We start from the raw sequence: 57,671 nt of genomic DNA, 5'->3' as shown, positions 1-57,671 counted from the left end.
GATGTCCGTCGATGGCTACATCGCGGCGCCGAACGACGGGCCGGGCAACCCGGGCGGCGACGACTTCATGCGACTGCACGAGTGGTACCAGGGCCCCGACGGTGAGTTCGGTCGTCCGGCGGGTGAGCCCGGTGCCATCTGGGACGAGCTGCACGCGACGGGTGCGCTGCTGGTCGGTCGTCGTACGGCGGAACAGGTCGACTACTACGGCGGCGACCACCACGGCGTACCGATCTTCGTGGTGAGTCACGACCCGGGCCCGGTGAGCTACGACAACGTGTACTTCGTCAACGACATCGAGACCGGGATGGCTCAGGCGAAGGAAGCCGCCGGCGGCAAGGACGTGCTGGTGCACGGTGCGGTGACCGCACAAAGCGCCTTGGCGGCGGGGCTTCTCGACGAACTGCAGATCAGCCAGGTGCCGGTGCTGTTCGGGAGCGGGCTGCGGCTGTTCGACGTCCTGCCACGGCGCGTCGAGCTGGAGATCGTTCGAGTGATCGACACCGCGCAGGCCACCCACATCCGCTACCAGGTGCTGCGCTGAGTCCCCAGCCACGGCCTAGCCGAGTAACGGTTGAAGTGCCTCGGTGAGGTCGTCCATTCGCCGGCCGATGTTCCGGTCGCCGTCGGCGAGGATCAGCGCGATCGAGACCCGCTTGTCCGGGATCACCACCAGCAGGCTGGTGTCGTCGGGTGAGATACCGGCGTGCCCGTAGGCGTCACCGAGGCCGAACTCCCGGGTGAACCGCATCGTCCCGAGGCCGTACTCGCCGTCGCCCGCGGTCATCTGGTCGACCAGGTCGGACGGGATCACGCGGCCGCCGTACAGCTGGTATCCCCACCGGGCGACTGTCGGTGCGTCCGCCGCCGCGCCGTCGTACGCGGCTCCGGAACTCGCGAACGCCCGGCACGGGATGTAACCGTCCGGCGCACCGCAGGCATCATTGGCGTCGCCAACGACCGGCGGCTCGGGCTTCTCGCCGTCCTGGAAGGCCGCGTGCCGCAGCCCTGCCGGGGTGGCCAGGTCGCGGCGGAGAGCGACCGCGAGCGGCTCGCCGGTGACGTTCTCGATCAGCATGCCGAGCAGCGCGTAGCTGGCATTACTGAAGCTGTAGTCGCCGTCCGGTGAACCGATCGTCGACGTGTAGTAGTTCAACGGCTGCGCGAGCGTCCAGTGCTTACCCGGCGCCGCGGCAACCGCCCGGTTCAGCCTTTCGTAGTCGGACTGCTGGAAGTCCTGGATCCCGGACGTCATCGCCAGGTGCTGACGAACGGTCGCGTCGTTCGCGGTCAGCCGGTGCCGGACGTACCTCGAGATCGGCAGGTCCAGGTTGATCTTCCCTTCCTGCGCGAGCCGCAGGACCTCGGCGGCGACGAACGTCTTCGTGATGCTCGAGATGCCCAGGCTGGTGTCCGGGCGCAACGGCGTACCGCGGCTGTCCTCGCCGACGGCGCCCGACCACGTCCAGTGATCGGTGACCACCGCGGCAGTAGCGCCGCTCGCCCCGGACGGACTCTCCGGGAACTTGATGATCTGCGCGAGCGCGGCCTGCAAGGCCTTCGCTCGCGCGGGGTCGAGGTTCTGCGTACCGGGCTCGGGGAAACTGCTGACCGAAGGCGTGCCGGGCGAGGGCACCGGCTCGTTCCCCCCACCAGAGCACCCCACCAACGCAATCACCAGGAGGGCGGTTGCGCTCCACCTCATCTTTCGATGATGCCACCGAATCCGCCGTTGGCTAAGGCGTCCAGCTGACCGTGGTCGCAAGCGTGGCGAAGTCGTGGAGGAGGTGGGAGCGACGGGTGGCGGTCCACGCGAGGCAGACGGAGTTCGGGGCGAGGTTGCCGACGGGGACCGCGACGACGTCTGAGCGCTGGTAGAACGTGGCCACCGAGAGCGGGATGATCGAGACACCGCGGCCGGTCGCGACGTGCTCGAGTTTCTCCTCGACACTCCCCATCGCGGGCACCGGTTTCGCCGTTCCGGTGCGGAGTTCGACCGCGATGTCACGCCACTCCGGTACGGCGTCCGGGTCCTGCAACAGGTGCTCGGCCGCGAGGTCGGTGATGTCGATCGCGGGCTTACCCGCCAACCGGTGATCGGCGGGCAGCATCGCGACCCGTGGCTCCTCGAACAACGGCCGAACCGTGAGGCCCGCTTGATCGATCGGCAACCGAACCACACTGACATCGACCCGGCCGTCCCGCAGTACGTCGACCTGGTCGTTCCACGTCGTCCGGATCAGCTCGACCTCGAGCTCGGGATGCAGCGCGCCGAACGCCCGGACCGCCTCGGTCACGGTGAGCCCTGGCATGAAACCGATCGTGAACGTCTTCGCGCCGCGTGCCGCCCTGGCCACTCGCCGGCGCGTGGCGTCCGCGCCGGCCAGCAACGGCCGGGCGTCGTCGAGCAACTGACGGCCGGCCGCGGTCAACTCGGTACTGCGTTTCGTCCGGACGAACAGCTGCGCGCGCAGTTCGTCCTCGAGGGCGCGGATCTGCCGGGACAGCACCGGCTGCGCGATGTGCAGGCGGTCCGCGGCGCGGCCGAAATGCAGCTCCTCGGCGACGGCGACGAAGTACCGGAGCTTCCGGAGGTCGAGGTCCATAATACCTTCAGGGTATTACAGCGGCCGGAACAGGTCTTGGACGGCCGGGGCCGGGCGGCCGCATCGTGGGACCCGAGATCCCTCCCACGAAAGGCAGTTCCGTGACTCTGCAGGATCAGCGCGTCGTCGTCCTCGGCGGTACGTCGGGTATCGGCCTGGCCACCGCACAACTCGCCGCGGCCGCCGGCGCGACCGTGGTTGTTGCCTCCAGCAACCCCGAATCGGTGCAGCGGGCTCTGGAGACGCTCCCCGGCCCGGCCGCCGGTGAGGCCGTCGACCTCACCGACGTGGCCGCCGTCGCCGCGTTCTTCGACAGGCTCGACGCCTTCGACCATCTCGTGTTCACCGCCGGGGAGGCGTTGACGTTGCTCGAGGTCGGTTCGATGGATCTGGACCGGGCGCGCGCGGCCTTCGAACTGCGGTACTTCGGCGCGCTCGGTGCGGTGAGTGCCGCCGTACCGAAGATCCGTCCGGGCGGTTCGATCGTCCTCACCACCGGCGCCGCCGGGGACCGTCCCGGGCCCGGCTGGTCGGTCGCCGCGAGCATCTGTGGCGCGATGGACTCACTCGTCCGCGCACTCGCCGTCGAACTCGCACCGCTCCGGGTGAACGCGGTCAAGCCCGGCGTCGTCCGTACGCCGCTGTGGCGGGAGGCCGTCGACTACGACGAGACCGCTCGCCACCTCCCGGTCCAACGCGTCGGCGAACCCGAGGACATCGCCGCCGCCTACGTGTACCTGATGAACCAGCCGTACGCGACCGGCTCGATCGTCGGCGTCGACGGCGGGCACGTCCTGGTTTAGGTCGTGTCTGGCAGTCCCGCGCAGTAGGCGGGGAATTGCCAGACACGACCTAAGCCTGGGAGACGTAGAGGCGGTTGCCGTCCGGGTCGTGGAGGCTGAACATCGGAGGGACGCCGGGCCACTCCAGCAGGTCGTCGGTGTCGACGCCGCTGTCGACGAAGTGCTGGTGGGCGGTCTTGGCGTCGGGGCTGCCCATCCGGATGCCGGTGTCGACGCCGGCCGGGATGCCCTCCTTGGCAGGGACCAGGGCGATGCTCCCGGAGGATCCTCCCGAGCCTGCCGGGGCGACGACGATCCAGCGGCCGCCGAACTGCGGCAGCGGCGCGTCCATCAGCAGGTCGAAGCCGAGCTTTTCGGTGTAGAACTCCAGCGCACGGTCCTGGTCGGTCACCGGGACGCCGATGGTCCGGATCTCGCTGATGTGGTTCATCGTGGTGCTCCTTGTCGTGAAGAGGTGCTTTCACTCAGGAGGTAGAAGCCGGCCAGACGTTTTCGACATCATCCGGAAAAGAATTCTGCAGTCCGTAGGCGACCAGGAACTGATCAGGCTCATCAAGTACGGCGACCACCTCGTAGTCGACCGTCAGCCGGCCCAGCGCCGGGTGATTCAGGGACTTCTCGCCGGACACGTGCCGCCGCACTTCCCGGCGGGACCAGCGGGCCGCGAAGTCCGGGCTCTCGCGCAGCAGGTCGTCCACCAGGGTGCGAAAGCCCGGGTCGTCGACGAGGTGCCCGGCGGCGGCGCGCAGGTGCGCCACGGTGTCGTCTGCCACCTCCGGCCAGTTCGGGAAGATCTCCCGGGCGCTCGGGTCGCAGAACACGTAGCGCGCGTTGTTCGGCCGGTCGGCGTGATGACCGGACTCGGGCAACCGGCCGGGGAACAGTCGCGGCGCGTACTCGTTCCAGGCGAGCACGTCACCGATACGCCCGAGGACCAGCGCCGCTGTGGGCGGTTGCAACAGGTCCATCATCCGGAGCGCGGATCGGGACACCTGCTCCGCGGCCACCGGAGTCGGCGCAGCGGCCAGCGCCCGGAGGTGTCGCTCCTCGTCCGGGGTGAGCTGCAGGATCCGGATCAGCGCCGCCAGCACACTGTCCGACGGATGCGCCGCGTTTCCCTGCTCGAGCCGGGCGTAGTACCCGACACTCAGCCCGGCGAGCTCAGCGATCTCCTCGCGCCGCAGACCCGGCGTACGGCGGGGTGGTCCGTCGATCAGGCCCGCGGCGTCCGGGGTCAGGCGCGAGCGACGCTCCCGCAGGAACGCACCGAGCTCGTGCTGCCGCTTCATCTGTTCCTTCCTGACTGCACCTGACAGATGTACCCGGGTTCGCCCGGAACCGCCCACGGTAGTGCCATGCCCGTACGTCGCTCCGCGCTCATCCCCTCTGCACTCTCGTTCTTCCTGGTCACTCTCAACGCGTCCATGACCACCACCGCGCTCCCCTCGATCGGCCGGGATCTGACCGGGGCCGGCCTCTCCTGGGTGCTCACCGGATACTCGCTCGTCTTCGCGATCTGCCTCCTACCCGCCGGTGCCTGGGCCGACCGGATCGGGCCCGCCCGCGCCTTCACGGCCGGCGTCAGTGTGTTCGCGGGGACATCAATCGTTTGCGCACTCGCCCCCGATCTGCGGGTCCTGTTGATCGCCCGAGCGTGCCAGGGTGCCGCGGCCGCCGTCGTACTCCCGGCCGGGCTGTCGATGCTCAACGGCGACACGACCACGCGTGCCCGGGATGTCGGGCGCTGGGCCGCCGCCGGCGCGGTCGCGCTGGTGGTCGGCTCACCTCTCGGCGGCGCTGTCACCTCCGGGCTCGGCTGGCAAGCCTCTTTCTGGCTGAACCTGCCGGTCAGCGTGATCGTCCTCGCCACCGCGGTGGGCCATCGCGAAGCAACCGCCCGAGCCACTACCACCTCCGGCGTGACGACGCTCCTCCGCTCCGCGCCGGTCCTGCTCAGCTCGGCGACCGGCTTCGCCCTGAACTTCGCGTCGTACGGCGCGATCTTCGTCGTCACGTTCCTCCTGCAGCAGCAGCTCGGCCGTTCGGCCTGGACGACCGGCGTGGTGTTCGTCCCGATGACGCTGCTGATCATCCCCGCGAACCTCGCCGCGGGTCAGCTCGGCGCGCGGCTCGGAGTCGGCCGAACGATGCTCCTCGGTCAGGGCCTGATGGCGGTCGGTCTCGTCGGTCTCTGCTTCACCGATACGGCGATCTGGCAACTAACCGGCTGGTTGCTCCCGATCGGCGCCGGCGCCGGACTGGTGGCCCCGACCGCCACCACGTTGATGCTCACCGGCGTACCCACGGACCGCAGCGGCCTCGGCTCCGGACTCCTGAACGCCGCCCGCCAGTTGGGCAGCGGCGCCGCACCGGCGATCTTCGGCGTTCTCCTGGCCGGCGCGGACTTCATGACCGGCTTCCGCATCAGTCTGCTCCTCGCCCTGATCGCCATCACCCTTCCCGCCGTCTTCCGTCCGCGAGTATTGGTCGCATGCGCATGATCTACGAGGACGCGGGCGGTCCCGGTCCGCCGGTCGTCGCGCTGCACGGCACATTCGGCCGCGGCCCGACCTTCGTGCCCCTCGCCCAAGCGCCCGCCCCGGACTCCCGCGTGATCGCGCCGGGCGACGCGATGCTGGATGCACGGAGAAGCCCCGGACCGCCTGTGCGTAGGCGTCCGGGGCTTCTTCGAGCGGGCTGTTACTTCGCGACGACCCGCAGGCTGAACTCGGCCTCGCCGTCACCGGTCGACCGGGTCACGATGCCGGCCGAGCGGAGCGCGGCCAGGTCCTTGTTGTCGGCGAGCCGCTCGCTGACCGCACTGGCGGCCTCGAAGTCGACGTAACCGATCATCACCGCACCCTTGGTGTCGGGCAGCGCCTGCTTGAAGTTCTCGGTACCACCGAGGTTGCCGCCCTTCAGCACCTGCTCGGCGTACTCCTTGCTGGTCGAGACGACGAACGTGTCGTCGTCCTTCGCGGTTTCGATCGGGATGTTCTCCGACGACCGCTCCCGCAGCAGCGTGGTCAGCTTCTGCACCACCGGCTCGGCCTTCGCCGGGTCGGTCTCCATCCGGGCCGCGATCTTCGGACCGTCCGCGGTGTCCTTGTCGATCCCGACCGCGAGGTTCTTGCCGGCCAGGCTCTTCAGGTCGTCCGGCAGGGTCAGCCCGGTCTCCTCGGTGATCCGGTCGAGCATCGGCTTCAGGTTCTCGCCGCCGGCCTTCTGCACCTGCTGCCACATCGTGTCGATCAGGCTGTCGCCACCGGAGATCGCGATCGCACCGGCCGTACTGTCCGGCAGCTTCGAGATCAGGTCACCGGCGTCGGCCGAGTTCACCTTGATGCTCTTGTCGCCGTGACCGATGCCCTTCAGCTCGACGTACGACGAGTCGAACCGCAGCGCGATCGCACTGCTCGCGTCACCCAGACCGGCCAGCTGGCCGGAGTCGACGCGGCCGGTCATCGACGCGATCGCCTTCATGTCCGCCCACGCGGACACGAAACCCTGCTCGCCGAGCTTGTCCATGTCCGCGCTGAACTTGGCGTTCTTGCTCAGCGGGCTGTCCTTCGCCGCGGCGACGGCCGAGTCGACGGTCGCCTGGTCCTCGGCGACCAGCAGGTAACCGTTGCTGAACGCGCGGCCGGGCTTGTCCCGCTCGTTCGCGAGCAGCTTGTCCATGCCCTTGTTCGCGGCGTCCTGGTTCTTCACCTCGACCGCGATCACCGGCGTCGGACTCTTCTTGCCGTCGGCCGACGGCAGCAGGGCCGCCCCGGCCCGGTCGCCGAGCCACGGCTTGATGTCCTTGTCGAAGTCGACGTCGGCCAGGTCGTCACCGGCGGACTTCTTGATCTGCTCGAACAGCTTCTGCTTCAGGTCGTCCTTCTCGCCGGTGAGACCGAGCTGGTCCTTCACCGACGGGAACTTCATCAGGAAGCGGATCGCGTTGACCTTCTGGCCGGCCGACGGGTTCAGGTCCACCCGGGCGTACCCGACCGCGGTACCGGGCAGCACGTCGGCGGGCTGCTTACCGCCACTGAGCTTGCCGTAGGCAAAGATTCCGCCGCCGGCCACGACCAGCACCATCGCCAGCGCGGCGACGATCGGGATCAGCTTGCCGCGCTTCTTCTTCGGCTCCGGCTGCCACTGCTGCGGCGCGCCGAACCCCGGCCCCTGCGGCGGCTGTCCACCACCGACGTGCAGCTGCTCGTACGAAGACTGTCCGGCCTGTCCAGCCTGCCCGTACTGCGGCCCACCCTGCGGCTGTCCGCCGTACTGGGGACCACCGTGCTGGGGACCATCGTGCTGAGGCCCGCCCTGTTGAGGACCACCGTACTGCGGGCCGCCGTACTGGGCACCGCCGTGCTGGGCACCACCGTGCTGGGGCGCACCCTGCTGCTGGCCGCCGTACTGCTGGCCCTGCTGTGGGTGCCTCGGCTGCTGCTGTGGGTAACGCTGCTGGCCCTGCTGGGGCCACTGGTTCTGGCCCGGGTTCTGGTTCTGGTTCTGGTTCTGGTTCTGGGGCGGACCGTACTGCGGCTGCGGACCGCCGGCACCTGGGTACTGCGGCGGTCGGTTCTGGTCGGACATATGCTCCCTCGCTGGCTCCGGTGGCCTCACCAACCGGACCTGCAAGGCTAATGGACCGGCGGTGCAGACTCCGACGCACCAGGTTGCGAAGTGGTTGCAACCGGCGGGTCGGCCCGCCAGGTCGTGGCCGCGATGACAGCGCACGCCAGCGCGGCGCCGACCAGCCAGGCAATCAACGGGGTCCAGGTGTGCAGCTCGAGCGGCGCGGGGACGAGATCACCCGGGTGCGCCGCCTGCAGCCGCGGCTTCAGCGGGTCGTGCCCGAGCAGCATGCCGACACCCCAGCAGACACCGGACCCGAGGCAGGCGCCGAGGGCAACGATCGCCACCGACCACGGACCGTAGTTCCGCAGCCACCAGAACAGCGCCGCCCCGAGCACCATCGCGGCGACGAACCCGATCGCGGTGAACGTCCCGTCCGGCCCGAAGATCCGGGTCATCTGCTCCTCGCCGAGCGCGCCACCCTGCTCGTCCACGGTGTACTTCGCCAGCGGCGAGAACTGCTGCCACGCCCAGCCGGCCACCACCCCGGCGGCCAGGAACACCACCACGGTCACCAGCACCGCCTTCGCCCACGGCATCGCCGGCTCGGCGGCCGGCGGCGCCCCGAACGGGTTGCTCGACGGCGGCGCTCCGTACGGCGAGGCCCCGTACGACGGCGACTGCGGGGAAGGCTGGGAGGACTGCGGTTGACTCACGTCGACAGTGTGACGCATCGGATCCAGCGCCGGTCAGCTGGCCAGGCAGGACGGGCCGAGGAGCGCCTTCAGGTCGGCCATCAGCGCCGAGGTCGGCGTCACCCGGAACCGGTCGCCGATCCGCATCACCGTGGTCTTCTGCCGCGCCTGGAGCCGGAGCTGGACCTCGGTCATCCCCGGGTGGGACTGCAGCACGTCGCGCAGCTGGTCGACGACCGGCTGCGTGCAGCGGGTCACCGGCATCGTGATCACCACCGGGCCGCTCGGCCCCTCGGTCAGGTCCGGCACCACGACCTCGTCGCCGCTCAGCTCGAGCCGGTCCTCACGACGGCGGACCCGGCCCTTCATCAGGATGATCGCGTCGTTGCTGAGCAGGTGCGCGTGCAGCTGGTACGCCGAGGAGAACATCATCACCTCGATCGAACCTTCGAGGTCCTCGATGGTGACGATCGCGTAGATGTCGCCGCGCTTGTTCACCTTCCGCTGCACGGCGGTGACCAGGCCGCCGATCGTCACCCGGCTGCCGTCCGGACGGTCCTCGTCCGCGAGCAGCTGACCGATCGTGCAGTCCGAACCGTTGGTGAGCACGTGCTCGACACCGAACAGCGGGTGGTCGGACACGTAGAGCCCCAGCATGTCGCGCTCGTGCGCGAGCTTGGTCGCCTTGTCCCACTCCTCGATCTCGGGAACGGTGACGGTGAGCCGGCTGTTGCCCTCACCCTCGTCGGCGTCGTCGTCGCCCATCGAGAACAGGTCGAACTGGCCGTGCGCCTCGTTCCGCTTGAGGTCGATCGCCTCGTCGACGGCCTGCTCGTGCACCGCGACGATCGCGCGCCGGGCGTGGTTCATCGAGTCGAACGAGCCGGCCTTGGCCAGCGACTCGATCACGCGCTTGTTGCAGACCGGCAGCGACACCTTGTCGATGAAGTCGACGAAGTCGCCGAACCGGCCCTTCTCCTCACGAGCCGCGACGATCTCGGCGACCACGTTCACGCCGACGTTGCGGATCGCGGACAGGCCGAAGCGGATGTCGGTGCCGACCGGGGTGAAGTTCGAGTCCGACTCGTTGACGTCCGGCGGGAGCACCTTGATGCCCATCCGGCGGCACTCGTTCAGATAGATGGCCATCTTGTCCTTGTCGTCCTTCACCGACGTCAGGACGGCGGCCATGTACTCCGCCGGGTAGTTGGCCTTCATGTAGGCGGTCCAGTACGAGACCAGCCCGTACGCCGCGGAGTGCGCCTTGTTGAACGCGTAGTCGGAGAACGGCAGCAGGATGTCCCAGAGCGCCTTGATGGACTCCTCGGAGTACCCGTTCGCCTTCATGCCCTCGGAGAAGCCGACGTACTCCGCGTCGAGCACCTCGCGCTTCTTCTTGCCCATCGCGCGGCGGAGCAGATCCGCCTTGCCGAGCGAGTAGCCGGCCAGGCGCTGGGCGATCTCCATCACCTGCTCCTGGTAGACGATCAGGCCGTAGGTGATGCCGAGGACCGGCTCGAGCGCCTCGGCGAGCTCGGGGTGCGGGTAGCTGATCTCCTGCTGGCCGTTCTTGCGGAGCGCGTAGTTGGTGTGGCTGTTCGCTCCCATCGGGCCCGGCCGGTACAGCGCCGTACTCGCGGAGATGTCCTCGAAGTTGTCCGGCTTCATCAGCCGCAGCAGCGCCCGCATCGGCCCGCCGTCGAACTGGAACACGCCGAGCGTGTCGCCGCGCGCGAGCAGGTCGTAGGTCGGCTTGTCGTCGAGGTCCTTGCTCAGTTTGTCCAGGTCGATCGTGATGCCGTGCGCGGCCTCGATGTTCTTGACCGCGTCGTCCATGATCGTCAGGTTGCGCAGACCCAGGAAGTCCATCTTGACCAGGCCGAGCGTCTCGCAGCTCGGGTAGTCGAACTGGGTGATGACCTGGCCGTCCTGGTCGCGGCGCATGATCGGGATCAGGTCGATCAGCGGCTCGCTGGACATGATCACACCGGCGGCGTGCACACCCCACTGGCGCTTCAGGTTCTCCAGGCCGCGTGCGGTGTCGACGATCTTGCGGACGTCCTGGTCGGACTCGTACAGCCCGCGGAACTCGCCGGCCTCGGAGTACCGCTTGTGCGAGGGGTCGAAGATGCCGGACAGCGGGACGTCCTTGCCCATCACCGCGGGCGGCATCGCCTTGGTGATCCGGTCGCCCATCGCGAACGGGTAGTCCAGCACCCGGCCGGCGTCCTTGATCGCCTGCTTCGCCTTGATCGTGCCGTAGGTCACGATCATCGCGACCCGGTCGTCGCCGTACTTCTCGGTGACGTAACGGATCACCTCGGGGCGGCGGCGGTCGTCGAAGTCGATGTCGAAGTCTGGCATCGACATCCGCTCCGGATTCAGGAAGCGCTCGAAGAACAGACCGTGCAGGAGTGGGTCGAGGTCGGTGATCTTCATCGCGTACGCGCACATCGAACCGGCACCGGAGCCACGGCCCGGACCGACCCGGATGCCGTTCGCCTTGGCCCAGTTGATGAAGTCGGCGACCACCAGGAAGTACCCGGCGTACCCCTTCGAGACGATGACCTCGATCTCGTAGTCGGTGCGCTTGCGGACGTCGTCGGGGATCCCGGCCGGGTAGCGGTGGTGCAGACCGGTCTCGACCTCGGCGACGAACCAGGACTCCTCGTTGTGCCCCTCCGGGCAGGGGAAGCGCGGCATGAACCGGCCCTCGCCCTCGGTGAACCCGACGTCGCACTGCTCCGCGATCAGCAGCGTGTTGTCACACGCCTCCGGGAACTCCTTCCAGACCTCGCGCATCTCGGCCGCGGTCTTCACGTAGAACTCGTTCGCGTCGAACTTGAAACGGTTCGGGTCCGAGAGCGTGGAGCCGGACTGCACGCACAGCAGCGCGGCGTGCGAGGTGGCGTCCTCGGGCTTGGTGTAGTGCAGGTCGTTGGTGGCGACCAGCGGCAGGTCGAGCTCCTTGGCCAGCTTCAGCAGATCCTTCTGGATGTCCCGCTCGATACCGAGGCCGTGGTCCATCAGCTCGCAGTAGAAGTTCTCCTTGCCGAAGATGTCGCGGAACTCCGCGGCGGCCTCGACGGCCTGCTTGTACTGCCCCAGGCGGAGCCGGGTCTGCACCTCACCGGAGGGGCAGCCGGTGGTCGCGATCAGGCCCTTGCCGTAGGTGTTCAGCAGCTCGCGGTCCATCCGGGGCTTGAAGTAGTAGCCCTCGAGGCTGGCCAGCGAGCTCATCCGGAACAGGTTGTGCATGCCCGAGGTGTTCTTCGCCAGCAGCGTCATGTGTGTGTAGGCACCGGAGCCGGAGACGTCGTCGCGGCCGGAGTTCGCGTCACCCCACTTGACCCGCTTGCGCTCCGAGCGGTGGGTGTGCGGCGTCAGGTACGCCTCGACGCCGATGATCGGCTTGACGTCGTACTTCTTCGCGGTCTTCCAGAACTCGTAGGCACCGAACACGTACCCGTGGTCGGTGGTCGCGATCGCCGGCTGGCCCATCTCCTGGGCGGTCTTGAACAACTCGTCGATCCGCGCGGCGCCGTCCAGCATCGAGTACTCGGTGTGCACATGCAGGTGGACGAAGCTGTCACTGGACGCCATGTCGACGCAGACCTCCGAGGGCGTGAACGAGGTGGACCGACACAGCGTATGCGGCGCCGTGGACAGTTCTGAATCGGCTCACCGCGCGCGGGCCGCGGCGCCCGCTATCCGGTCGTGGACCAGACCAGGAGCACACCAGTTCACCCGCGATCACCCGAGGCCACCCACGCGCAATGGCGGGGCCTGGCGCCCGGGGTCCGGGGGCGCCGGCCCCGCCGGCAATTGCCTGCGCTGGAGATCCAGGCGGCACGGTCGCGAACGGAGGGATTCCGCGACCCGTTGTGGTACACAACGTAAAGACGAGCATGCCGGGATCCGCACCGGTGCACATCGGGACGGCTACGGATCCGGGTACGGATCTCGCTACGGATCTTCGGCCCGGCGGTCTGCGGGCGACTTACAGGGTCCTACGCAGGCGGGTGGTCGGCGACCCAGCGGGCGACCTGACTGCGGGACGTGAAGCCGAGCTTGCCGAGGATGTGTTCGACATGCGTCTCGGCGGTCCGCCGGGACACCGTCAGGCGGGCGCCGATCTCGCGATTGCTCAGGCCCTCCCCGATCAGAACGGCGACCTCGTACTCACGGGGCGTCAGCCCTCGCCCGTCAGCACCGGTCCCGCTCCGGTCGCGTCGGTCGTCCTCCCCCATCGCCAGCGCGATGGTCTGGTCGAAGGTGTACGCCGCGCCCTGCGCGAACGCGGCGCCGAACGCGGCGTCACCGATCGCGTCCTGGATCCGCCGCCGGGTCAGGTCGTCGAGTCCGCTGTACGGCGTCGTCTCCTTGACGACGACTCCGCTCCGCCACACCGCCCGGGCCGCACCCATCAACAGCGCGGCGCGCTCGTCCGGCACCGCCGACCCGGCGCACCAGGACAGCGCCTGAACGCAGAAGCCGATCCCGGTACGGTCGTTCAGCGGCCGCAACACCTTGATCGCGTCCCGGAAGTACCGGTTCGCGACCTCGAACTCGTCGTGGTCGCGCCACTGCACGATCCCGGCGACCAACCGCGCGTACGCCGTCGACTGGACGGCTCCCCGCGACTCGGCCAGCTCCGACGCCTGCCGGCTGAAGTCCTCGACCCGCGGGTCGCCCAGAAAGAAGGTCGCCAGCGCCAGCTGCAACAGGCAGTTGAACTCACCGTGCCGGTCTCCGACCGCCCGAAACCAGGTCAACCCTCGCTCCAGTTCCCCGACCGCGACGTCGAGCCGGCCCTCGTACACCATCGCGCTGCCCGAGACCTGCGCGACCCCGGCCCGGAGCCGATCGTCGTCGTACCGCTCGGCGAGCTCCGTGCACTCCACCATCCAGCGCGCGAGCAGGTCGGCCTCACCCAGGAACATCGCGAGCTGGCAGCCGGCCAACAGGCCGAACGCCCGGTTCGGTGTCGGCTCCGGCGCGGCGGCGATCGCGCGGGTGAGGTAGCGCAGGCCTTCGTGCAGCAGACCGGCGTACCAGAAGGTCCAGATCGGGGCCGCGAGCTCCAGCGCGACCGGCTCTTCTCCCGGTTCCGCCAGGCAGAAATCGATCGCCGTCCGGAGGTTGTGGTGCTCACGCCGCGTGCGCAGGAACAAATCGCTCTGTTGCGGCCCGAAGGAGTCGGTCGCCCACCGGGCCGCCAGTGACCGGTAGTAGTCACGGTGCCGGAACTGGTACGCGCGGGTCTGCTCACCCAGCCGCGTCGCGCCGAACTGGGAGATCGTCACGAGCATGTCGAAACCGGCGACCGCCGGGGTGGCGCCTGCCGCGGTGCGGGTGACGATGGACTTGTCCACCAGGCCGGCGACCAGGCCCAGTACGTCGTCGCGCTCGATGCCGTCCCCGGAGCAGACCGCTTCCGCACCGTCCAGGTCGAAGCCTCCGGAGAACACCGACAGACGCTGCCAGAGCAGCCGTTCGGCGGGCGAACACAGGTCGTAGCTCCAGCCGATCGCCGCCTCCAACGCCTTGGGATGGGACGGATCCAGCTGCCGGTTGCCCAGCAAGAGCCGGAACCGGTCCGACAGCCGCTCCAGAATCTGCGGCAGCGTCAGCGTCCGCGTCCACACCGCCGCGAGTTCGAGCGCCAGCGGTACGCCGTCCAGCAGCCGGCACACCTCGACGGCTTGCGCCCGGTTGGAGTCGTCGAGCACGAACTCCGGCACGACCGCCCGGACCCGATCGGTGAAAAGCATCAGCGCTTCGTTCTGATCGGTCTGCGGCCGCTGCATCTCGACCGGCGGCGTCGGCAACGGCCGTACCGGCAGGACCTGCTCGCCCTCGACACCGAGGACGTGCCGGCTGGTCGCCAGGACCCGCAGCCGCGGCGCCGCCGCGAGCAGCTTGCTCACCAGGACTGCGCAGGCCTCCACCACGTGCTCGCAGTTGTCGAGCACCAGCAGCAGGTCCTTGTCCTCCAGGAACTCGGCGAGTTCACCCTCCGGACTGGTCGAGACCTGGATCAGCTCGAACACCTCGGCCAGCGTCGGGCCGAGCAAAGCCGGGTCCCGCAACGAGCCCAACCCGACGAACCAGACGCCGTCGTCGAACGTCCGCCGTACCTCGGCCGCCATCCGCACCGCCAGCCGGGTCTTGCCGACGCCGGCGACGCCGGTCAGCGTGAGCATGCGGCTGTTCGAGAGCAAGCGCCTCGTGTCCGCGAGTTCCTGCCTGCGCCCGACAAAGCTCGTCACCTCCGCCGGCAGCCGCGCACCTGCCGCCCCGGCGCGCCGAGATCCCTGCATGTCCTCAGCCTAGGCCGGAAACCCCGCTACTGGGTGTCGACGAGGAGGTCGAGGGCGTGGTCGAGGTCGGCCGGGTACTCCGAGGTGAACTCGACGTACTCGCCGGTGCCCGGATGGGTGAAGCCGAGGCGCATGGCGTGCAGCCATTGACGGGTCAGGCCGAGACGCTCGGCGAGGACCGGGTCGGCGCCGTACGTGAGGTCACCGCAGCACGGGTGACCGATCGCGGACATGTGCACCCGGATCTGGTGGGTGCGGCCGGTCTCGAGGGTGATCTCCAGCAGCGTCGCGTACCGGAACGCCTCGAGGGTCTCGTAGTGCGTCACACTCGGCTTGCCGCCGGCCACCACGCCGAACTTGTAGTCGTGGTGCGGGTGCCGGTCGATCGGCGCGTCCACGGTGCCGGTGAACGGGTCGGGATGCCCCTGCACCAGCGCGTGGTAGATCTTGCGCACCGTGCGCTCCTTGAAGGCGCGCTTCAGCACGGTGTAGGCGTACTCCGTCTTCGCGACCACCATCAAACCCGACGTACCGACGTCCAGGCGGTGCACGATCCCCTTGCGCTCGGCCGCGCCGCTGGTGGAGATGGTGAACCCGGCCCCGGCCAGATGCCCGATCACGGTCGGCCCGGTCCACCCGGGCGACGGGTGCGCGGCGACGCCGACCGGTTTGTCGACGACCACGATCTCGTCGTCGTCGTACACGATCCGCAGGTTGTCCACGGTCTCCGGTACGACGGTCACCTCGGACGGCGGCGGTGGCAGCTCGACATCGAGCAGCACGCCGGCCGCGACCCGCGACGACTTCGGCGCCGGGACCCCGTCCACCTGGACCAGCCCGGACTCGATCAGCTCGGCCGCCTTGGTCCGGGAGACCCCGAACAGCCGCGACAACGCCGCGTCCAACCGCTCCCCCGCCAGACCGTCCGGCACCATCACGGTCCGTGAGCTCACTGGCGCTGCTCCCGGGTCCCGTCCAGCTTGACGCCGCGCAGCGTCTGGATCACCAGCAGGATCGCGGCCGAGGTCACGGCCATGTCCGCGACGTTGAAGATCGCCCAGTGCGGGGTCTGCAGGAAGTCGACCACGTGCCCGTGGAACGGCGACGGCTCGCGGAAGATCCGGTCCAGGATGTTGCCGACCGCGCCGCCGAACAGCAGCCCGAACGCCACCGACCACCCGGCCGACCCGAGCCGCCGGGACAGGTAGATGACACCGATCGCCACGATGATCTGGACCGCGCTGATGTACGGCGTGTAACCGGCGCCGAGGCTGAACGCGGCGCCCGAATTCCGGATCAGGTTGAACTTCAGCAGCGAACCGACGACGTTCACCGGCTCACCCGGGGTCAGGTGGGCCAGCGCCAGCGCCTTGGTCAGCTGGTCCAGGAACAGCACCACCAGTCCGACGCCGCCGAACAGTGCGGTCCACTTCCAGGACCGGCTGGCCGGGGGCGCCGGGGACGACGGAGAACCGGCCGACATGTCGTCGACCGGTTCCGGGGTGGCTGTGTCGCCCGCCTCGGGAGACGGGGCGGGGTCGTTCAGCGGCGTTCCTGGCGTTCTTTGCATGAGACACACAGTGTCGCACGCGGGAACGCCTGCAGCCGACCCTTGCCGATCGGGTTGCCGCAGCTCTCGCAGACGCCGTACGTGCCGTCGTCGATCCGGGACAGCGCGAACTCGATCTGGTTCAGCATGTCCCGCGCGTTGTTCGCCAGCGACAGCTCGTGGTAGCGCTCCAGGGTGGTGGAGCCGACGTCCGCCTGGTCGTTGCCGGCACCGTCGCTCCCGTCCCGGAACAGGCCCGCGATCTCCTGCTCGGCGTCGCGGATCTCCTCCTTGAGGTGCTCGACCTCACCTTCCAGTTCCGTGCGCAGCTCGGCGAGCTCGGCAGCGGTCCACGGATCCTCGCCCGGCTTCACCTTGAAGGTCTCGGCCGTGTGGGCCGCGGACTTGGCCGGCGCCGTCGCCGGAGTCCTGTTCTCGTTCGTCTTCATGCCCACCCTCTTCGTCGGAGCTTGCTTGGCAGGGGTCTTCTTGGCCGGAGCCTTCTTGGCCGCGGTGGTCCCAGTGGTGCCAGTGGTCTCGGTACCGGCTGTGGACTTCTTCACCGCGGAGGTCTTCTTGGCCGGCGTGGTCTTCGCCGGGCTTTTCCGGGTCGCGGTCTTCTGGACCGGCTCGGACTTCTTGGCGGCACTCTTCGTGGCGGCACTCTTCTTCTTGGCCGCGGCGGAGCGTTGGGGGGCGGACTTCCTGGGTGCCGATGTAGCCATGATCAGCTACCCCCTGCCTTCGTCGGAGACTGAAGCGGACTGGTCGCAAGACAGTAGGCCAGGTACCCCCGGCGTACCAGTCCGACGCGCAGACCGTGGACATACGGTAGTCGGTTCTTCAAGTCCGCTCGATGTTCTGCGCGTCACAACCGCATTGCGGACATCACTGTCCGTAACAATCCCCAGGTCAGTCGGACGGCCGCCCGTACCGCAGCAGAATTCTCATCGCCGATACCTCGCTTGACCACTGGTTTAATTCTCCCCCCACACCTGAGCGGACCGTTCGTTCTAACGATTCGTAGTCACCCGGTACGACGCCGTACACTGGCCATCGCGAACCGCGAGGCACTGATGGGGCCATCACCCCGGAGCCGCCGGAAGAACAGTCCGTAAGGACCTATTAGAACCGGCAGCGACGCGTGAAGGAAGTGGGTGACCGCATCGATGGTCGCCAAGGAGGGTGGTACCGCGCGGTAACCAGCTCGGTCTGGGTACTTCGTCCCTCGTCAGCACCAGCACTGGCGACGAAGGACACCGAAGATGGCGGCAACCAACAGCTCTGGGCACACCCCGCGAACCCCCTGGCGGCAGGTCCCGGCCCAGGTCGACTTCCCCGCGCTCGAGCGCGAGGTGCTCACCTACTGGGACGAGCACGACACCTTCGCCAAGAGCCTCGAACAGTCCGCCGGCGGCCGGCCGTGGACGTTCTTCGAAGGCCCGCCGACCGCGAACGGCATGCCCGGCACCCACCACATCGAGGCCCGCGTCTTCAAGGACGTGTTCCCGCGCTACCGGACCATGAAGGGGTTCTGGGTCGAGCGCAAGGCCGGCTGGGACTGCCACGGGCTTCCGGTCGAGGTCGCGGTCGAGAAGGAGCTCGGCTTCAACGGCAAGAACGACATCGAGGCCTACGGGATCGCCGAGTTCAACGCCAAGTGCCGCGAGTCCGTGCTCCGGCACGTCGACGCCTTCAACGAGCTGACCGTCCGGATGGGCTACTGGGTCGACCTGGAGCAGCCGTACCGGACGATGGACCCGGAGTACGTCCAGTCGGTCTGGTGGTCGCTGAAGCAGATCCACGACAAGGGCCTGCTGGTCGAGGACTACCGGATCACGCCGTACTGCCCGCGCTGTGGCACCGGCCTGTCCGACCACGAGCTCGCCCAGGGCTACGAGACCGTCGTGGACCCCTCGGTCTACGTCCGCTTCCCGCTGACATCCGGCCCGCTGGCCGGCAAGGCGTCGCTCCTGGTCTGGACGACGACGCCGTGGACGCTGGTCTCCAACACGGCGGTCGCCGTGCACCCCGACGTCGAATACGTCGTCGCTACCGACGGCACCGAGTCACTGGTCGTCGCGGAGCCGCTGCTGGACAAGCTCGGCGAGGGCTGGACGGTCACCGAGCGGTACGCCGGTCGCGACATGGAGCGCTGGACCTATCAGCGCCCGTTCGAGCTGGTCGAGTTCCCCGAGCCGGCGCATTACGTCGTACTGGCGGAGTACGTGACCACCGAGGACGGGACCGGTCTGGTACACCAGTCTCCCGCGTTCGGTGCCGACGACCTCGCGGTCTGCCGGGCGTACGGCCTGCCCGTGGTGAACCCGGTCGACAACGACGGCCACTTCGCCGCGGACGTCCCGCTGGTCGGCGGGCAGTTCTTCAAGAAGGCCGACGAGCCGCTGGTCGCGGACCTGCAGGAGCGCGGTCTGCTGTTCAAGCACGTGCCGTACGAGCACCCGTACCCGCACTGCTGGCGCTGCCACACCCCGGTGATGTACTACGCCCTGCCGTCCTGGTACATCCGCACCACGCAGGTCAAGGACGCGCTGCTCCGCGAGAACGAGAAGACCAACTGGTACCCGGAGTCGGTGAAGTGGGGCCGGTACGGCGACTGGCTGCGCAACAACATCGACTGGGCCGTCTCCCGCTCCCGCTACTGGGGTACGCCGCTGCCGATCTGGCGCTGCGCCGAGGACCACCAGGTGTGTGTCGGGTCGCTGACCGAGCTCGGTGAGCTGGCCGGACGGGACCTGAGCGCCACCGACCCGCACCGGCCGTATGTCGACGACATCACCTTCGACTGTCCGACCTGCGGCGCGGAGTCCCGCCGGGTGCCCGAGGTGATCGACGCCTGGTACGACTCGGGCTCGATGCCGTTCGCGCAGTGGGGCTACCCGTGGGCGGAGGGCTCGAAGGAGAAGTTCGAGAAGACCTACCCGGCGGACTTCATCTCCGAGGCGATCGACCAGACCCGGGGCTGGTTCTACACGCTGATGGCGGTCGGCACGCTGGTGTTCGACGAGTCGTCGTACCGGAACGTGGTCTGCCTCGGGCACATCCTCGCCGAGGACGGCCGGAAGATGTCCAAGCACCTGGGCAACATCCTCGAGCCGATCCCGCTGATGGACGACCACAGCGCGGACGCGGTGCGCTGGTTCATGGCCGCGTCCGGTTCACCGTGGAAGGCGCGCGGCATCGGGCCGAACGTGCTGAACGAGATCGTCCGGAAGGTGCTCATCACCTACTGGAACACCGTCGCGTTCCACTCCCTGTACGCACGGCTGGCCGACTGGTCCCCCGCGGACGCCCCGGCCGTCACCGAGCGCTCGGTCCTCGACCGCTGGCTGGTCAGCGAGACGCACCGGCTGGTCCGGGACACCGACGCGGCGTACGCCGACTACGACACGCAGCGGCTCGGTGCGCTGATCAACTCGTTCGTCGACGTGCTCTCGAACTGGTACGTCCGCCGCTCGCGCCGCCGGTTCTGGGCCGGTGACGCCGGCGCGCTGGCCACGCTGCACGAGACGCTCGAGGTGCTCACCCGGGTGATGGCGCCGCTGATGCCGTTCGTCACGGAACGTGTCTGGCAGGACGTGTTCCGTCCCGTCACCCCCGGTCTGCCCGAATCGGTCCACCTGAGCAGCTTCCCGACGTACGACGAGACGCTGATCGACGACGTCCTGGCGCACCACGTGTCGATGGCGCGGCGGGTCGTCGAGCTCGGCCGGTCGGCCCGGGCCGAGGCGAAGGTGAAGACGCGGCAGCCGCTGACGCGCGCCCTGGTCGGGTCGGCCGCGATCGCGGACCTGTCGCCGGAGCTGCTGCGCGAGATCGCCGAGGAGCTGAACGTCGGCGCGGTCGAGCCGCTGTCCGCGGCCGGCGCCGACCTGGTCGAGTTCTCCGCCAAGGGCAACTTCCGGGAGCTGGGCAAGCGGTTCGCCAAGCAGACGCCGGTGGTCGCGGCCGCGATCGCCGCGGCCGACGCCGGCGCGCTCGCGGTCGAGCTGAAGGAGACCGGGACGGCGAGTGTCGTCGTCGACGGCGAGGACGTGCGCGTCAGCGCGGCCGAGGTGCTGTTGTCCGAGCGGCCGAAGGAAGGCTGGTCGGTGGTCAACGAGCAGGGTGAGACCGTTGCCCTGGACCTCGAGGTGACCCCGGAGCTGAAGCAGGCCGGTCTGGCCCGCGAGGTGGTCCGGACGCTGCAGGAGGCGCGGAAGACCGCAGGCCTCGAGGTGTCGGACCGCATCCGGGTCTGGCTGACCTCGACCGACGCCGAGCTGACCGATGCCCTGGGCAAGCACGCCGACGAGATCGCCCGCGAGGTACTCGCCGTCGAGCTGACCCAGTCGGCGCCGTCGGAGTCGGCCGATGTTGCCACCGGCACCGAAGAAGACCTCCAGCTCACCTACTGGCTGACAAAGGCCTGACCCACCACCCGCAGTTTCCTGGCCCCAGCAGATGTGGGTCGTGGCTCTGCTCGGATACCCAGTGAGGACTTTGAACAAGCAATAACGTGTCCAAGGTCCTCGCCGGGTATCCGACCACGGGGACAAGCCCACGTCTCGGCGTACGGCGCAACCACCTGAACCCAGCGCACGACCTGGCGCGCGCGGACCCTGGCCGACCCGCAGACCCAGCCGATGTGGGTCGTGGCTCTGCTCGGATACCCAGCGAGGACTTTGAACAAGCAATAACGTGTCCAAGGTCCTCGCCGGGTGTCCGAGCACGGAGACAAGCCCAGCTCTGCAGGCACATGCGGCTAGTGATGGGCTTCCGCGGGGCGGGGTGCGGAGGGTTCTGGGATGAGCGTGCTGAGCGTCACCGCGCGACCGACCGGATGCTGGGATACCGCCCTGGCCGCGAGCCGCATGTCGGCGGGGTCGGGAGCTTGATGGTGAAGACGTCCGCGGAGGTACGGCGATGGTCCAGGCGCCATGGGTGAGCTGCATCTGATCGGAGCTGGGGCAGCCGTCGCGGAGTGCGAGGCGGCGTGGGTCGGCGCCGTGGGAAGCAAGTGGCGAGTGTGGGAGGGATGCTCGGTGGCACTCGGCTGCGGGTGAGGCGCGGTACGTCGGCTGCGCTACGGGGAACGCCAGCTGCGCGGCTGGGGAATGACCGCTGGGCGACTGGCGCGGGAGGCTCGGTCACGGGGGGGCGCCGGTTGTCGGCTGCTCGTCGGGCGAGGCTGCGGCGTCTGGCGCGGAAGCGTGGCGCGGGTGCTTCGGTGGGGCGGCGTTGTGGAGTGTGTTCCCCGAGGGCCGGCCGGGGAATCACCCGTGGTACTGAGAGCGTGCGACCTCTGGCTGGGTTCTGACTGCGAGTCACCGTCGAGGGACCCTGTGTCAGAAGTGTCCAGACATGGCGAAGAGGCGGTGCCGCCGGAAAGCACCGCCTCTTCTACGAGGTTTTTTAGACGCCGTGGCCGTGAGCCTGGGCGCGAGCCTCCGGGCGGAAGCCGTTGCGCGGGCTGAGCGTGTCGTCGCCGTTGCCGAGCGCCTTCAGCTGCTCGGTGAAGTACGTCTTCAGGCGGCTGCGGTACTCGCGCTCGTAGGCGTGCAGGTCGTCGATCGTGCGCTCGAGCTGGCCCTTCTGCTTCTCCAGGGTGCCGAGCATCTGCGCGCGCCGCTCGGCGATCTCGCCGTCGAGCTTCTCGGCGCGGGCACGGGCCTCACCGGTCATCCGGTCGGCCTTGCCACGCGCCTCGTTCTCCAGCCGCTCCGCCTTGGCGCGGGCCTCGCCGATGATCTTGTCGGCGGTGTCCTTCGCCTCCTGGACCAGGTCGTCGGAGTGCTTGGTGGCCATCTCCAGCAGGCGCACGGCCGAGCTGGACGCGTCACCGACCGTGCCGGCCGCCGCGGCCGCGCCCGGAACCGCCACCGGCGGCTTGGGCTCCTCTGGCTTCTCGACCACGACCGGGGGCTTCGGCTGCTGCACGACAGGCGGCAGCGCGGCGGTCTGGTCGACGACCGGCCGCTGCTGGTCCGCACCCGCGCGCTGAGCCGCCGCGAGCTTGGCCCGCAGCTCCTCGTTCTCGGCGAGAAGTCGCTCGAGCTCGGCCTCGACCTCGTCGAGGAAGGAGTCGACCTCAGTGACGTCGTAGCCCTCCCGTAGTCGGACGGGCGTGAATTGCTTCGAGCGGACGTCATCCGGCGTCAGCGGCATCTTTCACCTCGTTTGTCTGTGTCTTGGCGGAGTCCCCGTGGCCTGCGCCTTGGCGACTCAGTAGATCACGTTATCGCTTCGTTGTCTTATGACGGAATCGGGGCGGGCGGCAACGCCCCTGCACCCGTACGGCGCCCCGTTCCTGCGGCCCCGAGAATTCCCGTGACACTACCTACCCAGTCCTCGCGATCCTCACCCTCACAACGACCGGATGGCCGTCGAGTTGATGGACATCGCCACCGAGACGATGACGAAGAGCATCAGCATGGACAGGTCGATCCGCACCCCACCGGCCCCGATCGGGGGCAGGATCCGCCGCAACGGCTTCAGGAACGGGTCGGTGATCGAGTAGATCAACTCGAAGAGCAGCAGCAGTGGGCCTTTGGGGTGCCACTGCGGCGCGAACATGACGATCAGACTGAGAACGAACCTCGCCACCAGCACCAGGAAGAAGGCGAGCAGGACCCAGCTGAGGACACCGAGGACGATCGCGAGAGCATTCATGTCGTCAATGAGTGTAGAAGACGGCGCAACGGGCCAGCCATCCAGAGCGTCAACTCTGGTTGTAGAACCCGTCCGCGGCGATCTTCTCCTTCTCCTCCGCGGCGACCGTGACGTTCGGCGGGCAGACCAGGAACACCTTGGTGGTGATCCGCTCGATGGAGCCGCGGCAGCAGAAGATCAGCCCGGCGGCGAAGTCCACCAGCCGCTTGGCGTCGGCGTGGTCCATCTCGGTCAGGTTCATGATGACGGGCGTGCCGTCGCGGAAGTGCTCACCGATGACGCGCGCCTCGTTGTAGCTGCGCGGGTGCACGGTGGTGATGCGGGCCAACTCGGTAACCTCCGGGGACGGCGCGACCCCGCGCCGGTCTGGGAACTTGCTGACCGTGGCACCGCTCGGCTCGGGACGCTCCTCGCGGTGCTCCCGGGTCTCGCGGCTCTCCCGGCCGGCGGGTACCGGCTCAGTCTCCTGGGAGTCCCCGTCGACGGAGTCGTCGTACTCTTCGTCGTACTCGTCGTCGTACGTGTCGTCATAGCGGGCGTTGTAGCGCTCACCGTCCTCGACCAAGCCGAGGTACACACCCATCTTGCGCAGTGCGCCGCTCATGGCCCCTCAGCACCTCGATCCGGTTCGGCGACAACTTCGACGACAACAGTGAGCAGGAAGGAAACCTGCTCGATGTCGACACTAACCCAGTGGAGTGCGCGTACCGAGTAATGCGCGCCCGAGCCGAACGTGTGTCGCACCCTGCTTGATCGCGGCCTCCAGATCGCCGGTCATCCCGGCCGAGATCCAGTCCGCACCAGGGTGTTCGGAGCGTAGCCGGGACGCTACTTCCCGCAGTCCGGCGAAGGCCTTTTCCGGGTCCGAACCCAGTGGTGCGACAGCCATCACACCGCCGAGTTCCAGCCCGTCGGCGGCCGCGATCGCGGCGGCCAGTTCCGGTACGTCGGACGGCGCGACGCCACCGCGACTCGCGCCCGTCGCCGCATCCGCGGAGCCGTACGCCGCGAGACTCACCTGGATCAGGCAGCGCACCGACTTCTCCTCGGCGAGCGCGGCCTTCGACAACGCGTCGACGAGTGACGTGCGGTCGACGGAGTGCACGGCCGAGGCATATCTCACGACGGAGCGGGACTTCTTCGACTGCAACTGCCCGACGAAGTGCCAGGTGAGGCCGGGGCAGTCCGGCGCCTTCTGCTTGAGCTCCTGTTCGCGGTTCTCACCGACGTCGCGGACCCCGAGGCCCGCCAGCGCCCGTACGTCGCTGATGGGGAAGGTTTTGGTGATCGCCACGAGGGTGACCTCCTCCGGGGCCCTCCCGGCCGCCTGACAGGCCTTCTCGATCCGCTCCCGCGCTTGCTCGAGATTGGCCCGCAGCTCGTCCGCCCGCGTGGTCATCGCGCGGCCAGCTTGATCAGGCCCGCCATCCGGCCACTTTCCGGACCTTCGCGACGGTACGAGTACAGGTTCTCGGACTCGATCGTGCAGGCGGTCGCGTCGACCACCTCGACGTCGAGTTCGGCCAGTTGCGCCGTCACCCCGGCGGCGACGTCGATCGCGGGTGTTCCCCAACTCGTCTCGGAGTACGACGCCGGCACCCGTTCCGCGACTTCGGCCCGCATCGCTTCGGGGACCTCGTAACACTTCCCACACGCGTACGGCCCGAGTACGGCGGTGATACCCGAGGCACCGAGTGCGCGCATCGCGTCGACGGTCGCCGGGACGATGCCGACGTACATGCCCTTGCGGCCCGAGTGTGCGGCACCGATCACACCGTCGGCGTACAGCAGCACGGGGAGACAGTCGGCGGCGCGGACGGCCAGGACCACGTCCGAGCGCGTCGTGACCAGTCCGTCGGCCTTCGGCATCGACCGGATCGGCAGCTCGTCCCCCGGCGCGACGACGTGCACATCCCGGCCGTGCACCTGGCTCACCCGAACGACGGCGTCCGGTTGCACTCCGAAGGTTTCCGCGATCAGGTGGAAGTTCGCGGCGATCCGGTCCGGGTCCTCACCCGACCCGCCCAGGTTCAGCCCGCCGTACGGCGGTTGGCTCGCGCCACCGAAGCGGTCGGTGAAGGCCATGCGAACACCCGGGCGAACCTCGTCGTAGCCGAACACGACTGAAGGTTACCCAGCGGCGACCGCCGCGCCCAGCACCGTCCGCGCCTCGTCCGTCACACCGTTGCGCTCCGGATCCGGCGGTAGCGCGAGCACCTGCTCGGCCGCCCGCCGACAGGCCTCGGCGAAGGCACGATCGGCCGGTACGTCGAGATCGGGAACGACCCCGGCGCCTTCCCAGTTGGTGCCCGAGATCGGGTTCACCGCCCGCGCCAGGCGGGGCCGTCGCCGAAACGGTGAACACCCGCCGACCGCCTCGTGATGAGGCGGTCGGCGGGTGCTCGAAGTCGACTGCCGCGAGGGGTGCGCGCGGCGATCGGAGTACGAACTACTTGAGGAAGTCCGGGATGTCGAGGTCTTCCTCGGGCTCCTGCTTCTTCGGCCGGTTCGCCTGCCCGGTGCTGCCGGGGGTGCTGGCGGACGTGTTGCCGGAGGTGGCGTTGCTCGGGCCGTGGGTCGGCCAGGAGTGCTGGGTCGACGGCGAGGCCGGGGTGTGCGGCGCCGGCTGCGCCGACTGCTGACCGGACTGCACCGTCCGGACGCCGTCACCGGCCGGCGGCCGCGCGGAGTTCGTCGTACCGACACCGGGCCGCGGCTCGGTCGGCGCCGGCACCGGGACCGTGTCGTCGGTCGGCGCCGGCGGCATGGTCGGCGTAGTCGGCATGGTCGGCATGGTCGGCATGGTCGGGGTGCTCTGGCTGCTGGGCGGCGGGTTCCCGGCCGAGGACTGCGCATTCGGGACCTGACCCGGACCCGGTTGGCCCGGCTGCTGCGTCGGGCCAGGCTGCTGGACCGGCGGCTGGGCAGGGGGCGGGGTCTGCGTCGGCTGGGCAGGCTGCGTGGGCTGGGCCTGCTGGCCGCCCGGCGCGGTCGAGCCACCGGACATCGGCGCCGAGTAGCCACCCTGCGACGACGGGCGGGACGACTGTGGTCGCGCCTGGTTCATCGCCTGCTCGCGGCGCTTCGGCATCCCACCGTCGAACCCGGCCGCGATCACCGTGACCCGTACCTCGTCGCCGAGGGCGTCGTCGATGACCGCACCGAAGATGATGTTCGCGTCCGAATGCGCGGACTCCGACACCAGCTGGGCGGCCTCGTTGATCTCGAACAGACCCAGGTCGGAGCCACCGGCGATCGAGAGCAGGACGCCGTGCGCGCCCTCGATACTTGCCTCCAGCAACGGAGACGAGATGGCCGCCTCGGCGGCCGCGACCGCGCGGTCCTCGCCACGGGACGAGCCGATGCCCATCAGGGCGGAGCCGGCGTTCGACATGACCGCCTTGACGTCCGCGAAGTCCACGTTGATCAGACCGGGCGTGGTGATCAGGTCGGTGATACCGGAGACACCCTGCAGCAGCACCTGGTCGGCCTGCTTGAACGCGTCCAGCACCGACACGGCGCGGTCGGAGATGGTCAGCAGCCGGTCGTTCGGGATGACGATCAGCGTGTCCACCTCCTCGCGGAGGGTGCTGATGCCGTCCTCGGCCTGGGTCGCGCGGCGCTTGCCCTCGAACGAGAACGGCCGGGTGACGACACCGATGGTCAGCGCGCCGAGCGAGCGGGCGATCCGGGCCACGACGGGCGCGCCGCCGGTGCCGGTGCCGCCGCCCTCGCCGGCCGTGACGAAGACCATGTCGGCGCCCTTCAGCGCCTCCTCGATCTCCTCGGCGTGGTCCTCGGCGGCCTTCTGCCCGATCGCCGGGTTCGCCCCGGCGCCGAGGCCGCGGGTCTCCTCGCGGCCGATGTCGAGCTTCACGTCCGCGTCGCTCATCAGCAACGCCTGGGCGTCGGTGTTGATGGCGATGAACTCAACGCCCTTCAGACCGTGCTCGATCATCCGGTTGACGGCATTCACGCCGCCCCCGCCGATACCAACGACCTTGATGAGTGCCAGGTAGTTCTGCGGTGCCGCCACGTCCGCGCCTCTCGCCTCGTTCGTTTCCCGTTGTCCAGCGAAAAGACTGAACCTCAAGTGAATGCTTAGACTTATGTCAACTTTAGATTACGACGCACGGTACGGGACGCTTCCGGGCAAAGTCCACGCGCCTCGCCGCGCGTGCTCCCGGATGTGATCCGTCACCGTTTTTCCCCTTTGGTGACAGGGAGATCGGGCGCCGAGACGTCGTACACCTTCGCCTGCCGCTTCATCAGCACGCTGAGTACGCCGGCCTTGCGCTCGCTGTCATCGGAACTGCCCCACACCACCTTCACCCCGGAGCTGAGGTTCAGGGTGATCGAGTCCGGCGACGCTGCCGAGATCGAACCCACCTGCGCCCGCAACGTGTCCGGGAGGGCCGCCGACACCGTCACCACCGAGTGGATCGTGACGTCGCGGCGCACCCCGGTGATCTTCGCCTCCGGCAGCCCGGCCGGCCGGTCCGGCACCGTCCGGTACGACGTCCCGGTGGCGTCCACCAGCTCGTACCGCGAGCCGTCCGTGACCACCACCACCGGAACCCGCTCGGTGACGACGATCACGATCTTCCGCGGCCAGGCCCGGGTCACCTGCGCGTCGGCCACCGCCGGAATGGTGCGCACCCGCTCCGCGATCGACCGCAGGTCGACCTTCGCCAGCGGGGTGCCCAGCGGCGCCGCGGCGGTCTGTTCGATCGTTGCCACCGGCACCGTGTCGGCACCGCTGATCCGGACCCCCGAGACCGCGAACGCGGAGGAGAAGTAGAACAGCCAGACGACCAGCCCAGCCAGCACGGCCAGGCCGCCGCCGATGGCCCAGGGCAGCCAGCTCCGCCACCGCACCAGCCGTTGCCGGCGCGCGAACCGCTGCTGTGCCCGAGCCAGATCGACGCTCTGGCTCATTCAACAAACCCCACCCTTTTACTCCACCACAGGTGCGAGCGCGTCCGCGGGAGACTCGCGGGTGGCGGCGCGTTCGGCCAGCAAACCAACGACTTCCGGGCCGATCAGCGTCACGTCGCCCGCGCCCAGCGTGACTACCAGGTCACCGGGCTCGGCGAGGTCCGCGACCAGCTGCGGTACGGCGGACCACGACGGCTCGAAACGCACCTGCTCGGGCTTCAGCGGCACGTGGTTCGCGATCAGCGCCCCGGTGACGCCGGGCTCCGGGTCCTCGCGGGCGGCGAAGATGTCCATCACCACAACCTCGTCGGCCAGCGACAGCGCCTCGGAGAACTCGGTCGCGAAGATCCGCGTCCGGCTGAACAGGTGCGGCTGGAAGCAGGCGATCACCCGCCCCTCCCCCGCCACCTGCCGCGCCGCGGTCAGGTCGACGGCCAGCTCGGTCGGATGGTGCGCGTAGGAGTCGAACACCCGGACGCCGTCCTCGAGCCCCTTGAACTCGAACCGCCGCCCGGTCCCGGTGAACGCCGCCAGCCCCTCGGCCAGGTCGGCCGCGGAGAACCCGAGCCCGAGCCCGACAGCGAGCGCCGCCGACGCGTTCAGCGCGTTGTGCTTGCCTGCCTGCTGCAGGTTCACCGCCGGCAGCTTGCGGCCGCGGTACACCGGTACGAACGACTGCGTCGCCCCGGTCGCGGTGATCTCGGTGACCCGCAGGTCCGCGTCCTCGGCCTCGCCGTACGTCCGGACGTCGATCCCGAGGTCCCGGGCGTACGACGCCAGTCGCCGGGCGCCCGCGTCGTCCTGGCAGATCACCATGAAGCCGCCCGGCAGCACGCGCCCGCAGAACTCCTCGAACGCCTTCCGGTAGCTGGCCTCGTCGCCGTAGTTGTCCAGGTGGTCCGGCTCGACCGACGTGACGATCGACACCTCGGGCGCGTAGGTCAGGAACGACTTGTCCGACTCGTCGGCCTCGGCGACGAACAGGTCACCGTTGCCGTCGTGGGCGTTCGAGCCCGACTCGTTGAGGTTCCCACCGATCGCGTACGACGGATCCGCGCCGCAGTGCTGCAGCGCGACCGTGAGCATCGACGTGGTGGTGGTCTTGCCGTGCGTGCCGGCGACCGCCAGCGTCCGGCGCCCGACCATCACCGACGCGAGCGCGGCGGCCCGCGGCAGGATCGTGATCCCGGCGGCGCGGGCGGCGACCACCTCGGGGTTGGTCTCGCGGATCGCGGTCGACACCACCACGGTGTCGACGTCCTGCACGTGCTCGGCGGCGTGCCCCACCCAGCAGGTGGCGCCCAGCGCGCGGAGCGCGGCGAGCACCTTGCCGTCCTTGGCGTCCGAGCCGGACACCTCGATCCCGCGGGAGGCCATGATCCGGGCGATACCGGACATGCCGGCGCCGCCGATTCCTACGAAGTGCACCCGGCCCAGCTTCTCGGCCGGGAGCAGGGTGTCAGGAGCGGTGACGATCACGAAGCAGACCTCACCACATCGAGGATGATCCGCGCCAATCGTTCGTCGGCGTCGGTCCGGATGACACCGGTCGCTGCTGTGGACATGGCAGTGAGACGCTCGCGGTCGAGCAGAAGTTGGGGCACGTTCTCCCGCACCCAGTCGACGGTCAGCGTCGCGTTGTCGATCAGGACGCCGCCACCCGCGTCGATCACGGGTTTCGCGTTCAGCCGCTGCTCACCGTTACCGATCGGCAGCGGGACGTAGATCGCGGGCAGGCCGACGCCGGACACCTCGGTGACCGTGTTCGCGCCCGAGCGGCAGACCACCAGGTCCGCGGCGGCGTACGCCAGGTCCATCCGGTCGACGTAGTTCAGCACGACGTACGGGTAGCGGCCGGTCAGCGGGGCCTCGAGGGTGTTCTTCGGGCCGATCGCGTGCAGCACCTGGATGCCCGCGGCCTGCAGGTCCGCGGCGGCGCCGGAGATCGCCTCGTTGATCCGCTGCGCGCCCTGTGAGCCGCCGGTCACGAACAGCGTCGGCGCGTCCGGGTCGAGGCCGAAGAACTGCCGGGCCTCGGCGCGCAGCGCGGCCCGGTCCAGCGTCGAGATCGCCCGCCGGATCGGCAGGCCGACGTACTCGGCGTGCGGTAGCTCGCTGCCCGGGAACGACGTCTTCACGTGCTGCGTGCAGTAGCGGGCGGCGAACTTGTTGGCGATCCCCGGGACCGCGTTGCCCTCGTGCACGACGATCGGGGTCTTCCGCCGCCAGGCGGCGACGTACGCCGGGGTGGACACGTAGCCGCCGAAACCGACCAGGACGTCGGCCTTCGCCTCGTCCAGCGCCTTCCGGGCGGCGCCGACCGAGGCCAGCATCTTCCCGGGGACGGCCAGCAGCGCGGGCGTGGGTTTGCGCGGCAGCGGCACCGGCGGGATCAGCTCGAGCCGGTACCCGGCCTCGGGGACCACCCGGGTCTCCAGGCCGCGCTCGGTCCCGAGGGCCAGGATCTCGATGGTCGGGTCGATCCGGCGCAGGGCGTCGGCGGTGGCGATCAGTGGTGAGGTGTGGCCGGCGCTACCGCCACCGGCCAGAACGATGCTGGGCACAGCTTTCAACGCTCCCGCGGGTTCACTTGTATGACATACGCCGCGAGGGCAACCACCCGAACCGGGGCCGCCTGGTCTCTTTCAGGGCGGCCTGCGCGCCGGGCTCGGCCTTCGCGAAGGACAACAGCATGCCGATCGCGATCAGCGTCGGCAGCAGTGCGGAACCACCGTACGACAAAAGCGGGAGCGGGATACCCACGATGGGTAGCAGTCCGATCACGGCGCCGAGGTTGACCAGGGTCTGCGCCATGATCCAGATGGTGATCCCGGCCGCCGCATAGCGGACGAACGGCTCGGTGTTCCGGGTCGCGATCCGCACCCCGGCGTAGGCCATGGTGAGGAACAGCGCGAGCACGGTCAGCGAGCCGACCAGGCCGAGCTCCTCACCGATCACCGAGAAGATGAAGTCGGTGTGCGCCTCCGGCAGGTTGCTCCACTTCTGCCGGCTGTTGCCGATCCCGACGCCCCACCAGCCGCCGGTCGAGAGCGCGTAGAACGAGTGGTACGCCTGCCAGCCGACCGTGGTCGGGTCCGCGAACGGATCCAGGAACGACGTGACCCGCTCCATCCGGTACCGCTCCGCGTTCACGAAGTACGTCGCCACCGCGCCGACCACCACGATCGTCGCGACGAACAACCGGGTCGGCGCGCCGACGATCCAGATCATCCCGATCATCACGGCCATCAGGACCAGCGCCGTCCCGAGGTCGTGCTGGCCGACCACCAGGGCGATCAGCAGGCCGCACACCGGGACCATCGGCACCAGCAGGTGCTTCCACTGGGTGAGCAGCTTCTCCTTGCGCGCGTACAGGTCCGCGCACCACATCACCATCGCCAGCTTGGCGAACTCACTCGGCTGGATCTGCAGCGGTCCGCCGAGGTTCAGCCAGTTGGTGTTGCCGTTCACACCGACGCCGAGGCCGGGGATGTACGTGAGCACCAGGAGGAACATCGAGCCGAGCAGAGCGACGTACGCGAGCATCCGGAAGTGCCGCGGCGTCATCCGCGAGGCGACGTACGCCATCGGGAGGCCGACACCGACCCAGATCAACTGCCGGACGAAGATCGTGTAGCTGTTCCCGTTCACCCGCAACGAGAGCACGCTGGACGCGGACAGCACCATCATCAGCCCGAGCACCAGCAACAGGCCGGTCGCCCCGAGCACGATGTGGTACGACGTCAGCGGCCGGTCGAGCACGTCCTTGATGGCCGCGATCCACGGGCGCTCGGCACTCGTCTGCTTCTTCTGATCCGGCTGATCGACGACCGATGTCACACGATCACCCCCGGGTCAGAGAGCCAACGAGCGAACCGCTTCGGCGAAAGCGTCCCCACGGGCCCCGTAATTGGCGAACATGTCCCAGGAGGCGCAGCCGGGTGCGAGCAGCACGGTGTCGCCGGATTGTGCAAGCTTCGCCGCCTCCCCCACCACGATCTCCATGGCTCCAGTGTCCGTTGCGTCAACCACGATCCTCGGCACATCCGGTGCGTGTCGCTCGAGAGCTTCGGCGATCACGTCCTTGTCCTGCCCGAGCAGTACGACGGCCCGCAGCCGTTCCCGGGCGGCGATCACCAGGTCGTCGAAGGTCGCGCCCTTGGCCTGTCCGCCGGCGATCCAGACCACGTGCTCGTAGGCGAGCAGCGAGGCCTGCGCGGCGTGCGGGTTGGTCGCCTTCGAGTCGTCGACATAGTTGACCCCGGCAACCTCTGCGACCTGCGCGATCCGGTGCTTGTCCGGCCGGAACCCCCGCAGCCCGTCGCGGATCGCGGTCGCCGGTACGCCGAGCGCGCGCGCCAGTGCCGAAGCGGCCAGCGCGTTCGCCACGTTGTGCGGCGCGGGCGGCGTGATGTCGGACAGACTCGCCAGCTCCAGCGCCGAGGTCTGCCGCTGCTCGATGAACGCCCGATCGACCAGCAGGTCGTCGACCAGGCCGACCATCGACAGGCCCGGCGTCCCGAGCGTGAAGCCGATCGCGCGGCAGCCCTCGATCACGTCCGCGTCCATCACCAGCTGCTCGGTCGCCGGGTCGGCCACGTTGTACACGCACGCGACCTGGCAGTTCTCGAAGATCCGGCCCTTGTCCTTGGCGTACGCCTCGAGCGACCCGTGCCAGTCGACGTGGTCCGGCGCGATGTTCAGCACCGCGGCGGCGTGCGCGGACATCGAGTGTGTGTAGTGCAGTTGGTAGCTGGACAGCTCGACCGCGATCACGTCGTACGGCTCGGGGTCCATGACGGCCTCGAGCAGCGGGAGCCCGACGTTGCCCGCGGCAACGGCCCGGTGGCCGGCCGCCCGCAGGATCGCGGTCAGCATCTGCACCGTGGTGGTCTTGCCGTTGGTGCCGGTGATGCACAGCCAAGGTGCGGCGTTGGCCGGGTCACGCAGTCGCCAGGCCAGCTCGATCTCGCTCCAGATCGGCACGCCGCGTTCGGCTGCCTGCGCGAGCAGCGGCGCGTGCGGCGGTACGCCGGGCGACGTGACGACGACGTCGACGTCCTTCGGGAGTTCCGCCGTACTGCCGGGGCCGAGGGTGATCGTCGCGCCGAGGGTCTCGAGGATCTGCGCCTTCTCGCGCAGCCCTTCGTTGTCCCGGTCGTCGAGGACGACGAGCTGCTCGGCGCCCGCCTGGATCAGTGAGTCGGCGCACGCGTATCCCGCCGTACCGAAGCCGAGCACGACGAAGCGGGTCGACGCCCACCCGTCGGAGGTTCTGGTGTCGAGGCTCATCCGGTCACCCATTCCGCGTAGAAGACCCCGAGGCCGATCACCACACACAGGCCCTGGATGATCCAGAACCGGATCACCACGTTCACCTGTTCCCAGCCGAGCATCTCGAAGTGGTGATGCAGCGGCGCCATTCGGAACAGGCGTTTGCCGTGGGTGATCTTGAAGTACCCGACCTGCAGGATGACCGACGCGGTGACGATCACGAACAGACCGCCGAGCAGCAGCACCAGCAGCTCGGTCCGGGTCATCACCGCCATCCCGGCCAGCGCACCACCCAGCGACAGCGAACCGGTGTCACCCATGAAGATCTTCGCCGGCGACGCGTTCCACCACAGGAAGCCGAACAGCGCGCCGGTCAACGCGGCCGCCACCACCGCCAGATCGTGCGGATCTCGTACTTCGTAGCACTTGGCGCCGACGCCCTGGGCGGTCGCGCAGCTCTGGTTGAACTGCCAGATGCAGATCAGCGTGTAGGCGCCGAACACCATCATCGACGCACCGGTGGCCAGACCGTCCAGACCGTCGACGAGGTTGACGCCGTTCGACATGCCGGCGATCAGCAGCAGGATCCAGATGATCACCAGGATGGCCGGCAGCTCCAGCCAGCCGATGTCGCGGATGAACGAGATGAACGGCGACGCCGGCCGCTGCCCGCGCTCGTCCGGGAACTGCAGCGCGAGCACCGCGAAGACCACCGCGACCATCGTCTGGCCGGCCAGTTTCGCCTTGCTCCGCAGGCCGAGGCTGCGTTGCCGGAAGATCTTGATGAAGTCGTCCAGGAAGCCGACCGCGCCCATCCCCGCGAACAGGAACAGCACCAGCAGCGCCGAGGCGGTCGGTGGCGTCATCGTGAACAGCTTCGCGGCGAAGTACCCGACGATCGTCGCGATGATGAACACGGTGCCGCCCATGGTCGGCGTACCGCGCTTGATGTGGTGCGAGGTCGGGCCGTCGTCGCGGATCTCCTGGCCGTAGCCGCGGCGGGCGAGCACCGTGATCGCCCAGCGGGTGCCGAGCAGCGTCAGCACCATCGCGACGGCGCCGCCGAACAGGATCGAGATCACTGCTGTGCCTCCACCAGGGCGTCTGCGAGGCTGCGGAGTTTCGCCGCCTTCGAGGACTTCACCAGGACCACGTCGCCCGCGCGCAGCTCGGCGCGGAGCAGCTCCAGGGCCTCTCCGATGGTCTCGACGTACGTCGACTCGTTGCCCCACGAGCCTTCCAGCGAGGCGCCGAGATGCATGGGCTTCGCGCCCGCGCCGACGACGACCAGCCGGTTCACGTCCAGGCGGACGGCCAGCCGGCCGATCGCGTCGTGCTCGTCGGCGGAGGTATCGCCGAGCTCGAGCATCTCGCCGAGCACCGCCCAGGTCCGCGCGCCGCGAGACCGGCCGATCGCGACCAGCGACTTCAAGGCCGCGCGGGTCGAGTCCGGGTTCGCGTTGAAGGCGTCGTTGATGACCGTCACGCCGTCGGCGCGCTCGGTCAGCTCCATCCGCGCCGCGGACATCAGGGTGGCGGCGTTCAGACCGTCGGCGATCTGCTCCGGCGTCAGCCCGACAGCCGCCGCGACGGCCGCGGCGGCCAGCGCGTTGGAGACGAAGTGCTCGCCGATCAGCCGCAGCTGCACGGTGCCGCTGTATCCGCCGAGGTGCAGGGTGAACGCCGGCCGGCCCTCGCCGTCGACCTTCACGTCGGTCGCCCGGACGTCGGCCTCCGGCGCCTCGCCGAAGGTGAGCACCTGCTGCTCGGTCCGGCTGCGCATCGCGGCGACCCGGTGGTCGTCGGCGTTCAGCACCGCGGTGCCGCCCGCGGCCACGGCCTCGATCATCTCGCCCTTGGCGACGGCGATGTTGTCCTGCGACCCGAATTCGCCGATGTGCGAGGTGCCGACGTTCAGCACCAGCCCCACAGTCGGCGGCGTGATCCCGGTCAGGTACGTGATGTCGCCGCGGTGCCGCGCCCCCATCTCGGCGACCAGGTACTTCGTGCTCCCGGTGGCCTGCAATGCCGTCAGCGGGTGCCCGATCTCGTTGTTGAACGAGCCCTCCGGTACGACGGTCTCGCCGTACGGGCTGATCAGCCGGCCGATCAGGTCCTTGGTGCTGGTCTTGCCGGTCGAGCCGGTCAGGCCGATGACGACCAGATCGGGCAGCCGGCCGACCACGAGCCGGGCCAGCTCGCCCAGCGCCCGCTGCGGGTCGTCGACGACGATGCAGGGGCTGCCGTCGACCGGACGGGTCGTGAGGGACGCGGTGACGCCTGCCGAGGTCGCCGTACCGACGAAGTCGTGGCCGTCGACGCGCTCACCGGGCAGGGCGACGAACAGTCCCCCCGGCCCGGCGTCTCGCGAGTCGATGACTACCGCGCCGTCGACGACACCCGTGGGCTCGACGCCCACCAGCTCGCCACGAACGGCGTCGGCGATCTCGCCGCAACTGACAGGGATCACCGGTCTGCCTCCAACAGCTCACGCACAGTTTCGCGGTCGTCGAACGGGTGGATCACACCGCCGACGTCCTGGCCTGTCTCATGACCCTTCCCGAGGACGACGACCGTGTCGCCCGGGCCGGCCAGCTCGATCGCGGTCGCGATTGCCCGCCGGCGGTCACCGATCTCGTGCAGATCGACGTCCGGCACCGCCTTGCGGGCGCCGTCGATCGCCGCCGCGCGGATCGCGGCCGGGTCCTCGCTGCGCGGGTTGTCGTCGGTGACGATCACGACGTCCGCGGCCCGGGCCGCCTCGGCACCCATCGCCGGCCGCTTCCAGGGGTCGCGGTCGCCACCGCAGCCCACAACGGCGAACAACCGGCCCTTGGTGGCGCCGCGCGCCGCCCGCAGCGCGAGCGCGACGGCGTCCGGCGTGTGCGCGTAGTCGACGATCACCGCCAGCCCGTCCTCGCGGGTGAACAGCTCCATCCGCCCCGGCACCGTCGCGGTCCGCAGCCCGGCGGCGATCGCCTCGGCCGGTACGTCGAGCTGCCGCAGCATCGCCGTGGCGAGCAGCGCGTTGGCGACGTTGAAGTCACCCGGCAGCCCGATCTCCACCGTCAGCGTCTCGCCCGGCCCCTCGATGGTGAGCACGGTCGTGCCGTGCTCAGACCGGTGCCGGCTCGCGACCGTCCAGTCGGCGTCCCCCGTCGTCGACACGGTGACCAGCGGTACGACGGTCTGCGCGGCTAGCCGGCGCCCGTACTCGTCGTCGATCGTCACCACCGCGACATCACAACGCTCCGGGGTGAACAGCGAGGCCTTCGCCTGGAAGTAGTCCTCGAACGTCTTGTGGAAGTCGAGATGGTCCTGGGTCAGATTCAGGAACCCCGCGACCGCGAACCGGGCCCCGTCGACGCGACCGAGCGCCAGCGCGTGGCTGGACACCTCCATCGCGCACCAGGTGACTTCCTGCTCGCGCATCACCGCGAACAACGCCTGTAGGTCGGTGGCTTCCGGCGTGGTCCGGACGCTCTTCACGACCTCATCGCCAACGCGCGTTTGAATCGTCCCAATGAGCGCCGACCGGCCGAGCTGCCGCAGTACCGAGTCGAGCAGGAAGCTGGTGGTGGTCTTGCCGTTGGTACCGGTCACGCCGAGCAACCGCAGCGCACTCGTCGGATCGCCGTAGATCCGGGACGCGACCGCGCCGAGCACACTCCGCGGGTTGTCGACGACCAACACCGGCAGTCCGGTAGCGGCGGCCCGCTCGGCACCGGCCGGGTCGGTCAGTACGGCGACCGCACCTGCCTGTTGGGCTTTTGCGACGAACTGCGCGCCGTGCGTGACCGCACCGGGCAGCGCGGCGTACAGGTCGCCGGGAAGGACGGAACGCGAGTCGAGGGAGACGCCGGTCACGGTCACCGGCGACGTTGCCGGAGAGTCTGTGTGGGCGACGCTCGCGAGGTCGGCGAGGCTCACCGGCACGACGTGCCGAGGCCTGATCGCTGCGACCGCGCCGCCGGCGGCGGTAGGGGTGGACACGGGCCCTGAGGCTACCGCTCCGGGCCCTGTGACTCCTACCTGACCCTGCGTCACGAGGCTGAGGTTCACCGGCCCGAGTCTGTCCAGGTGATCGGGATCTCCGGCTGCTTCGCCCCGGACGGCGGGACGACGTACTTCTGCAGCGCGTAGCTCATCACGTCTCGGAACACCGGTCCTCCTTGCAGGCCACCGCCACGAACGCCGTCGCTCGGGTCGTGCAGTACGACGTACGTAACGAACCGTGGGTTGTCGGCAGGAGCGAATCCGGCGAAAGAAGTCGCCCACTTGCCGTACTTACCGGTCTTCGGGTCGACCTGCTGCGCCGTACCGGTCTTGCCGGCCACCAGGTAGCCGTCGATCGCGGCCTGCGGCGCGGTGCCCTTCTTGGCGGTCACCGCTTCCATCATCGTGGTGACCTCCTTGGCGGCCTGCTCGCTCACCACCCGGCGGCCCGGCGCGGCCTGGTTCGGCGTCACGGTGCCGTTCGCGTCGACGTAGTTGCGGACCAGCTTCGGCGGCATGTACACGCCGCCGTTGGCGACGGCGTTCACCGCCGCGGTCTCCTGCACCGCGTTCACCGACAGGCCCTGGCCGAACGCGACGTTCGAACGGGTCAGCTCCGGCCACTCGTCACCCGGCGTCAGCAGACCCTTGGTCTCGCCCGGGAAGTTCAGGCCGGTCGGCTCACCGAACCCGAAGTCGTGCAGGTACTTCACGAACTGCGCGATCGGCATCTGCTGCGCGGCCATGATCGTGCCGACGTTCGACGACTTCGCGATCACCCCGGAGATGGTCAGGTTCATCGTGTCGTGCGGCCAGTGGTCCTTGATGATCCGGCGCTGCACGTCGATGCTGCCCGGCACCTTCAGCTTGGTACCCAGGTTGATCTTGCCGGCGTCGGCGAGCGCGGCCATCGTGACCACCTTCTGCACGCTGCCCGGTTCGTAGCTGCGCTCCAGCGCGGGGTTGTTCAGGTCCGCGGAGGTGTACTTCTTGTTCGGGTCGAACGTCGGGTAGTTGGCCATCGCCATCAGCTCGCCGGACTTCACGTCCATCACGACCACCGTGCCCGAGCTGGCCTTGTACTGCTTCACCGCCTGCTCGATCCGCTTCTCCGCGAAGAACTGCAGGTCGGTGTCCAGGGTGAGCTGCACGCTGAGGCCGGGCTTGGGCTCGACGACCGTGTGGTTCGCGTTCGGGATCTTGTTGCCCTTGGCGTCGACCTCGTACATCGCGCTGCCGTCCTTGCCGGACAGCTTGCTGTTCAGCCCGTACTCGAGTCCGGACAGCGCCTTGCCGTCGCCGCCGGTGACACCGACCACGGACGCGGCGATGCTGCCGTTCGGGTGGCTGCGGATCGGGTCTTCCTCGGTGTACAGCCCGGTCAGCAGCGGCGCCTGCTGCTCCTTCGGCTTGCCCTTGTTCTGCTCGGCGATCGGGACGTTCGCGGCCTTCATCTCGTTCTGGATCGCGGTCCAGGTCGTCGGGCTGACCCGGCGGGCGACGTACGCGAACCGGCCGGTGCCGCTCATCGCGGCGACCAGTTTCGCGGTCGTCGAACCGGGCAGCTTCGGAGCGAGGATCGCGGCCAGCTGCTGCGCGACGGGCTTGGTCTGCTTCGGGTCCGCGGTGATCGCTACCGCGTCCTCGGTGACCGCCAGCTCGACACCGTTGCGGTCCTCGATGGTGCCGCGAGACGCATGCAGCGTGTAGGTCCGGGCGTTCTCCTTGGTCGCGGCCTGGGCGTAGCTGTCCGGGTCCACGCCCTGGAGCAGCACCAGCCGGCCGGCGAACAAGGACAGGACGAACGCCATCACGCCGAAGGTCATCCGCAGCCGCAGCGCCGGACGCCCCAACCGCAGCATCCGCGGCGGCTTACGGACCTTCCGCTTCTTCGGCCGCGGAGCAGGCCGATTCTGCGGCGGTCGCTTGGCAGACCCCTTCTTGACGCCAGCCTTCTTGACCGGCCCCTTCCGCCCGCCCGCAGGCCCCCGCCCCGCGCCGCCGCTCGCCACGGTCCGAGCCGCGCCACCGCTCCGACCGCTTCCAGTACCGCGGGCACTCCCACTGCCCGTGCCCCGAGCCGCGCCAGTACTGCGAGCCCCACCGCTGCCCGTCCCGCGAGTGCTCCCGGTGCCTGTGGGGCGGCCGGTGCCGCCGGACTGGGCTCTCGGTGCCCGCCGCTCCCCTGCGCGTGCCTCGTCCACGCGCCGCTGACCGGCGCGCTTCTCGCCCGCGCGAGCCGGGCCGTCGCCCGCACGCTTGTCTCCAGTGCGCCTGCGCCCCTCGTCGGACCGCTTGCGTGGCGCCGGTGTGCTTCCGCTCGCCCGGTCCTTGGACGCCGGACGGCGAGCACCGCCGTTCTCCTCCTGAGCCTTGCGGAGCAGCCGGTCGCGGGTCGACTCGGCGCGCTGCGAGGCGTTCCGGGCACTGTCCGTAGCAGACGAACGACGGGGCTGAGCCTTGCGCGGCGGTGGGTTCCCCCGGCCGGATCCGGTGCCACGGTCGCGTGGCGGCTCGTTTCCCCGTCGGTCCGTCATCCGATCATCCCCGTGTGGTCGTGGCGGGCGGCTTCGTCGTCGTCTGCGGCTTGGTAGTGCCGGCCGTCGGCTTCGTGGTTCCGGCCGTCGGCTTCGTGGTTCCGGCCGTCGGCTTCGTCGTTGCCGGTGGTTGCACCGTGCCGGCGGTCGGCTTCACCACCGGCGGCTTCACCACCGGCGGCTTGACCACCGCGGGCGGCTTCGTGGTCGTCGTCCCGGTCGGCGTGCCCGGCCCGAACATCGCCGTACCGGCTCCGGCCTTGCCCTCGGCCGGTACGCCGAGCACGCGCCCGTCGGAGAGCCGCAGGAACACCGGGTTCGGGTTCGGCACCATGCCCATCCGCAGCGCGCGGTCGGACAGGTTCTGCGGCGACTCCAGCGTGCGGACCTGCTTCTCCAGCTGCTCCTGCTGGTCGCGCAGCTGATCGGCCTGGCTGCTCAGCTTGGTGATCGCGAACGTCCCGCTCTGCAGCTCCGTGTTCAGCAGCAGCAGGCCGACGAGTCCGGCGGCCAGCAGCGACACCACGAAGATGACGAACGGCATCCGCGGCGGCCGGAACGGCGCACCGTAGACCACCCGCAGCCGGGGCTCCGCCTTCTTGGCGGTCTTCGGGGCGGTCTTGGTGGCGACCGGCGTCACCCGCGCCTTCTGCGGGCTGAAGACAGTACTCATCAGGCCACCAGTCCTTTCTCCCGGATACGCATCGCCGCGCGGACCCGCGCGGAGGCGGCCCGCGGATTCGCCGCGACCTCTTCCTCGGTCGGTCGTTCGGCGCCGCGGGTCAACAGCTTCAGATACGGTTCGTGCCCCGCCGGGATGACCGGCAGGTCGTCGGGTACGTCGGTCTTCGTGGCCGCCGCGAACACCTGCTTGGTGATCCGGTCCTCGAGCGAGTGGTAGCTCATCACCACGATCCGGCCGTGCAGCGCGAGCGCCCCGAGGGCGGCCGGCAGCGCACGACGCAGTACCTCGAGCTCTCCGTTCACCTCGATCCGGAGCGCCTGGAAGGTCCGCTTCGCCGGGTGTCCCCCGGTCCGCCGCGCGGCCTGCGGGATCGCGTTCCTGACCAGCTCACTGAGCCGGGCGCTGTTCGTGAACGGCTCGGTCTCGCGTTCCCGGACGATCCGGTCCGCGATCCGGCGGGCGAACTTCTCCTCGCCGTACTGGAACAGGATCCGGGCCAGGTCGGCCGCGCTGTAGGTGTTGACGATGTCGGCCGCCGTCACCGGGCCGGTGGAGTCCATCCGCATGTCCAGCGGCGCGTCCTGCGCGTACGCGAAACCACGCTCGGCCTCGTCGAGCTGCATCGAGGAGACGCCGAGGTCGAAGAGGATCCCGTCGATCGCCGGTACGCCGAGGTCCGCGAGCGCCCGGGGCAGCTCGTCGTACACCGCGTGCACGAGCGTCAGCCGGTCCTCGAAGGGCGCGAGCCGCTCGCCGGCCAGCCGGAGCGCGGCCGGGTCCCGGTCGAAGCCGATCAGCCGGAGCTCGGGGAACTGCCGCAGGAAGGCCTCGGAGTGACCGCCGAGGCCGAGGGTGGCGTCGACGAGGACGGCACCGGGACGCGCGAGCGCCGGCGCCAGCAGCGCGACCACGCGCTCCAGCATCACCGGCACATGCCGCTCCGCAGCGTCCATCTCGACCCTTCCCGTCGCCGCGGGAGCGACCCTGCCCCCGCAGGTCTTGTGTGTGCTGTCCCGGCGTCGCGGTGCCTGGACAGGTTCGTCCGTGAACGGGTGCGGATCTTCAGACAGCACCGTCCGGTCAGATCGCGGGTACGCCTTCCGGGGAAGTACCTGCTGGTCTTGGCGCCGGGGAAGTGACGCCAACACTCCAGGTCGGAAGTCGGACCCGTGATCTCACCGGACGGTTCGGTGTTCTCGGCCCTCGCACACTGTTCAGCTGGTCGTTCAGAAGATGCCTGGCAGTACTTCCTCGGACAGGTCGGCGAACGCCTGCTCCTGCTCCGCGGAGTACCGGTTCCAGTTCTCCGTGTTCCAGATCTCCACCCGATTCATCGCCCCGATGACGACGCAGTCGCGATCCAGTGATGCGTAATCGCGCAGCATCGGCGGGATGGTGACCCTGCCCTGCTTGTCCGGCATCTCGTTGGAGGCGCCGGCGAACAACATCCGTAGGTAGTCCCGCGCACCCTTGTTGGTGATCGGAGCCTGCTTCAACTGCTCGGTCAGCTGGACGAACTCACGCTCCGGCCACACGGACAGCGATCGCTCCTGTCCACGGGTGATCACCAGGCCGTCGGCCAGCTCGTCCCGGAACTTCGCCGGCAGGAACAGCCGCCCCTTGTCGTCGAGCTTGGGGAAGTGCGTTCCGAGGAACACGCTCCACCTCCCCGTTGCGGACCTTCCGACTCAGGCGAGTGCTTCCACCACTTCAGTTCCACTGCGCTCCACCTTACTCCACTTTCCACCACCGTCAACCAACTTCCGCCCCATTACGCCCCCGCGCCGCCTGAATCCGCCCCGCGATTCCCGCGTGTCGCTGCCGGCTCAACCGCTTGAGTACGTCGCCTGCGAAGCGTGCCGGCAGCGCTGTGGAGCGTGGTGGAGCGCACTGGTGGTGCGAAGTGGAGGACGCTGTGGAGCGAAAGGGAGGGGGCGGTGGAGGAAAGTGGGGGAACCCACGACCCGATCGGTGAACCGTTCGCAGGGCTCGACCGTGAACCAGGCAGGCGTTCGGAGCGTCGTACGCCCCGCAGACGGCTTTTGCCACCCGTACGCTTGGAGGGACGACTTACCGACCCCGCCGTGAGGGCGTGCGCCGATGGACATCGAAACGCCAGGTAACGAAACTCCCGCCACTCTAGGTCCGACCCCTACAGCGGGTGAGAATGTGGCGGCAGTCAACGAATGGGGAGGACTCAGAGTGAGCACCACCGCGACCAGCTCGCCGCTGGCAGGGGCCGGGGACTTCGACGAGCTGTCCGAGGTGGCGGGCCGGGTCCGCCGCGCCATGGAGCAGGTGATCGAGGGCAAGCCCGACGTTGTCGAGGTCGCCGTCACGGTCCTGCTGGCCGAGGGCCACCTGTTGATCGAGGACGTCCCGGGCGTCGGCAAGACGATGCTGGCCAAGGCGCTGGCGAAGTCGATCGACTGCAGCGTGCGACGGATCCAGTTCACGCCGGACCTGCTGCCGTCGGACATCACCGGCGTCTCGGTCTTCAACCAGGAGATCCGCGACTTCGAGTTCAAGCCCGGCGCGGTGTTCGCGAACATCGTCGTCGGCGACGAGATCAACCGGGCCTCGCCGAAGACCCAGGCCGCGCTGCTGGAGTCGATGGAGGAGCGACAGGTCACGGTCGACACCACGACGTACCAGCTCGAGGCGCCGTTCATGGTGATCGCGACGCAGAACCCGATCGAGATGGAAGGCACGTACCCGCTGCCCGAGGCGCAGCGGGACCGGTTCATGGCCCGGGTCTCGATGGGCTACCCGGAGCCGGCCGCCGAGCTGCGGATGCTGGACGGGCACGCTGCCGACGACCCACTGCTGAACCTGCAGCCGGTGACCGACGGGCAGCAGATCCTCCGCCTGGTGAAGACCGTGCAGTCGGTGCACGTGTCGGAGTCGGTGAAGGAGTACGCCGTCGCGCTGGTCGGTGCGACGCGGCGTTCGCAGGAGCTGCGCCTCGGCGCCAGCCCGCGTTCGACACTGCACCTGATCCGGGCGGCCCGCGCGGCCGCGGCGCTCGACTCCCGGGAGTTCGTGCTGCCGGACGACATCCAGGAGCTCGCGGTCCCGGTGCTCGCGCACCGCGTACTGCCGGCGGCTGAGGCGCATCTCGGTGGGCGCGGTGCAGCCGACATCATCTCCGGGCTGGTGTCCAATGTGGCCCTCCCCCGCACGCGTCGGGACTGAGCCATGCGGCAGGCTTTGCGCGGACTGACCACCAGGGGGCGGGCGTTCGTCGCGGCCGGTCTGACGGCATCGCTGTGCGCACTGCTGCTCGGCCAGAAGGACCTGCTGCGGGTCGGCATCCTGCTGGCCGCGCTGCCGGTCGTCGCGGCCCTCGTCGTCGGCCGGACCAGACTGCGCCTGCAGGTACGCCGCAGTCTCGCGCCGGACCAGGTCCCGGTCGGGACCCAGGCCACCGTCGAGCTGACCCTGAGCAACCAGGGCCGGATGCCCGCCGGGCTGCTGCTGCTCGAGGACCGCATTCCTTATGTACTGGGGCACCGGCCGCGCTTCGTCGTCGACCGGGTCAGCCCGAACTGGCGCCGTACCGTCACCTATCCGGTGAAGAGCGACGTCCGGGGGCTGTTCCAGGTCGGGCCGTTGATGCTGACCGTCGCCGACCCGTTCGGGTTGGTGGAGACCAGCAGGACGTTCACCCGCAGCCAGCATCTGCTGGTCACGCCACGGGTCTTCCGGCTGCCCGAGATCCGGCTCGGCGCGGACCGGGCCGGCTCGGGCGAGAACCGGCCGCGGGCGATCGCCGCGGCCGGCGAGGAGGACGCCACGGTCCGCGAGTACCGCGACGGCGACGACCTGCGCCGGGTGCACTGGCGGTCGACGGCACGCCGCGGCGAGCTGATGGTGCGGCGTGAGGAGCAGCCCTGGCAGAGCCGCTGCGCGCTGTTCCTGGACGCGCGGACGATCTCGCACCACGGGCACGGCCCGTCGTCGAGCCTGGAGTGGGCGGTCAGCGCGACCGCCTCGATCGGCATCGACCGGGTACGCCGCGGCTACGTCACCACGATGCTCGGTGGGCCGACGACGCTGTCTGCCATCACTCATCGGTCGTCCACCGCGGTGCACCAGCCACTCACCCAGCAGCAGTTGCTGACCGAGTGCGCGACGGTCGAGGAACACAAGTACGCCGAGATCGGTCCGCTGCTGACGGTCGACCGGCACGCGCAGGAGCCGAGTCTGGTGATCGCGATCGTCGGTGCGTGCAGCTCCGACGACGTCACCGCGCTCAACCGATGGCGGACGAGTCAGGCGACCGGGGTCGCACTGCTGCTGGACGCCGCGAGCTGGGCGGTCGGCGTCGAGGCGACCGAGAAGGCCGCCCGACTGACCGCAGCCACGGACGCCACCGAGAACGAACTGCGCCGCAACGGCTGGCGAGTAGCCAGAGTCCGCCGCGGCGACCACCTCCCCACCGTCTGGTCCACCCTCGGCCTCAGAAGCGGAAGAATCGCATGACCGGTCATGCCAGGATCTCCATTGCTGCTTGGGGAGCGACCGTGTTGGGGTCGCTCGTTCTGACGCCGGTGTTCTCTGGGCCGTTCTTGTTCATCAGCGCGTTCCTGTGCGCGCTGATGACGGGCATCGGGGTCCTGTTGCAGAACCTGCGCATCCCGCGGGTCGTCGTACCGATCGTTCAGCTGCTGGTGCTGGTCGAGTTGCTGTCGCTGTTCTTCCTGCACGCGACGATGAAGTTCGGGCTGTTCCCGGTGAAGGCGACCGCGATCGAGTTCAACGCGCAGATGGTCGACGCGATGGACTCGATCAACCGCTTCAGTGCGCCACTGCCACAGGATCCACATCTGACTTTGTTCGCCGTGTCGGTGATCACCGCGACCGGCTTCCTGATCCACGTCATCGCCGTCCAGCTCCGGCAGGCCGCGTGGTCGGGGTTGCTGCTGCTGATCATGTACACGGTGCCGGCCGCGACCGTGCACGGCGGGCTGCCGGCGCTGCTCTTCATCCCGCCCGCGATCGGCTACATCGTGCTGCTGTCGGCCGAGGGCCGGAGCCGGCTGAGCCGCTGGGGCCGCCGGATCTCCGGCGTCTCGCACCTCGACGCGGCCGAGCCCGTCGAGGCGTCGGCGCTCGGGCAGGCCGGGCGCCGGATCGGGCTGAGCGTCGTCGCGATCGCCGCCCTCCTGCCCGCGCTGCTCCCGGCGTTGCCGGAAGGAGTCGTCGGCAACGGTCTGGCCGGCGGCAGCGGGAACGGGAACGGGCTCGGCGCCTCGATCTCGTCGACCGACCCGATGCTCGACATGGGCAAGAACCTGAAGCGCGGCGCCAACGACGTCGCGCTCACCTACAAGGGCGGGCCGGCCGGCGGCAGCTACCTGCGGCTCACCGCGCTCGACCTGTTCGACGGCAACACCTGGCGGATCGCGCCGCGGTCCGCGGGGCACAAGATCGGCGGCGACCTGACGCCGCCGCCTGGCTACACCGGTGACCTCTCGAAGGTTCCGCAGACCACCATGGAGATCAACGTCACCAGGGACTTCCGGTCGCAGTTCGCCCCGGTCCCCTACCCGACGCACTCGATCTCGCTGAAGCGCGAGTGGCAGTACGACGCCGGCGCGCTCGACGTGGTGTCGACGAACGGCTCGATCGTCGCGGGCAAGAAGTACAAGGTCACGTCGTACGACCTGCAGCCCACGCCGGAGCAGCTGCACGACTCGATCACCACCGGCGGGCCGGACCAGTACACCCTGATCGTGCCGCGGCAGACGCCGACGGACATCAAGCAGAAGACGTACGAGATCACCGCCGCCGCGGCCGACAACAAGTTCGAGGCGGCCGTCCTGATCCAGAACTGGTTCCGCAGCAGCGGCGGCTTCACCTACAGCACCGACAACGCCAAGGGCAGCGGGATGACCGCGCTCGAGGATTTCCTACTGAAGAACAAGCAGGGGTACTGCGAGCAGTTCGCCACCGGGATGGCCCTGATGGCCCGGATCATCGGGATCCCGGCCCGGGTCGGGATCGGGTTCCTGCCCGGGCAGGCCGGCAAGGACGGCGAGTTCACGGTCCGGATGCACGACATGCACGCCTGGCCGGAGCTGTACTTCCAGGGCATCGGCTGGGTGCGGTTCGAACCGACGCCGTCCGCCCGGGTCGCGAGCACGCCGAACTGGACCGTCGCGGCCGGACCGGACCCGACCAGCCCGACCACCGCGCCGACCGCCGTGGCGACGACGCCGGGAAGCCAGGAGACCCCGGGGGTCAGCAAGCCGCGCCACGACCCGAGCCTGGGGGACCCGACCGGCGCCCCGGTCGTTGACTCCGGCAACTGGTTCACCAAGGGTGGCGGGCAGGCGATCGCCGGAACCCTCGCGGTGCTGCTCGTGCTGTGCATCCCGTGGCTGATCCGGACGCTGACGCGGCGCAAACGGCTCCTGCGGCCGCCAGGTCGGGAGGCGGCTGAAGGGCTGTGGGCAGAGGTCCGGGATACCTCGCGCGACCTGGGTCTGGACTGGTCCGACATCTCGACGCCGCGCCAGACCGGTCAGTGGCTGATGACGAAGCTCCCCGAGGAGACGCATCCCGCGGCCCGGCGCCTGGCTCGCGGCATCGAGGCCTTGCGGTACGCGGGCGATGCCAATCCCGAGCTGGACCTGCGCGCCGACGCGGCCGCCGTACGCGCGGCTCTGTGGTCGCAGGCGCCGACGCGGCGGCGCTGGCGCGCCCGGCTGCTGCCGCCGTCGTGGCGCTGGTACCTGAGCCGCGGCACGACCGAGGCCTCGGACCTGCTCGACGAGTTCGACCTGTTGCTGGCCCGGCTGCGCTCCGTCATCCTCCCGAAACGCCGCCACGCCAACTGACACCTCCCGGCTGCCGGGGGAAGAAGCCCGCCGACGCCTCGCGGTCGCTGGCGGCGGCGCGATGGGTGCCGGCTGACGCCTCGCGGTTGTCAGGGTGCAAAAACGACCACACCCGTCCCACCAGGGCACGGGTGTGGTCGAAGTCTCAGCCTGCGCTCAGACCGCGCTGCGACGCGTCAGAGATCCTCGTCGCGGCGACGGCGCCAGCGGTCTTCCATCCGCTCCATGAAGCTGCCGGACGAGTCGTGCTTGGTCCGATGCCGCTTGGTCGTCGGCGGCGGCGGGATGTCGTCGGACTCCCCCGCATTGCTGATCCGCTTCATGCTCAGCGCCGCGATGTACAGACAGGCGACCATCATCACGAAGCCGATCACTCCGATGATGGTGTTCGGGATGATCGCACCGGTCATCAGCACCGCGATGCCCAGCACGAATCCAACGCCGGCAAGCACTGCCCGCCGCTTGTAGTACAAGCGCACATTGGTCCCACGCATGGCGGAAACGAACTTCGGGTCTTCCGCAGCAAGGGCACGTTCGAGCTGCTCGAACTGGCGCTGCTCTTCTTCCGAGAGGGGCACCGTCGATCCCTCCATGATGAGCGCGATCTCGATAGGCCGCCTTCAGTCTAGGCCGCGCTCGGCCGACACGAAACCCTGACCGCCTGTCCAGCGCGTCACGGTCCGGCAACTGCCCCCGGAGGGCCGGTCCCAAACCTGTGTCTGTCGGCGTGTCGCTCACGGTCAGTTCACAGCGTCCGCACAGCCTCCGTGAGCCGGTAGCTCAGCCGTCACCCTCCGTCAGGGCTGCCGGCGACCGCGGCGCTGCTCAGCGGGTCGCGAGGATGTGCAGCTGCGTCGCCAGCGCGCGGAATGCGGGGTGCTGGCTGGCCGCGCGTTCCAGCTCGGCCAGCGACTCCGCGGCGCCCGGCTCGGAGTCCACGAACGCGGACGGCACCAGGTCGGCGAACGTCCGGACGCCGTGCACGGTGTGCACCATGAACCCGGCATCCGCGAGCTGCGCGGTGATCCCGGTCTCGTCGAACCGCCGCGGCATCGGGTCGGTCGCGCCCCACCGGCCGTCCGGGTCCTGCAGGGCGATCCGTGCCTCGGCCAGGTGACCGGCCAGCGCCCGCGCCAGCACCACGGCGTTGCGCTGGGCAACCAGCAGACTCAGTACGCCGCCTTCGCGCAGTACCGACGCCATCGCCTGCAGCGCCTGCACCGGATCGTCGACGACCTCAAGAACCCCGTGGCAGAGTACGGCGTCCGCGCTCGACTCCCCCGCCAGCCCGGGGAGCTCGCCCGCGTCACCCTGAACACCGCGGACCAATTCGCTCACGCCTTCGTCGCGGGCCCGGCGCTCCAGTGAGGCGAGTGCGTCCGGGCTCGGGTCGACCACGGTCACCCGGTGCCCTTCGACCGCGAGCGGTACGGCGAACCCGCCGGTCCCGCCGCCGAGGTCGACAATGTCCAGCCCGGCGCCCGGATCGGTCCGCCCGCGTCCCGCCAGCGCAACGCGCAGCGCCTCTCCCACCAACGCGGTCCGCACGCTCCGCCGTCGCCGATCCACCATCAACCCTCCTGCCGATCCCCCATCACCACCCCACCGCGCCACACCCTACTTCCACTCCCACCCAGCCCCGCCCATCGCACCCGATCCGCCAGTCGTGCCGACCTCGTTAGCGGACCATAAGCGTCCGTCGCTCGGTGGGGTCTGTCGCCGGCAGGGCGAGCGCGACACTGTGGGGAAGAAGGGGAGAGCCGATCGTCAGGGAGGGGATCATGGCCATCTTCAGCAAGTCCTTCACCGAACCGGACGAGCAACGCAGGCCGGACAAGACGAGCATCGACGTCGTCAAGCTGCCAGGGGCCAGCGTCGCGCGGATGACTTTCCAGCCCGGCTGGCGCTGGTCCGAGTGCATCCGTCCCGTCGTCGGAGGTGACACCTGCCAGGTCCGGCATGTCGGGACGCTGCTCTCCGGGGAGATGGAGGTCATCCACGACGACGGCACCAAGGCGCGCCTGGCGGCAGGCTCCGCCTACGTCATCGAGCCCGGGCACGACGCCTGGGTCGTCGGTGAGGAGCCGGTGGTCGGTCTCGAATTCGAGTCGACCGCGGCCGAGACCTACGCCAAACCCTGACCCGAACGCCCGCGCTCGCCGGCCTCAGGACGGGGTGCGGCCGATGACGTACAGGCGGCGGGTGGTTTCGGCGCGGGTGGTGATCGGGCCACGCAGGTACCACTCGATGTCGGTCAGGCCGGCGGCTTCGACCGCGGCGATCACTTGAGTCGGGTCGTAGAGGACGTAGTCGAGGCTCACCTCGTGGCCGAGTAGCTCCTCGACGTGCCGGACCTCGGCTCCGGCGTGGAGGGCGAGGACCAGGCAGCCACCGGGGTCGAGCGGCCTCGTCAAGGCGGCGATCGCCTCGGGAAGTTCGGATGCGGCCAGATGGATGAGCGAGTACCAACCGAGGACTGCCGCCCAGCCGGAGCTGGCGGGCGGCCTGCCGAGGCGGCGCAGGTCTCCGACCTCGAAGTTGTGGCCGGGGAACCGGCGGCGCGCTTCGGCGACCATCTCGGGTGACAGGTCGATGCCGGTGGCATCGGCACCTCCCTCGGCCAGGTACGCCGTGATGTGCCCCGGCCCGGATCCGACTTCCACCACCGGACGGCCGTTGGCATGGGCAATCACCCGGTCGAGCAGCCAGCGTTCGAACGGCAGCCCGTCGAGCTCGTCGAGCAGCTCGTCCGCGTACGTCGTCGCGACCGCGTCGTACGCCGCACGCACCCGCGCGTCGCGTGCCTCGACGCCGTCGGCGATCACCGTGTCGCGATCCACAGCCTCGACGGCGGCGACCGCCTCCTCCTCCGGGACCGGTCCGAGCAGGTGGATCCAGCGGCGGTCGTGTTGGCCGGCGCGGCGTTCGAGCTCGCGGACCAGCGGTTCGGGACGGGCGGCCATCCGTCGGAGGCAGTCCTCGACGTCGGACCGGTCGGCGAACTGGTGCAGCCGCTCGGTCCGCGTCCGCAGCTCGCCCGGCGCTTGCGCGCCACGGAGCAGTAGCACGGTGATGAGTGCCCGCTCGTCCTCCTCGAGGCCGAGCTTCTCGTCGAGGATCTGGTGATACTTCAAGGTCCGCCGGCCGGTGTCGACCCAGACGATCCGCAGCAGCTCGCGATCGCGCAGCGACCGGGCGACCCGCTCGACGGTCCCTTGGTCGTAGTCGACGACCGGCTCCCGATTACTCGTCTGATTGCAGGCGGTGCGCAACGCGTTGGCCGTCAACGGGTACGACGCCGGCACCGTCGTCTGCTTCTCCAGCAAGCTCCCGAGGACCCGCTGATCCTCGATACCCAGGACAGGAAGATCGCTCACCCGTCCGACCTTAAGGGCTCACCGGCCGACGGTCTGCAGAGATCTGCAGCCACGCAGGATCGGTCAGCCGGGTTGGTAGGTCTCCGGGAGCGTCAGCGGCTCGAACGCGGTGCCGTTGCACGACGGGCAGAGCGCGTCGTCGACCAGGCCGGAGCCTGAGCAGCGAGTGCACAGACCGTCGTGCCAGGACTCGCCGGACAGGGAGTGATGAGGACGTGGGTAATGGGTGTCCGGCAGATAACACTCGGCGCCGGTGAGGGCGTGCACGCGACCACACAGGTCCTTGCCGAGCCCTCTCGATGGTTCGCTCACGGTCGGGATCTCCTCAGTGCTGGCGGTTCTCGGTGCTGCTTCTCGGCGCTGATGTTTCTCGGTGCGGGTGGTTCAGCTGGCTTGCATCCACGGTTGGGTCAGGACGGACTGCGGGTCGGTGGTGGCGGTGAGCACCGGGCTGGTGGACAGCCGCAGGCTCGCCTCCACCTGGGTGTAGAACGTGTCGACGGCGCGGATCAGGTCGTCCGCCTCGCGGGTGCTGACGGCGCGCTCCAGGCCGGCCTCGGCCGCGGCACGCTGCCCGGCACCGGCGGCGAAGAACGTCGCCCACTCGCCGAACTCCGGCGCGACCTCGGCGAGCAGCACCCAGGCGTTGCGCTGGACCCGTCGGCGGCTGCCCGAGCGGACCGGGCGGGCCCGGACCGCGAGCACCGCGGCCGCGACCCGGAGCGCCGCGACGTGCGCGCTCGAGTAGCGGAGCAGGTGGTCGCTCGTCTCGGTCGCCTCGGCCAGGGCGGCGCGGGCGCGGGACAGCTCTCGGCTGGCCGCACCGGCCGCGGCCGGCGATACCGGTGAAACAGTCATCGGTCGGTCACCCTCTCCAGTTGCCAGCGACCCGAGTCCGGGTCGTGGGCGAGATCGAACAGCTCCCGCCGGCCGTGCCGGCCGCAGCCTGCTTCCACCCGGAACACCGCGCGCTCCGGCCCCCATTCCGCATCCAGCACGCCCACGGCCGCCGGACTCGCACCCGCCGACGGAAGCGGGGTGGCCGAGGGAAGTGTGGTGGTGGAGGGAAGCGTGGCAGCGGCGTGAGAACGGGGGGTCGCCGCCGCTGCCACGCCGGCTGGGTGGTTGCGGACCGGGCGGGCCGTGCCGCGGGCCGCCGAGCAGGCCTCGGCCACCGTCGCCGCGTCGATCCGCGCCAAGGTCTCTTCGGACTGCCCGCGGTAGTGCGCGCGGGCGTCGTACGTCTGGCCGGTGCCGATGATGCCGCGCTCCCACCAGACCGCGGTCTCGGTCCACTGCGACTTCACCGCGCAGACCCGCCACAGGCGGCCGCGCCAGAGGAACTGATCGGGGGTCTCGAGACCGTCCACGGACACCGAGTGCACCTCGACGGCGTCGTCGAACTCCCACATGCTCCATCGCCTCCTGTGAACGAGCTTCCCCGGGTCGGCAGCCCGGCGGGTGAGCCCGGGGTGGGGGTCGAGGACCACCCCGGGGCCCGCCCGCCGGGACCACCGGATTCCGATGCGGCCGCAACTCCGCACCGGAGCCGTCCAGCTGTCCGACCCGCCTCGGTCCGGCCTCCCGACGAAACCGGGTCCGAGGTAATCGAACATCTGTTCGAACACTGGAAGCGTAGCGCCGCGCGCCGACAATCGTCAACGTCCGGTAAGCCCGGCGCGCCGCCCCGCAGGCGTCCGGGCGACCAGACTGGGAACCCCGGGACGGAAGGACGAACGATGCGGAAACGGACAGCCGGAAGCGCCGCGGCGGCGGTCGCCGTCGTGGTGACAGCGATCACGCTGCCGCTCTTCCAGCCGTGGCGGCTGCTCACCGACAAGGTCGTCGACGAGGGGCTGCCGGGCGCTGTTCCGATCTCCACGCCTTCAGCATCGAGGACGCCACCGACAATTTCCGTCGTCCCGACAGAACCGGCGCCTACTGTCAAGACCGCACCGAGGATTCTGCTGACCGGGCAGCTGATCAGTCACGAACACGGGACGTCCGGAGACATCGCCGTACTCGCTCTGCCGGACGGCCGCCGGGTCCTGCGGATCGAGAACCTGGACACCTCCGACGGGCCGGATCTGAAGGTCTGGCTGAGCGACGCCGCGGTCCGGCCCGGCAGGGCCGGGTGGCATGTCTTCGACGACGGGACGTATCGCGACCTCGGCCGCCTCAAGGGCAACCACGGCAACCAGAACTACCCGATCCCCCGCGAGGTGCGGCTGGAGAGCTTTCGCAGCGTGGCGATCTGGTGCGACCGGTTCAACGTCTCGTTCGGAGCGGCCGCGCTGAAATCGGGATGACGGGGCGCCTAAGCTCGCAGGGTGAGCAGTCATCCCAATGTGCAGAAGGTCGCCGCCGCGCTGCAGGCGGCAGGTGCCACCGGCGAGATCGTGATCCTGGACGAGGCGGTGCCGACAGCGGCGGCCGCGGCGGCGGAGCTCGGTTGCGAGGTCGGCGCGATCGCGAACAGCCTGATCTTCGACGGCGACGGTGCCCCCGTCCTGATCCTCACCTCGGGCGCGCACCGCGTCGACACCGCGAAGGTCGCGGCCGAGCTCGGGATCACGAAGCTGAAGCGTGCCACCCCCGAGTTCGTGAAGGAGCACACCGGTCAGTCGATCGGCGGTGTCGCTCCCGTCGGGCACCCGGGCCAGGTCCCGACGTACGTCGACACCGCCCTGGAGCAGTACGACGTGATCTGGGCCGCCGCCGGGATCCCGCACTCGGTGTTCCCCACGACGTACGACGAGCTCCTGAAGCTCACCAACGGCAGCACGATCACCGTCAACTGAGGACGGCGGGAATCGCGGCCCGCACGAAGCGCCGGGTGAGTCCGGCGCGCGTGTGCCGCCACCACATCCCGGTACGGACCTCGTCGGGCCCGTAGCGGCGTCGCCGGATGTCCTCGACGACGTCGGCGGGCGCACCGAGGTACGGCAGGACGTCGAACGCGGCGCGCTTGGTGATCAGGTCACCGGTCGCCAGTGTGACGTGCGCGCGGGCGATCGTGAGCAGGCTGAGGTCGACCCAGATGTCGTTGTACCAGTGGCCGCGCTTCCGGGTCACCGGCAGCCAGAAGTCGCGCAGGTCGCGCCGGACGAAGTCGAACAGTTCCTCGTCGGTCACCGCCGGCAGCAGCTCGGCGGGCACCGGGCCGAAGAGCGTACGGTTGCCGATGGCAAGCTCGCGGCGGGTCACCGGGGTCACCGGCCGATCGAAGTACTCCTCGTGCGCGAACGTCGGATGCCGGACCGTGAGGTCGCCCAGCTGGTCCACTGCCATGTAGGAGCAGTGCAGCTTGGCGGCGAGTGGGTACTCGCGGATCAGCCGCCGGTGCATGTCCTCGACGGCGGGCGGGGGTGGCGACGAGACCACGACGATCGTGTCGAGGTCGCTGCGGCCGACCTGGTAGTCCCCCAGTGCCAGCGAGCCGTGCAGCCAGACCGCCTTCACGTCGGCGACTTCCCGCACTGACGTGACAAAGCCGTCCAGCAAGGGCTGGACGGCCTCGTCGATCACAACGGACAGGTTAGACGGCTGGGCGAACGTCCACGTCGGCGGCCCGTACGTAGGCCATCCGGTGCCCGAACCAGATCTGGTAGTACTTGTCGTTCCCGAGTACCTGGACGTGATCGGTCGGCGGTTGCCCGTCGAACGTCACGGCCCGGTAGTAGTCGGTCTCGATGTTCAGGTCACCGACCGGGTAGGCCTGTCCCGCGCCGATCGAGTACTGCAACGGAGTCACCGTCTGGTACGGGATCCCCGTCGGGTACGCCGACTGCTCGGGGTACGCACGCCCGTACACCGGCACCGAGGTGAGCCCAGCCTTCGGCTTCACGACCAGACCGGGCTTGGCGAACGCGTCCGGAGCCGACGCCGGGCTCTTGAACCAGCCCTTGGCGCCCAGGTACCAGACCGCCACCCAGTCGCCCTGGCGCTCGGCCACGACGTACTGCGAACCCGCTGCGGCCCGGGAGCCCATGTCGGAGACCTCAGTGGTGCCGTTGGACCCGTCCGGGTGCAGACCGAGGTCCTTGACCAGCGGAGCGTTGTCGTCCGGCGCCTGACGCAGGTACACGAAGTTCGTGCCCTGCGGCTTGCACGGCGTGCCGGCGGTGTCGCAACTGTTGACGACCTGGACGTTGTCCTCGAAGCCCGGCTTGATCGTGACGACCGACCCGGCCTTGACCGGCAGCACCGACTTGCCCCAGATCGGCGCGCCGACCAGGTCCATGTAGTGCTCCCAGTCCCAGTACGGTCCCGGGTCCCAGTGCATGCCGCGGACCGTGGACGGGACCGTGCCCGGCACCTGGTCGTGGCCGATGATGTGCGCGCGGTCGAGCGGGATGTTGTTCTTCACGGCCAGGTAACGCACCAGCTTGGCCGAGTTGCGGTACAGCGACTCGGTGAACCAGGTGGCGCCCTGCGGTGCGAAGCCCTCGTGCTCGATGCCGATGCTGTGCATGTTCACGTACCAGTTGCCGGCGTGCCACGCGACGTCCTTGGCCGGCACGTGCTGCCAGATGTGGCCGTCGGACGAGCGCATCGTGTACTGCCAGCTCACGTACGTCGGGTCCTGCACCAGGTTCAGCACACCCTGCCAGGTGCCTTCGGTGTCGTGGATGACGATGTAGTCGATCTTGCCGGTCTTCGGCCGGTTGGCGAGGTCATGGTTGCCGTAGTCGCCGTCACCGAACTGCGAGTACGGCGCGGGCAGCCACTCGCACCCGAGCGACGGCGGGCATTCGACGTCGGACTTCGACGGCTGCACACCGTTCGGCAGCGAGAGCTTGGCGAGCTGGGCCTTGGCCGGCTGCACCGCGACGGCCGGCATCACGATCTGCTGGCCGGTGTTCGTGGTCCGGGCGGCGCCCTTGGCCATGATCGAGTAGACGTCGTCGGCGAACCCGGCGGCGCCGACCTTGTCGTTCGCCTCGGCGTACGACGCGACCGCGCCGTACCACTGCGCGGGGGAGGTGTTCGCGCCGACCGGCAGGCCGAGCGACTTCTGGTACGACGCCAGCACCGCGGCGCCGCCGTCGATGTTGGCGGTCACGTCCTTGCGCAGCGTGGCCTGGTCCAGCCCGGTCAGCTCGGACGCCTTCTTCAGCGTCTGCAGCGACTCGGCGGACGCGACCTTCTGCTTGCCGGACAGGTCGGCGACCTCGGAGGCGCCCAGTCCGGTGAGGTGCATCGGGCCGTAGCCGCCCGACGTGCTCGGCGTGCCGGCGTGGTCGTCCCAGCGGGACTCGGCATACGAGACGGCGAGCAGAACCGGCTCCGGTACGCCGTACTTCGCAGCGGCCGCGCTGAACGCCGACGCGGCGTCGGCCGGCGGTGTCCCCGGTTCTGACGCGTCTGCGGGTGGACCTCCCAACGACACGCCGACCAGGGCGGCCGGCAGTGCTACCGCAGCGAGTGCGGCAAGAATCTTCGGACGACGCAGCATGATGATCTCCTGAACCCCTGGGCGGGTGCCGGTCACACAGACTGGCAGCCTAGTCACTGTGAGTCGAGGCGACGCGGATGTCAACGGTTAACCAAAACTCGCGACATCGGGTTCGATACTGACGATCACTGGCGAAATCATGGCTCGCGCAGTACGGCGACTGAGGGTTACGGAGACCGGAGATGGAAGCGTTGCCGCTGGCGGTGACGACGGGCTGGGCGAGTGGCGTGAACGCCTACGCCTGCGTGCTGATCCTCGGTCTGCTCGGCCGCTTCGCCGGCGCCGGCGACGTACCGCACGCGCTGACCACGACGCCGGTGCTGATCGCGGCCGCGGCCCTGTTCGCGTTCGAGTTCGTCGCCGACAAGATCCCGTACGTCGACTCGGCCTGGGACGCGGTCTCGACGTTCATCCGGCCGACCATCGCCGTCGTCCTGGCCGCGCTGCTGTCAGGTCAGGCGAGCACGCTGCAACAGGCGGTGATCGCGGCCACCGGCGGTCTGGTGGCCCTGCTGTCGCACTCGGTGAAGGCGAGTCTGCGGCTCGCGATCAACACCTCCCCCGAACCCGTCACGAACATCGCCGCGTCCTCCGGTGAGGACGTCGCCGTCGCCGGTGTGATGTCGCTGGCCGCCTTCCACCCGGAGGCGGCGCTGATCATCGCCGGCCTCCTGCTGCTGCTCGGACTGATCGGCGTGTACTTCGCGTTCCGATTCATTCGGCGCGGATATCTCAGGTTCAAAGCGTGGCGCGAGAAACGTAGTACCCCTGCGACCGGAAGTAGCGTTGCCTGATGGCCAAGGTGGTTGTTGTCGGAGCCGGACTGGCCGGTCTGGCCAGTGCGGTGCGTCTGGCCAAGCTGGGCCACCAGGTCACGATCTGCGAGCGTGACGAGCATCTGGGCGGTGCGCTCGGTCGCGTCGAGGCGGATGGCTTCACCTGGGACGCCGGTGCGGCCAGTACGACGCTGCCTGCCGCTCTGCGCGACCTGTTCCGGAAGAGCGGTCGTCCGATCGAGAGCCTGGTCCAGCTCGACCCGGTGACCGAGCCACGCCGCCACATGTTCGCCGACGGCTCCGTGCTCGACCTGCCCGTCAGCGACCGCGGTGCGCAGGAAGAGGCCTGGACCGGCCTCGCTGGTGGCGCTGTAGCCGAGCAGTGGACCGCGCTGGTCGATGCGTACGGCGACACCTGGCAGATCCTGCGGAAGACCTCACTGGAGCCACCGCTCGAGGACAAGCTGCCGCTGAAGACGATCCGCACCCTCAAGCCCTGGCAGTCGCTGGAGAAGGTCGCTCAGCGCGAGCTCAGCGACGACCGAGCCCGAGCCGTACTGCGGCA

At 69.4% G+C, this 57,671-nt stretch carries 50 protein-coding genes (2 of these 50 only partly in view); 12 read left to right on the top strand and 38 right to left on the bottom strand.

Going from position 1 to position 57,671, the window contains the following annotated elements:
- Positions 1-544: the 3' portion of a dihydrofolate reductase family protein gene (locus ACFYRH_RS13155; RefSeq protein ID WP_387772919.1), read on the top strand. It extends 26 nt beyond the left edge of the window; 544 of the gene's 570 nt are visible here — the last part of the coding sequence; the start codon falls outside the window, past its left edge; the stop codon is at positions 542-544.
- Between the two features lie 15 nt (positions 545-559).
- On the opposite strand, the gene ACFYRH_RS13150 is transcribed toward ACFYRH_RS13155, so the two are convergent.
- Positions 560-1,636 (bottom strand): serine hydrolase domain-containing protein, encoded by a 1,077-nt coding sequence (locus ACFYRH_RS13150; protein ID WP_387772916.1) that lies wholly within the window; start codon positions 1,634-1,636, stop codon positions 560-562.
- A gap of 100 nt (positions 1,637-1,736) precedes the next feature.
- The gene (locus ACFYRH_RS13145; RefSeq protein WP_387772913.1) at positions 1,737-2,606 is read right to left on the bottom strand and encodes a LysR family transcriptional regulator; all 870 of its coding nucleotides are present in this window, start codon (positions 2,604-2,606) and stop codon (positions 1,737-1,739) included.
- 101 nt (positions 2,607-2,707) lie between these two features.
- Between ACFYRH_RS13145 and ACFYRH_RS13140 the strand changes: the two genes are divergently transcribed.
- The gene (locus tag ACFYRH_RS13140; RefSeq protein WP_387772910.1) at positions 2,708-3,409 is read left to right on the top strand and encodes an SDR family oxidoreductase; all 702 of its coding nucleotides are present in this window, start codon (positions 2,708-2,710) and stop codon (positions 3,407-3,409) included.
- A gap of 49 nt (positions 3,410-3,458) precedes the next feature.
- On the opposite strand, the gene ACFYRH_RS13135 is transcribed toward ACFYRH_RS13140, so the two are convergent.
- Both ACFYRH_RS13135 and ACFYRH_RS13130 read right to left on the bottom strand, forming a co-directional pair.
- A complete protein-coding gene (locus ACFYRH_RS13135) occupies positions 3,459-3,839 on the bottom strand; it encodes a VOC family protein (protein ID WP_387772907.1) in 381 nt (126 codons plus the stop codon).
- A gap of 34 nt (positions 3,840-3,873) precedes the next feature.
- A complete protein-coding gene (locus ACFYRH_RS13130) occupies positions 3,874-4,698 on the bottom strand; it encodes a helix-turn-helix transcriptional regulator (RefSeq protein WP_387772904.1) in 825 nt (274 codons plus the stop codon).
- A gap of 66 nt (positions 4,699-4,764) precedes the next feature.
- Between ACFYRH_RS13130 and ACFYRH_RS13125 the strand changes: the two genes are divergently transcribed.
- The gene (locus ACFYRH_RS13125) at positions 4,765-5,910 is read left to right on the top strand and encodes an MFS transporter (protein WP_387772901.1); all 1,146 of its coding nucleotides are present in this window, start codon (positions 4,765-4,767) and stop codon (positions 5,908-5,910) included.
- Positions 5,911-6,109: 199 nt separating this feature from the next.
- On the opposite strand, the gene ACFYRH_RS13120 is transcribed toward ACFYRH_RS13125, so the two are convergent.
- The 7 genes from ACFYRH_RS13120 to ACFYRH_RS13090 all read right to left on the bottom strand — a co-directional run bounded on the left by ACFYRH_RS13120 (position 6,110) and on the right by ACFYRH_RS13090 (position 17,273).
- Complete coding sequence (locus tag ACFYRH_RS13120) at positions 6,110-7,999, bottom strand: DUF3352 domain-containing protein (RefSeq protein ID WP_387772898.1); 1,890 nt, start codon at positions 7,997-7,999, stop codon at positions 6,110-6,112.
- A 47-nt stretch (positions 8,000-8,046) separates the two neighbouring features.
- Positions 8,047-8,697: a hypothetical protein gene (locus tag ACFYRH_RS13115; RefSeq protein ID WP_387772895.1), complete on the bottom strand. Its 651-nt coding sequence runs from the start codon at positions 8,695-8,697 to the stop codon at positions 8,047-8,049.
- 33 nt (positions 8,698-8,730) lie between these two features.
- The gene (gene dnaE / locus ACFYRH_RS13110; RefSeq protein WP_387772892.1) at positions 8,731-12,279 is read right to left on the bottom strand and encodes a DNA polymerase III subunit alpha; all 3,549 of its coding nucleotides are present in this window, start codon (positions 12,277-12,279) and stop codon (positions 8,731-8,733) included.
- A 407-nt stretch (positions 12,280-12,686) separates the two neighbouring features.
- Entirely contained in the window at positions 12,687-14,999 is a 2,313-nt protein-coding gene (locus tag ACFYRH_RS13105; RefSeq protein ID WP_387772889.1) for an ATP-binding protein, read from the bottom strand.
- 26 nt (positions 15,000-15,025) lie between these two features.
- Positions 15,026-15,934, bottom strand: a complete 909-nt coding sequence (locus ACFYRH_RS13100; RefSeq protein WP_387775260.1) for an RluA family pseudouridine synthase — start codon at positions 15,932-15,934, stop codon at positions 15,026-15,028.
- A gap of 14 nt (positions 15,935-15,948) precedes the next feature.
- On the bottom strand, positions 15,949-16,569 hold the full coding sequence (gene lspA / locus ACFYRH_RS13095) for a signal peptidase II (protein WP_387772886.1): 621 nt from the start codon (positions 16,567-16,569) through the stop codon (positions 15,949-15,951).
- Positions 16,542-17,273: a TraR/DksA family transcriptional regulator gene (locus ACFYRH_RS13090; protein ID WP_387772883.1), complete on the bottom strand. Its 732-nt coding sequence runs from the start codon at positions 17,271-17,273 to the stop codon at positions 16,542-16,544. Before ACFYRH_RS13090 ends, lspA begins: the two co-directional genes overlap by 28 nt.
- A gap of 540 nt (positions 17,274-17,813) precedes the next feature.
- On the opposite strand from ACFYRH_RS13090, the gene ileS reads away from it, so the two are divergent.
- Entirely contained in the window at positions 17,814-20,981 is a 3,168-nt protein-coding gene (ileS, locus tag ACFYRH_RS13085; RefSeq protein WP_387772880.1) for an isoleucine--tRNA ligase, read from the top strand.
- Between the two features lie 982 nt (positions 20,982-21,963).
- On the opposite strand, the gene ACFYRH_RS13080 is transcribed toward ileS, so the two are convergent.
- From ACFYRH_RS13080 to mraZ, 19 genes are all read right to left on the bottom strand, one after another.
- On the bottom strand, positions 21,964-22,716 hold the full coding sequence (locus ACFYRH_RS13080; RefSeq protein ID WP_387772877.1) for a DivIVA domain-containing protein: 753 nt from the start codon (positions 22,714-22,716) through the stop codon (positions 21,964-21,966).
- 198 nt (positions 22,717-22,914) lie between these two features.
- On the bottom strand, positions 22,915-23,220 hold the full coding sequence (locus ACFYRH_RS13075) for a YggT family protein (RefSeq protein ID WP_387772874.1): 306 nt from the start codon (positions 23,218-23,220) through the stop codon (positions 22,915-22,917).
- Positions 23,221-23,269: 49 nt separating this feature from the next.
- Complete coding sequence (locus ACFYRH_RS13070) at positions 23,270-23,824, bottom strand: cell division protein SepF (protein WP_387772871.1); 555 nt, start codon at positions 23,822-23,824, stop codon at positions 23,270-23,272.
- Between the two features lie 81 nt (positions 23,825-23,905).
- A complete protein-coding gene (locus tag ACFYRH_RS13065; RefSeq protein WP_387772868.1) occupies positions 23,906-24,619 on the bottom strand; it encodes a YggS family pyridoxal phosphate-dependent enzyme in 714 nt (237 codons plus the stop codon).
- Entirely contained in the window at positions 24,616-25,305 is a 690-nt protein-coding gene (gene pgeF, locus ACFYRH_RS13060) for a peptidoglycan editing factor PgeF (RefSeq protein WP_387772865.1), read from the bottom strand. Before pgeF ends, ACFYRH_RS13065 begins: the two co-directional genes overlap by 4 nt.
- A gap of 45 nt (positions 25,306-25,350) precedes the next feature.
- Positions 25,351-25,545 carry a hypothetical protein gene (locus ACFYRH_RS13055; RefSeq protein WP_387772862.1) on the bottom strand — a complete coding sequence of 65 codons (195 nt, stop codon included), beginning with the start codon at positions 25,543-25,545 and terminating at the stop codon, positions 25,351-25,353.
- A 124-nt stretch (positions 25,546-25,669) separates the two neighbouring features.
- Positions 25,670-27,256 (bottom strand): cell division protein FtsZ, encoded by a 1,587-nt coding sequence (gene ftsZ / locus ACFYRH_RS13050; RefSeq protein ID WP_387772859.1) that lies wholly within the window; start codon positions 27,254-27,256, stop codon positions 25,670-25,672.
- Between the two features lie 161 nt (positions 27,257-27,417).
- Positions 27,418-28,158, bottom strand: coding sequence for a cell division protein FtsQ/DivIB (locus tag ACFYRH_RS13045; RefSeq protein ID WP_387772856.1), 741 nt, complete (start codon positions 28,156-28,158; stop codon positions 27,418-27,420).
- Between the two features lie 18 nt (positions 28,159-28,176).
- Positions 28,177-29,637, bottom strand: coding sequence for a UDP-N-acetylmuramate--L-alanine ligase (murC, locus tag ACFYRH_RS13040; protein WP_387772853.1), 1,461 nt, complete (start codon positions 29,635-29,637; stop codon positions 28,177-28,179).
- Entirely contained in the window at positions 29,634-30,722 is a 1,089-nt protein-coding gene (gene murG / locus ACFYRH_RS13035; protein WP_387772850.1) for an undecaprenyldiphospho-muramoylpentapeptide beta-N-acetylglucosaminyltransferase, read from the bottom strand. Before murG ends, murC begins: the two co-directional genes overlap by 4 nt.
- 22 nt (positions 30,723-30,744) lie before the next feature.
- Positions 30,745-31,998 (bottom strand): putative lipid II flippase FtsW, encoded by a 1,254-nt coding sequence (gene ftsW, locus ACFYRH_RS13030; RefSeq protein WP_387772847.1) that lies wholly within the window; start codon positions 31,996-31,998, stop codon positions 30,745-30,747.
- A gap of 15 nt (positions 31,999-32,013) precedes the next feature.
- Complete coding sequence (gene murD, locus ACFYRH_RS13025) at positions 32,014-33,450, bottom strand: UDP-N-acetylmuramoyl-L-alanine--D-glutamate ligase (protein ID WP_387772844.1); 1,437 nt, start codon at positions 33,448-33,450, stop codon at positions 32,014-32,016.
- On the bottom strand, positions 33,447-34,481 hold the full coding sequence (gene mraY / locus ACFYRH_RS13020; protein ID WP_387775257.1) for a phospho-N-acetylmuramoyl-pentapeptide-transferase: 1,035 nt from the start codon (positions 34,479-34,481) through the stop codon (positions 33,447-33,449). The genes murD and mraY overlap by 4 nt, the downstream gene beginning before the upstream one ends.
- Before the next feature lie 29 nt (positions 34,482-34,510).
- Positions 34,511-35,902 (bottom strand): UDP-N-acetylmuramoyl-tripeptide--D-alanyl-D-alanine ligase, encoded by a 1,392-nt coding sequence (gene murF / locus ACFYRH_RS13015; RefSeq protein WP_387772841.1) that lies wholly within the window; start codon positions 35,900-35,902, stop codon positions 34,511-34,513.
- Positions 35,899-37,425: a UDP-N-acetylmuramoyl-L-alanyl-D-glutamate--2,6-diaminopimelate ligase gene (locus ACFYRH_RS13010; protein WP_387772838.1), complete on the bottom strand. Its 1,527-nt coding sequence runs from the start codon at positions 37,423-37,425 to the stop codon at positions 35,899-35,901. Before ACFYRH_RS13010 ends, murF begins: the two co-directional genes overlap by 4 nt.
- A gap of 65 nt (positions 37,426-37,490) precedes the next feature.
- Positions 37,491-39,290, bottom strand: a complete 1,800-nt coding sequence (locus ACFYRH_RS13005) for a peptidoglycan D,D-transpeptidase FtsI family protein (protein ID WP_387772835.1) — start codon at positions 39,288-39,290, stop codon at positions 37,491-37,493.
- A gap of 679 nt (positions 39,291-39,969) precedes the next feature.
- The gene (locus tag ACFYRH_RS13000; protein WP_387772832.1) at positions 39,970-40,638 is read right to left on the bottom strand and encodes a hypothetical protein; all 669 of its coding nucleotides are present in this window, start codon (positions 40,636-40,638) and stop codon (positions 39,970-39,972) included.
- Positions 40,638-41,603, bottom strand: coding sequence for a 16S rRNA (cytosine(1402)-N(4))-methyltransferase RsmH (gene rsmH, locus ACFYRH_RS12995; RefSeq protein ID WP_387772829.1), 966 nt, complete (start codon positions 41,601-41,603; stop codon positions 40,638-40,640). The genes ACFYRH_RS13000 and rsmH overlap by 1 nt, the downstream gene beginning before the upstream one ends.
- Positions 41,604-41,876: 273 nt before the next feature.
- On the bottom strand, positions 41,877-42,308 hold the full coding sequence (gene mraZ / locus ACFYRH_RS12990; RefSeq protein WP_130446673.1) for a division/cell wall cluster transcriptional repressor MraZ: 432 nt from the start codon (positions 42,306-42,308) through the stop codon (positions 41,877-41,879).
- 631 nt (positions 42,309-42,939) lie between these two features.
- Here mraZ and ACFYRH_RS12985 point away from each other — a divergent pair.
- The 3 genes from ACFYRH_RS12985 to ACFYRH_RS12975 are packed head-to-tail and all read left to right on the top strand — an operon-like array spanning position 42,940 to position 47,495.
- A complete protein-coding gene (locus ACFYRH_RS12985; RefSeq protein WP_387775254.1) occupies positions 42,940-43,845 on the top strand; it encodes an AAA family ATPase in 906 nt (301 codons plus the stop codon).
- A gap of 3 nt (positions 43,846-43,848) precedes the next feature.
- Positions 43,849-45,135, top strand: coding sequence for a DUF58 domain-containing protein (locus tag ACFYRH_RS12980; RefSeq protein WP_387772824.1), 1,287 nt, complete (start codon positions 43,849-43,851; stop codon positions 45,133-45,135).
- Between the two features lie 41 nt (positions 45,136-45,176).
- The gene (locus ACFYRH_RS12975) at positions 45,177-47,495 is read left to right on the top strand and encodes a transglutaminaseTgpA domain-containing protein (protein WP_387772821.1); all 2,319 of its coding nucleotides are present in this window, start codon (positions 45,177-45,179) and stop codon (positions 47,493-47,495) included.
- A 176-nt stretch (positions 47,496-47,671) separates the two neighbouring features.
- Here the strand turns inward: ACFYRH_RS12975 and ACFYRH_RS12970 are convergent, their stop codons facing one another.
- Entirely contained in the window at positions 47,672-48,088 is a 417-nt protein-coding gene (locus tag ACFYRH_RS12970; protein WP_387772818.1) for a DUF3040 domain-containing protein, read from the bottom strand.
- A gap of 232 nt (positions 48,089-48,320) precedes the next feature.
- On the bottom strand, positions 48,321-49,067 hold the full coding sequence (locus ACFYRH_RS12965; protein ID WP_387772815.1) for a class I SAM-dependent methyltransferase: 747 nt from the start codon (positions 49,065-49,067) through the stop codon (positions 48,321-48,323).
- Between the two features lie 209 nt (positions 49,068-49,276).
- On the opposite strand from ACFYRH_RS12965, the gene ACFYRH_RS12960 reads away from it, so the two are divergent.
- Positions 49,277-49,636 (top strand): cupin domain-containing protein, encoded by a 360-nt coding sequence (locus ACFYRH_RS12960; RefSeq protein ID WP_387772812.1) that lies wholly within the window; start codon positions 49,277-49,279, stop codon positions 49,634-49,636.
- A 24-nt stretch (positions 49,637-49,660) separates the two neighbouring features.
- On the opposite strand, the gene ACFYRH_RS12955 is transcribed toward ACFYRH_RS12960, so the two are convergent.
- The 4 genes from ACFYRH_RS12955 to ACFYRH_RS12940 all read right to left on the bottom strand — a co-directional run bounded on the left by ACFYRH_RS12955 (position 49,661) and on the right by ACFYRH_RS12940 (position 52,284).
- Positions 49,661-50,872, bottom strand: a complete 1,212-nt coding sequence (locus ACFYRH_RS12955; protein ID WP_387772809.1) for a DUF480 domain-containing protein — start codon at positions 50,870-50,872, stop codon at positions 49,661-49,663.
- Between the two features lie 63 nt (positions 50,873-50,935).
- Positions 50,936-51,184: a hypothetical protein gene (locus tag ACFYRH_RS12950; RefSeq protein WP_387772806.1), complete on the bottom strand. Its 249-nt coding sequence runs from the start codon at positions 51,182-51,184 to the stop codon at positions 50,936-50,938.
- A 72-nt stretch (positions 51,185-51,256) separates the two neighbouring features.
- Entirely contained in the window at positions 51,257-51,730 is a 474-nt protein-coding gene (locus ACFYRH_RS12945; protein ID WP_387772803.1) for an SAV_6107 family HEPN domain-containing protein, read from the bottom strand.
- On the bottom strand, positions 51,727-52,284 hold the full coding sequence (locus tag ACFYRH_RS12940) for a DUF6504 family protein (protein ID WP_387772800.1): 558 nt from the start codon (positions 52,282-52,284) through the stop codon (positions 51,727-51,729). The genes ACFYRH_RS12945 and ACFYRH_RS12940 overlap by 4 nt, the downstream gene beginning before the upstream one ends.
- A 327-nt stretch (positions 52,285-52,611) precedes the next feature.
- Between ACFYRH_RS12940 and ACFYRH_RS12935 the strand changes: the two genes are divergently transcribed.
- Together ACFYRH_RS12935 and ACFYRH_RS12930 are read left to right on the top strand one after the other, a co-directional pair.
- Positions 52,612-53,181: a DM13 domain-containing protein gene (locus ACFYRH_RS12935; RefSeq protein ID WP_387772798.1), complete on the top strand. Its 570-nt coding sequence runs from the start codon at positions 52,612-52,614 to the stop codon at positions 53,179-53,181.
- A gap of 21 nt (positions 53,182-53,202) precedes the next feature.
- Complete coding sequence (locus ACFYRH_RS12930; RefSeq protein ID WP_387772795.1) at positions 53,203-53,673, top strand: YbaK/EbsC family protein; 471 nt, start codon at positions 53,203-53,205, stop codon at positions 53,671-53,673.
- Here ACFYRH_RS12930 and ACFYRH_RS12925 read toward each other — a convergent pair.
- Both ACFYRH_RS12925 and ACFYRH_RS12920 read right to left on the bottom strand, forming a co-directional pair.
- Positions 53,666-54,400 (bottom strand): nucleotidyltransferase domain-containing protein, encoded by a 735-nt coding sequence (locus tag ACFYRH_RS12925; protein WP_387772792.1) that lies wholly within the window; start codon positions 54,398-54,400, stop codon positions 53,666-53,668. The two genes, ACFYRH_RS12930 and ACFYRH_RS12925, sit on opposite strands and share 8 nt — an antisense overlap.
- 10 nt (positions 54,401-54,410) lie before the next feature.
- Positions 54,411-56,330, bottom strand: coding sequence for an N-acetylmuramoyl-L-alanine amidase (locus ACFYRH_RS12920; RefSeq protein ID WP_387772789.1), 1,920 nt, complete (start codon positions 56,328-56,330; stop codon positions 54,411-54,413).
- Positions 56,331-56,512: 182 nt separating this feature from the next.
- Here ACFYRH_RS12920 and ACFYRH_RS12915 point away from each other — a divergent pair, with 182 nt between their 5' ends.
- Positions 56,513-57,124, top strand: a complete 612-nt coding sequence (locus tag ACFYRH_RS12915) for a DUF4126 domain-containing protein (RefSeq protein WP_387772786.1) — start codon at positions 56,513-56,515, stop codon at positions 57,122-57,124.
- A protein-coding gene (locus ACFYRH_RS12910) for a phytoene desaturase family protein (RefSeq protein WP_387772783.1) crosses the window boundary here: on the top strand, positions 57,124-57,671 show its start. The gene runs 760 nt beyond the window's last position; only the first 548 of its 1,308 coding nucleotides appear in the window; it begins with the start codon at positions 57,124-57,126; the stop codon falls past the right edge of the window. The genes ACFYRH_RS12915 and ACFYRH_RS12910 overlap by 1 nt, the downstream gene beginning before the upstream one ends.

The organism is Kribbella sp. NPDC004875, assembly GCF_042873375.1.
Lineage (GTDB): Bacteria > Actinomycetota > Actinomycetes > Propionibacteriales > Kribbellaceae > Kribbella.
The sequence above is the reverse complement of the archived record's forward strand: the minus strand, read 5'-3'. Positions and strand labels throughout refer to the sequence as shown.

Coding starts and splice junctions, on each gene's coding strand:
- ACFYRH_RS13145 (WP_387772913.1), bottom strand. CDS start 2,606: ATGGACCTCGACCTCCGGAAGCTCCGGTACTTCGTCGCCGTCGCCGAG.
- ACFYRH_RS13135 (WP_387772907.1), bottom strand. CDS start 3,839: ATGAACCACATCAGCGAGATCCGGACCATCGGCGTCCCGGTGACCGAC.
- ACFYRH_RS13130 (WP_387772904.1), bottom strand. CDS start 4,698: ATGAAGCGGCAGCACGAGCTCGGTGCGTTCCTGCGGGAGCGTCGCTCG.
- ACFYRH_RS13125 (WP_387772901.1), top strand. CDS start 4,765: ATGCCCGTACGTCGCTCCGCGCTCATCCCCTCTGCACTCTCGTTCTTC.
- ACFYRH_RS13120 (WP_387772898.1), bottom strand. CDS start 7,999: ATGTCCGACCAGAACCGACCGCCGCAGTACCCAGGTGCCGGCGGTCCG.
- dnaE (WP_387772892.1), bottom strand. CDS start 12,279: ATGGCGTCCAGTGACAGCTTCGTCCACCTGCATGTGCACACCGAGTAC.
- ACFYRH_RS13105 (WP_387772889.1), bottom strand. CDS start 14,999: ATGCAGGGATCTCGGCGCGCCGGGGCGGCAGGTGCGCGGCTGCCGGCG.
- ACFYRH_RS13100 (WP_387775260.1), bottom strand. CDS start 15,934: ATGGTGCCGGACGGTCTGGCGGGGGAGCGGTTGGACGCGGCGTTGTCG.
- lspA (WP_387772886.1), bottom strand. CDS start 16,569: ATGCAAAGAACGCCAGGAACGCCGCTGAACGACCCCGCCCCGTCTCCC.
- ACFYRH_RS13090 (WP_387772883.1), bottom strand. CDS start 17,273: ATGGCTACATCGGCACCCAGGAAGTCCGCCCCCCAACGCTCCGCCGCG.
- ileS (WP_387772880.1), top strand. CDS start 17,814: ATGGCGGCAACCAACAGCTCTGGGCACACCCCGCGAACCCCCTGGCGG.
- ACFYRH_RS13080 (WP_387772877.1), bottom strand. CDS start 22,716: ATGCCGCTGACGCCGGATGACGTCCGCTCGAAGCAATTCACGCCCGTC.
- ACFYRH_RS13075 (WP_387772874.1), bottom strand. CDS start 23,220: ATGAATGCTCTCGCGATCGTCCTCGGTGTCCTCAGCTGGGTCCTGCTC.
- ACFYRH_RS13070 (WP_387772871.1), bottom strand. CDS start 23,824: ATGAGCGGCGCACTGCGCAAGATGGGTGTGTACCTCGGCTTGGTCGAG.
- ACFYRH_RS13065 (WP_387772868.1), bottom strand. CDS start 24,619: ATGACCACGCGGGCGGACGAGCTGCGGGCCAATCTCGAGCAAGCGCGG.
- pgeF (WP_387772865.1), bottom strand. CDS start 25,305: ATGGCCTTCACCGACCGCTTCGGTGGCGCGAGCCAACCGCCGTACGGC.
- ACFYRH_RS13045 (WP_387772856.1), bottom strand. CDS start 28,158: ATGAGCCAGAGCGTCGATCTGGCTCGGGCACAGCAGCGGTTCGCGCGC.
- murD (WP_387772844.1), bottom strand. CDS start 33,450: ATGAGCCTCGACACCAGAACCTCCGACGGGTGGGCGTCGACCCGCTTC.
- mraY (WP_387775257.1), bottom strand. CDS start 34,481: ATGGTGCTGACGCTGCTCGGCACCCGCTGGGCGATCACGGTGCTCGCC.
- ACFYRH_RS13005 (WP_387772835.1), bottom strand. CDS start 39,290: ATGCTGCGGTTGGGGCGTCCGGCGCTGCGGCTGCGGATGACCTTCGGC.
- ACFYRH_RS13000 (WP_387772832.1), bottom strand. CDS start 40,638: ATGAGTACTGTCTTCAGCCCGCAGAAGGCGCGGGTGACGCCGGTCGCC.
- rsmH (WP_387772829.1), bottom strand. CDS start 41,603: ATGGACGCTGCGGAGCGGCATGTGCCGGTGATGCTGGAGCGCGTGGTC.
- ACFYRH_RS12985 (WP_387775254.1), top strand. CDS start 42,940: ATGGAGCAGGTGATCGAGGGCAAGCCCGACGTTGTCGAGGTCGCCGTC.
- ACFYRH_RS12980 (WP_387772824.1), top strand. CDS start 43,849: ATGCGGCAGGCTTTGCGCGGACTGACCACCAGGGGGCGGGCGTTCGTC.
- ACFYRH_RS12970 (WP_387772818.1), bottom strand. CDS start 48,088: ATGGAGGGATCGACGGTGCCCCTCTCGGAAGAAGAGCAGCGCCAGTTC.
- ACFYRH_RS12965 (WP_387772815.1), bottom strand. CDS start 49,067: ATGGTGGATCGGCGACGGCGGAGCGTGCGGACCGCGTTGGTGGGAGAG.
- ACFYRH_RS12960 (WP_387772812.1), top strand. CDS start 49,277: ATGGCCATCTTCAGCAAGTCCTTCACCGAACCGGACGAGCAACGCAGG.
- ACFYRH_RS12945 (WP_387772803.1), bottom strand. CDS start 51,730: ATGACTGTTTCACCGGTATCGCCGGCCGCGGCCGGTGCGGCCAGCCGA.
- ACFYRH_RS12940 (WP_387772800.1), bottom strand. CDS start 52,284: ATGTGGGAGTTCGACGACGCCGTCGAGGTGCACTCGGTGTCCGTGGAC.
- ACFYRH_RS12935 (WP_387772798.1), top strand. CDS start 52,612: ATGCGGAAACGGACAGCCGGAAGCGCCGCGGCGGCGGTCGCCGTCGTG.
- ACFYRH_RS12920 (WP_387772789.1), bottom strand. CDS start 56,330: ATGCTGCGTCGTCCGAAGATTCTTGCCGCACTCGCTGCGGTAGCACTG.
- ACFYRH_RS12915 (WP_387772786.1), top strand. CDS start 56,513: ATGGAAGCGTTGCCGCTGGCGGTGACGACGGGCTGGGCGAGTGGCGTG.